51 protein-coding genes and 2 pseudogenes (1 of these 53 only partly in view) are annotated in these 56000 nt (G+C 72.7%); 26 read left to right on the top strand and 27 right to left on the bottom strand.

Features of this window, described 5'->3' with window-relative positions; all coding sequences use genetic code 11:
* The first annotated feature begins 585 nt into the window (after positions 1–585).
* Complete coding sequence (locus IF88_RS48010) at positions 586–1305, top strand: SGNH/GDSL hydrolase family protein (protein WP_234323633.1); 720 nt, start codon at positions 586–588, stop codon at positions 1303–1305.
* Positions 1306–1386: 81 nt separating this feature from the next.
* Positions 1387–2154 carry a class I SAM-dependent methyltransferase gene (locus IF88_RS0121880; protein WP_030714934.1) on the top strand — a complete coding sequence of 256 codons (768 nt, stop codon included), beginning with the start codon at positions 1387–1389 and terminating at the stop codon, positions 2152–2154.
* Positions 2155–2727: 573 nt separating this feature from the next.
* Here IF88_RS0121880 and IF88_RS0121875 read toward each other — a convergent pair.
* The 3 genes from IF88_RS0121875 to IF88_RS0121860 form a co-directional block, all read right to left on the bottom strand.
* Positions 2728–3099: a VOC family protein gene (locus IF88_RS0121875; protein WP_030714932.1), complete on the bottom strand. Its 372-nt coding sequence runs from the start codon at positions 3097–3099 to the stop codon at positions 2728–2730.
* Between the two features lie 576 nt (positions 3100–3675).
* Complete coding sequence (locus IF88_RS0121870; protein WP_030714930.1) at positions 3676–4848, bottom strand: UDP-N-acetylglucosamine--N-acetylmuramyl-(pentapeptide) pyrophosphoryl-undecaprenol N-acetylglucosamine transferase; 1173 nt, start codon at positions 4846–4848, stop codon at positions 3676–3678.
* A gap of 298 nt (positions 4849–5146) precedes the next feature.
* A complete protein-coding gene (locus IF88_RS0121860) occupies positions 5147–6103 on the bottom strand; it encodes an alpha/beta hydrolase family protein (RefSeq protein ID WP_030714928.1) in 957 nt (318 codons plus the stop codon).
* 190 nt (positions 6104–6293) lie between these two features.
* Here IF88_RS0121860 and IF88_RS0121855 point away from each other — a divergent pair, with 190 nt between their 5' ends.
* Positions 6294–6884, top strand: coding sequence for a TetR/AcrR family transcriptional regulator (locus IF88_RS0121855; protein WP_030714926.1), 591 nt, complete (start codon positions 6294–6296; stop codon positions 6882–6884).
* A gap of 209 nt (positions 6885–7093) precedes the next feature.
* On the opposite strand, the gene IF88_RS48005 is transcribed toward IF88_RS0121855, so the two are convergent.
* Positions 7094–7351 carry a TetR family transcriptional regulator gene (locus IF88_RS48005; protein WP_030714923.1) on the bottom strand — a complete coding sequence of 86 codons (258 nt, stop codon included), beginning with the start codon at positions 7349–7351 and terminating at the stop codon, positions 7094–7096.
* A 256-nt stretch (positions 7352–7607) separates the two neighbouring features.
* Here IF88_RS48005 and IF88_RS45565 point away from each other — a divergent pair, with 256 nt between their 5' ends.
* Together IF88_RS45565 and IF88_RS0121840 are read left to right on the top strand one after the other, a co-directional pair.
* Positions 7608–7751, top strand: coding sequence for a hypothetical protein (locus IF88_RS45565; RefSeq protein ID WP_234323632.1), 144 nt, complete (start codon positions 7608–7610; stop codon positions 7749–7751).
* A gap of 121 nt (positions 7752–7872) precedes the next feature.
* Complete coding sequence (locus IF88_RS0121840; RefSeq protein ID WP_030714920.1) at positions 7873–8916, top strand: LacI family DNA-binding transcriptional regulator; 1044 nt, start codon at positions 7873–7875, stop codon at positions 8914–8916.
* A gap of 143 nt (positions 8917–9059) precedes the next feature.
* Here IF88_RS0121840 and IF88_RS0121835 read toward each other — a convergent pair whose 3' ends face one another.
* Entirely contained in the window at positions 9060–9713 is a 654-nt protein-coding gene (locus IF88_RS0121835; protein WP_030714915.1) for a DUF4360 domain-containing protein, read from the bottom strand.
* Between the two features lie 216 nt (positions 9714–9929).
* Here IF88_RS0121835 and IF88_RS0121830 point away from each other — a divergent pair, with 216 nt between their 5' ends.
* A complete protein-coding gene (locus tag IF88_RS0121830) occupies positions 9930–11744 on the top strand; it encodes a glyoxal oxidase (protein WP_078893037.1) in 1815 nt (604 codons plus the stop codon).
* Positions 11745–11771: 27 nt separating this feature from the next.
* On the opposite strand, the gene IF88_RS0121825 is transcribed toward IF88_RS0121830, so the two are convergent.
* Positions 11772–12263 carry a MarR family winged helix-turn-helix transcriptional regulator gene (locus IF88_RS0121825; protein ID WP_030714910.1) on the bottom strand — a complete coding sequence of 164 codons (492 nt, stop codon included), beginning with the start codon at positions 12261–12263 and terminating at the stop codon, positions 11772–11774.
* Between the two features lie 69 nt (positions 12264–12332).
* Here IF88_RS0121825 and IF88_RS0121820 point away from each other — a divergent pair, with 69 nt between their 5' ends.
* The gene (locus IF88_RS0121820) at positions 12333–13238 is read left to right on the top strand and encodes a DMT family transporter (protein ID WP_051837288.1); all 906 of its coding nucleotides are present in this window, start codon (positions 12333–12335) and stop codon (positions 13236–13238) included.
* On the opposite strand, the gene IF88_RS0121815 is transcribed toward IF88_RS0121820, so the two are convergent.
* The 3 genes from IF88_RS0121815 to IF88_RS0121805 all read right to left on the bottom strand — a co-directional run bounded on the left by IF88_RS0121815 (position 13228) and on the right by IF88_RS0121805 (position 14753).
* Complete coding sequence (locus IF88_RS0121815; protein WP_037806545.1) at positions 13228–13872, bottom strand: HutD family protein; 645 nt, start codon at positions 13870–13872, stop codon at positions 13228–13230. The genes IF88_RS0121820 and IF88_RS0121815 overlap by 11 nt on opposite strands.
* Positions 13869–14240, bottom strand: coding sequence for a DUF4180 domain-containing protein (locus IF88_RS0121810; RefSeq protein WP_030714901.1), 372 nt, complete (start codon positions 14238–14240; stop codon positions 13869–13871). The genes IF88_RS0121815 and IF88_RS0121810 overlap by 4 nt, the downstream gene beginning before the upstream one ends.
* A 72-nt stretch (positions 14241–14312) precedes the next feature.
* Positions 14313–14753, bottom strand: a complete 441-nt coding sequence (locus IF88_RS0121805; RefSeq protein WP_030714898.1) for a MarR family winged helix-turn-helix transcriptional regulator — start codon at positions 14751–14753, stop codon at positions 14313–14315.
* A gap of 153 nt (positions 14754–14906) precedes the next feature.
* On the opposite strand from IF88_RS0121805, the gene IF88_RS0121800 reads away from it, so the two are divergent.
* Together IF88_RS0121800 and IF88_RS0121795 are read left to right on the top strand one after the other, a co-directional pair.
* Entirely contained in the window at positions 14907–16457 is a 1551-nt protein-coding gene (locus IF88_RS0121800; RefSeq protein ID WP_051837286.1) for an MFS transporter, read from the top strand.
* 83 nt (positions 16458–16540) lie between these two features.
* Complete coding sequence (locus IF88_RS0121795; protein WP_030714892.1) at positions 16541–17059, top strand: mycothiol transferase; 519 nt, start codon at positions 16541–16543, stop codon at positions 17057–17059.
* A 130-nt stretch (positions 17060–17189) separates the two neighbouring features.
* Here IF88_RS0121795 and IF88_RS0121790 read toward each other — a convergent pair whose 3' ends face one another.
* The gene (locus IF88_RS0121790; protein WP_030714890.1) at positions 17190–18551 is read right to left on the bottom strand and encodes an FAD-dependent oxidoreductase; all 1362 of its coding nucleotides are present in this window, start codon (positions 18549–18551) and stop codon (positions 17190–17192) included.
* A 207-nt stretch (positions 18552–18758) separates the two neighbouring features.
* Between IF88_RS0121790 and IF88_RS0121785 the strand changes: the two genes are divergently transcribed.
* The 3 genes from IF88_RS0121785 (at position 18759) to IF88_RS0121775 (ending at position 20608) form a co-directional block, all read left to right on the top strand.
* Positions 18759–18959, top strand: a complete 201-nt coding sequence (locus tag IF88_RS0121785; protein ID WP_030714887.1) for a DUF5302 domain-containing protein — start codon at positions 18759–18761, stop codon at positions 18957–18959.
* Between the two features lie 174 nt (positions 18960–19133).
* Positions 19134–19547 (top strand): rodlin, encoded by a 414-nt coding sequence (locus tag IF88_RS0121780; protein ID WP_030714884.1) that lies wholly within the window; start codon positions 19134–19136, stop codon positions 19545–19547.
* 146 nt (positions 19548–19693) lie between these two features.
* Positions 19694–20608 (top strand): glycoside hydrolase family 19 protein, encoded by a 915-nt coding sequence (locus IF88_RS0121775; protein WP_030714881.1) that lies wholly within the window; start codon positions 19694–19696, stop codon positions 20606–20608.
* A gap of 21 nt (positions 20609–20629) precedes the next feature.
* Here IF88_RS0121775 and IF88_RS0121770 read toward each other — a convergent pair whose 3' ends face one another.
* The 3 genes from IF88_RS0121770 to IF88_RS0121760 form a co-directional block, all read right to left on the bottom strand.
* Entirely contained in the window at positions 20630–23398 is a 2769-nt protein-coding gene (locus IF88_RS0121770; RefSeq protein ID WP_037806543.1) for a helix-turn-helix transcriptional regulator, read from the bottom strand.
* Between the two features lie 234 nt (positions 23399–23632).
* On the bottom strand, positions 23633–25402 hold the full coding sequence (locus IF88_RS0121765) for a S8 family peptidase (RefSeq protein WP_030714876.1): 1770 nt from the start codon (positions 25400–25402) through the stop codon (positions 23633–23635).
* 396 nt (positions 25403–25798) lie between these two features.
* Positions 25799–26548: a DUF1838 family protein gene (locus IF88_RS0121760; protein WP_030714873.1), complete on the bottom strand. Its 750-nt coding sequence runs from the start codon at positions 26546–26548 to the stop codon at positions 25799–25801.
* A 181-nt stretch (positions 26549–26729) separates the two neighbouring features.
* On the opposite strand from IF88_RS0121760, the gene IF88_RS0121755 reads away from it, so the two are divergent.
* The 3 genes from IF88_RS0121755 to IF88_RS0121745 all read left to right on the top strand — a co-directional run bounded on the left by IF88_RS0121755 (position 26730) and on the right by IF88_RS0121745 (position 29142).
* Entirely contained in the window at positions 26730–27728 is a 999-nt protein-coding gene (locus tag IF88_RS0121755; RefSeq protein WP_030714870.1) for a DUF1996 domain-containing protein, read from the top strand.
* Between the two features lie 83 nt (positions 27729–27811).
* Complete coding sequence (locus IF88_RS0121750; protein WP_030714867.1) at positions 27812–28423, top strand: sigma-70 family RNA polymerase sigma factor; 612 nt, start codon at positions 27812–27814, stop codon at positions 28421–28423.
* Positions 28420–29142, top strand: a complete 723-nt coding sequence (locus IF88_RS0121745) for an anti-sigma factor family protein (RefSeq protein WP_030714863.1) — start codon at positions 28420–28422, stop codon at positions 29140–29142. Before IF88_RS0121750 ends, IF88_RS0121745 begins: the two co-directional genes overlap by 4 nt.
* Before the next feature lie 451 nt (positions 29143–29593).
* On the opposite strand, the gene IF88_RS0121740 is transcribed toward IF88_RS0121745, so the two are convergent.
* On the bottom strand, positions 29594–30325 hold the full coding sequence (locus IF88_RS0121740; protein ID WP_030714860.1) for a hypothetical protein: 732 nt from the start codon (positions 30323–30325) through the stop codon (positions 29594–29596).
* A 9-nt stretch (positions 30326–30334) separates the two neighbouring features.
* Positions 30335–31762, bottom strand: a complete 1428-nt coding sequence (locus tag IF88_RS0121735) for a hypothetical protein (protein ID WP_037806535.1) — start codon at positions 31760–31762, stop codon at positions 30335–30337.
* A 147-nt stretch (positions 31763–31909) separates the two neighbouring features.
* Between IF88_RS0121735 and IF88_RS0121730 the strand changes: the two genes are divergently transcribed.
* The 6 genes from IF88_RS0121730 (at position 31910) to IF88_RS0121705 (ending at position 36860) form a co-directional block, all read left to right on the top strand.
* Positions 31910–32860 carry an ATP-grasp domain-containing protein gene (locus tag IF88_RS0121730; RefSeq protein WP_030714854.1) on the top strand — a complete coding sequence of 317 codons (951 nt, stop codon included), beginning with the start codon at positions 31910–31912 and terminating at the stop codon, positions 32858–32860.
* A complete protein-coding gene (locus IF88_RS0121725; protein WP_037806533.1) occupies positions 32857–33693 on the top strand; it encodes an ATP-grasp domain-containing protein in 837 nt (278 codons plus the stop codon). Before IF88_RS0121730 ends, IF88_RS0121725 begins: the two co-directional genes overlap by 4 nt.
* Positions 33694–33830: 137 nt before the next feature.
* Positions 33831–34283 carry a DUF6069 family protein gene (locus IF88_RS0121720; protein WP_051837282.1) on the top strand — a complete coding sequence of 151 codons (453 nt, stop codon included), beginning with the start codon at positions 33831–33833 and terminating at the stop codon, positions 34281–34283.
* Positions 34284–34438: 155 nt separating this feature from the next.
* Positions 34439–35293 (top strand): DMT family transporter, encoded by an 855-nt coding sequence (locus IF88_RS0121715; RefSeq protein ID WP_030714845.1) that lies wholly within the window; start codon positions 34439–34441, stop codon positions 35291–35293.
* A 42-nt stretch (positions 35294–35335) separates the two neighbouring features.
* The gene (locus IF88_RS0121710; RefSeq protein ID WP_030714842.1) at positions 35336–36391 is read left to right on the top strand and encodes a zinc-dependent alcohol dehydrogenase family protein; all 1056 of its coding nucleotides are present in this window, start codon (positions 35336–35338) and stop codon (positions 36389–36391) included.
* Positions 36384–36860 (top strand): hypothetical protein, encoded by a 477-nt coding sequence (locus IF88_RS0121705; RefSeq protein ID WP_158754496.1) that lies wholly within the window; start codon positions 36384–36386, stop codon positions 36858–36860. Before IF88_RS0121710 ends, IF88_RS0121705 begins: the two co-directional genes overlap by 8 nt.
* Before the next feature lie 8 nt (positions 36861–36868).
* On the opposite strand, the gene IF88_RS0121700 is transcribed toward IF88_RS0121705, so the two are convergent.
* The 8 genes and pseudogenes from IF88_RS0121700 to IF88_RS42255 all read right to left on the bottom strand — a co-directional run bounded on the left by IF88_RS0121700 (position 36869) and on the right by IF88_RS42255 (position 45846).
* Positions 36869–37600 carry an Asp/Glu racemase gene (locus IF88_RS0121700; RefSeq protein ID WP_051837305.1) on the bottom strand — a complete coding sequence of 244 codons (732 nt, stop codon included), beginning with the start codon at positions 37598–37600 and terminating at the stop codon, positions 36869–36871.
* Positions 37601–37664: 64 nt separating this feature from the next.
* On the bottom strand, positions 37665–38576 hold the full coding sequence (locus IF88_RS0121695) for a fumarylacetoacetate hydrolase family protein (protein WP_030714833.1): 912 nt from the start codon (positions 38574–38576) through the stop codon (positions 37665–37667).
* Positions 38577–38593: 17 nt separating this feature from the next.
* Positions 38594–39712, bottom strand: a complete 1119-nt coding sequence (locus IF88_RS0121690; protein WP_030714830.1) for a cupin domain-containing protein — start codon at positions 39710–39712, stop codon at positions 38594–38596.
* On the bottom strand, positions 39709–40728 hold the full coding sequence (locus IF88_RS0121685; protein ID WP_030714827.1) for a carbon-nitrogen hydrolase family protein: 1020 nt from the start codon (positions 40726–40728) through the stop codon (positions 39709–39711). The genes IF88_RS0121690 and IF88_RS0121685 overlap by 4 nt, the downstream gene beginning before the upstream one ends.
* 12 nt (positions 40729–40740) lie before the next feature.
* Positions 40741–43053 carry an FAD-dependent monooxygenase gene (locus IF88_RS0121680; RefSeq protein WP_030714824.1) on the bottom strand — a complete coding sequence of 771 codons (2313 nt, stop codon included), beginning with the start codon at positions 43051–43053 and terminating at the stop codon, positions 40741–40743.
* Positions 43035–43436 (bottom strand): annotated as a pseudogene (locus IF88_RS48000) (acyl-CoA thioesterase); the annotation flags it as partial. The pseudogene IF88_RS48000 and the gene IF88_RS0121680, both read right to left, overlap by 19 nt.
* 216 nt (positions 43437–43652) lie before the next feature.
* A pseudogene (locus IF88_RS0121675) lies at positions 43653–45281 on the bottom strand (AMP-binding protein); the annotation flags it as partial.
* Between the two features lie 124 nt (positions 45282–45405).
* Entirely contained in the window at positions 45406–45846 is a 441-nt protein-coding gene (locus IF88_RS42255) for an ATP-binding protein (protein ID WP_051837280.1), read from the bottom strand.
* 228 nt (positions 45847–46074) lie between these two features.
* On the opposite strand from IF88_RS42255, the gene IF88_RS0121665 reads away from it, so the two are divergent.
* Positions 46075–47028, top strand: a complete 954-nt coding sequence (locus IF88_RS0121665) for an alpha/beta hydrolase (RefSeq protein ID WP_051837278.1) — start codon at positions 46075–46077, stop codon at positions 47026–47028.
* Positions 47029–47169: 141 nt separating this feature from the next.
* The gene (locus IF88_RS40635) at positions 47170–47943 is read left to right on the top strand and encodes a phosphatase PAP2 family protein (protein ID WP_063754824.1); all 774 of its coding nucleotides are present in this window, start codon (positions 47170–47172) and stop codon (positions 47941–47943) included.
* On the opposite strand, the gene IF88_RS0121655 is transcribed toward IF88_RS40635, so the two are convergent.
* The 4 genes from IF88_RS0121655 to IF88_RS40630 form a co-directional block, all read right to left on the bottom strand.
* On the bottom strand, positions 47940–48332 hold the full coding sequence (locus IF88_RS0121655) for a VOC family protein (protein ID WP_030714802.1): 393 nt from the start codon (positions 48330–48332) through the stop codon (positions 47940–47942). The genes IF88_RS40635 and IF88_RS0121655 overlap by 4 nt on opposite strands.
* A 59-nt stretch (positions 48333–48391) precedes the next feature.
* Positions 48392–49399, bottom strand: coding sequence for a LacI family DNA-binding transcriptional regulator (locus IF88_RS0121650; RefSeq protein WP_030714799.1), 1008 nt, complete (start codon positions 49397–49399; stop codon positions 48392–48394).
* A 55-nt stretch (positions 49400–49454) separates the two neighbouring features.
* Complete coding sequence (locus IF88_RS0121645; protein ID WP_051837276.1) at positions 49455–51023, bottom strand: carboxylesterase/lipase family protein; 1569 nt, start codon at positions 51021–51023, stop codon at positions 49455–49457.
* 116 nt (positions 51024–51139) lie between these two features.
* Positions 51140–51883: a phosphatase PAP2 family protein gene (locus tag IF88_RS40630; protein WP_051837275.1), complete on the bottom strand. Its 744-nt coding sequence runs from the start codon at positions 51881–51883 to the stop codon at positions 51140–51142.
* 899 nt (positions 51884–52782) lie between these two features.
* On the opposite strand from IF88_RS40630, the gene IF88_RS0121635 reads away from it, so the two are divergent.
* From IF88_RS0121635 to IF88_RS0121625, 3 genes are all read left to right on the top strand, one after another.
* Positions 52783–54036, top strand: a complete 1254-nt coding sequence (locus IF88_RS0121635; protein WP_030714790.1) for an MFS transporter — start codon at positions 52783–52785, stop codon at positions 54034–54036.
* A 184-nt stretch (positions 54037–54220) separates the two neighbouring features.
* Positions 54221–55153, top strand: coding sequence for a 5'/3'-nucleotidase SurE (surE, locus tag IF88_RS42250; protein ID WP_051837273.1), 933 nt, complete (start codon positions 54221–54223; stop codon positions 55151–55153).
* A 116-nt stretch (positions 55154–55269) separates the two neighbouring features.
* Positions 55270–56000, top strand: partial view of a carboxylesterase/lipase family protein gene (locus IF88_RS0121625; RefSeq protein ID WP_037806529.1) — the 5' portion only. The gene runs 895 nt beyond the window's last position; 731 of the gene's 1626 nt are visible here — the first part of the coding sequence; it begins with the start codon at positions 55270–55272; its stop codon lies beyond the right edge, outside the window.

Genomic DNA, 56000 nt, shown 5'->3' with positions numbered 1-56000 from the left:
CTGTAGCCCGGCCTCACCTGTCAACCAGATACGAAAGAGCACACGATGCGTGCCTTGCCCCGCCTGCCTCTGGCTGCCGCCACCTTGGCTTCTCTCCTGATCGCCGCCCCAGCGTCCGCACACACGGCCACCGCCTCCCCACGAGCACACCAGTGGATCGCCGGCTGGAGCACGGCCGTCCAACGCCCCTCCCAGAGCTGGCACCCGACCTGGGCGGACGCGGGCTTTCACAACCAATCCGTACGCCAGACCGTGAGAGTGGGCGCCGACGGCTCCGACCTGCGCATACGCCTGTCCCACGCCTTCGGCACAACCCCGCTGCGACTGACCGGTGCCACAGTCGGTATCTCTGCCGAGGGTGCTGCTGTCCGCCCCGGGACTCTCCGCAGGCTGACCTTCGACGGATCCGCCTCCCCTTCGATCCGGCCCGGGGCTCGACCGGCCAGCGACCCGGTACGGCTGCCGGTGAAGACGGGTGACCGGCTCAGCATCACCCTGTTCTTCAACGGTCCCTCGGGTCCTGCCACCTTCCACAACGTGGCTATGGAGACCGCGTATCGGGCAGAGGGCGACCACCGCGCAGACGTGAGCGCGGACGCATTCGCCGAGGAAAGCTCCTCCTGGTACTTCCTCGAAGGCGTCGACGTCACCGCGAATCCGGCGGGAGGCCGCCGTGATGCGATCGTCGCCTTCGGCGACTCCCTCACCGACGGCGCAGCCTCGACACCCGGAGCCGACAACCGCTACCCCGACCAGCTCTCCCGTCGTCTGTCGGCGGAAGGACGTCAGCGCCCGGTCCTCAACGCCGGCATCGGCGGCAACCGAGTACTGAGCGACTCAGCGTGCTTCGGCGAGAAGGCCACGACCCGATTCCGGCACGATGTCCTCGACCAGACCCGAGTGGGCACTGTGATCGTGCTGGAGGGAACCAACGACATCCTCATGGGCGAGTTGGCCGCCGACGCCTGCACCACCACGAACCGGCGCGTGACGGCTGCCGAGTTGATCGAAGGCCACCGCACGCTGATCCGCGCGGCCCACAACCGGGGTATCACCGTCATCGGCGCGACACTTCCGCCCGGCAAGGGCCTGGAAAGCGGAACCCCCGCCGAGACCCGCGCCGCACTCAACCAGTGGATCCGCACCAGCTGCGCGTACGAAGCCGTCGTGGACTTCGACCGCGTCCTCGCCGACCCGCTGAACCCCGAACAACTGCTCCCCGCCTACTCCAGCAAGGACGGACTCCACCCCAACGACGCCGGCTACCGAGCAATGGCCGACGCCGTGAACCTGAATTCCCTGTAGCTCTTTCACCGAGTCGCCGCTCTTACCACGCGCCACCGGACCACCGGACCACCGGACCGCCGACCAAAGGACATCATCCCCATGACCACCGCTCCTGAGCACTACGACCGGATGCTCGCCGCGCACTACACCTGGATGCTCGGCAGCGACATCCACGCGGTCGCCCGTGAGCAGGCCGAACTCATTCGGGGGCTGGGAGTACGGCCCGTGGCGGACGGGGACGCAGCCATCGACCTCGGGTCCGGGCCCGGCCCGCAGACCCTGGCTCTGGCACACCTGGGCTTCTCCACCGTCACCGCCGTGGACCTCAGCCAGGCGCTACTCGATGAAGTCGTCGGGCATGCCGAGACCGCCGGCGTCGCGGGCGCCGTACGCACCGTGCGCGCTGATCTCCTGGATGCCCTCCCCCACGTGACAGAATCAGGCACTGCAGCCGCGATCGTGTGCATGGGCGACACCCTGACCCACCTGTCCCGCCCTGCCGACGTCCGCACCCTCCTGGACGGCGTGGCGCATGCCCTGCGTCCCGGTGGACACGTCGTGCTGACCTTCCGCGACCTCACCGGGGAGCTGCACGGCGATGACCGGTTCTTCCCCGTACGGTCCACCGAGGACCAACTCCTCACCTGCTTCCTGGAGTACGTCGACGACGACACGGTCATGGTCCACGACTTACTCCACACCCGCTCGGAGGGAAAGTGGCGTCTCCAGGTCGGCAGCTACCCCAAACTGCGGCTGGCCGCGGACTGGCTGAGCGGCGAAGCCCGGCGCGCCGGCCTGCATGTCCGGCACGCTGCAGCGGGCCCCCGAGGCATGCGGGTTTTCCACGCGATCAAACCGAATCGGTGAATCACGGCACCGCCGTGGGGTCCTATGCACGGGTCGTGCCACGCCGAAGGCACCGATGACGGCCGGTCGGCGAGTCCGCCGCCGCGTGGTGACCAGGACGCTCCCTGGCGACGGCTACGCCTTCCGGGGCAGTAGACATACTCCTGGTATTCGCGTGTCCATGGCGAGAAACGAACCGCCCCCTGCCCATTCGATGCTGCGGTGACTGCCCAGGGCCACCGACGATGCTCCAAGACCCACTTGCCCTGCGAAGTTCCCGACGGGCCTCGGCCATGTACGTCACAGCTCACCGCCGGCGGAGCCATGACGAACGGGCAAGCCTGACGGCTTGTGAGAGGAGTGCGAACCACACTGGGCCGGACACGCGTACAACTCGTCCCGCAAGCGTGACGCTTCCGCGAACGCTTTCCCCGGAGCGGCTTCGGCCACCAGATCACCCTTACGGCCTTCGTTCTGATCGGTGCACCTTGGTCGGAGCGCATGATCAGACGAAGGCCGCCTCAGCGTCAGGAGAATGCCCAGGTCAGCGACCCGGTTCGAGTCATTTTCCACGCCGGACCCCAAATGGCAGGGTCAGGCTCCCTCGGGGGTGATCAGGCAGAAGGGATGGCCGACGGGGTCCGCGTAGACGCGGTATCCGATCGGCTTGTCCGAACCATCCAGCAGCGTCGCACCGAGGGCGAGCACCTGGGCCTCAGCCGTATCGAGGTCCGTGACCATCACGTCGATGTGCATTTGCTGAGGACGCGCGGGATCCGTCCATCGCGGCGCGCGAAAGTCGTCCACCCGCTGGAAGAGGACCACCGGGGTGCCCGCCGCGTTCTGGAGCACGACGAAGTCGCCGGTGTCGGCCTGCCGTGAGAGCGACAGCAGCTTCTCGTAGAAACCGGCGAGTTCATCCGGGTCGGGGCAGTCGATGACAACGGTGTACAGGTGTCCGATCATCCGGCTCACTCTGCCACTGGCCCGCGAGCGGGCCAAACAGCAGGGGCCCAGCCCAAGGTTTAAGAAGAAGCTTGGCCTCAGGGCTTCAGCGGCTCGAACTCGCCGTCCCGGAAGGTGAAGACGGTCGGCTCGGCGGCGAACTCCTCCCGGAGGTGCCCGCAGTAGCCGGGCCGGCGACATGGGGCGCGATCAGGTCCATGACGGTGTACACGTCACCGATCATGTCGTCGAGCCAGAGGTTGCGGCTGAACGGTCCCCACGCGTGGCGTTCCTCGCCGGCCGCCGAGAAGCCGCGGGACTGGCGTCGCAGGGACGCCCGATCTCCTCCCGGCAGGCGGCTGTCGGGGTCCGGGGAGAGTACCGGATACGCGTCCTCCTCCGCGTCGAGCTCCGCCGGCCAGGCCGAGGTGCCATCGCAGCGCCGCCAGCAGCGTGTCGGGCGTGTCGTCCCGGAGGAAGCAGGCGAAGACGACTTCGTAGTGGAGGCTCATGGGGCCGGTTCTGCCCGCCGCGGCTGACACACCTCCGGCGGGTACCCGCTGAAGCGGCGTATCCGGGAGCCCTGCGGCGGACGGATCAGCCGGCCGCAGCGGACAGGATGACGTCCACGAGCCGGTCCGCGGCGTCCGGCCTCCCGTACGCCCTGGCCCGCTCCGCCATCGCCGCCCGCCGTCCGGGATCGGTCAGCAGCGGGCCGAGCGCATCGCCGAGGGCCTGGGCCGTGACATCGCCGAGCAGGGCGACGGCCGCTCCCGCGTCGGCCAGGTGCCGGGCGTTGTGCGCCTGCTCGTTCCCCGCCGACGTGGCGAGCGGCACGAACACGGCCGGCTTCCCGAGCGCGGTCAGCTCCGCCATCGTGCCGGCCCCGCTGCGCGACAGCACCACGTCGGCCAGCGCGAGCACGTCGGGCAGCTCCGGCCCGACGAAACCGGTCAGGTGGTACCGCCCGGCGAGGACGGGGTCCAGGGCTGCGGCGGCGTCGCGGAGTTCGGCCACGTTCGCCGGGCCGCACTGGTGGATCACGTTCGCGTGGCTCAGCAGCCAGGGCAGCACGTCCCGGACGACCCCGTTGATCTGCTGCGCGCCCTGCGCCCCGCCGGTGACGTACACCGTCGGCAGCCGCCGGTCGAACCCGTACAGGGCCAGCGCCTGAACCGCCTTGTCCGGGTGACCGGTCAGCACCTCCGGCCGCACCGGGTTCCCCGTGACGACCGCCCGGTCCCGTACCTCGGCGGGCAGCAGGGCCAGCGACGAGTCGGAGGACACGGCGATCCGCGTCGCCGAACCCGCCAGCTTCCGGTTGGCCAGACCCAGCCGGACCGTCTGCTCGTGCAGGACCAGCGGACGCCTGCACAGCCGTGCGGCGAGCCCGGCCGGCACGGCGACGTACCCGCCCGTCGCGAGCACGACGTCCGGCTGGAACTCGGACACGATCGACCGCGCCTGCGCCACACCGAGCGGCACCCGCGCCATGTCCTTCACGTTCGCGGCGGACAGCATCTTGAGGGGATTCGACGAGCGGCGGATCTTTCCCGTCGCCACCGTCTTGAACGCGATCCCCTCCGCCGGAGCGACCCGCGCCTCAAGGCCGTCCGCGGTACCGATCCACAGGACGTCCAGCGTGCCGCCCGCCGCCGCGAGGCGGCCCTGCAGGGTACGGACCGCCGTCAGGGCCGGATAGGTGTGACCGCCGGTCCCCCCGCCTGTCACGAGCAGCCGGAAGGAACGCGGGAGCGAAGGAGTATCCACCCGGGCAACCCTACTGTCTGATGACCGACGACGGCGCGGGGCGGCATGCCGATGTCGTACGTGCGGTGGTTCAGCCTGTCCGCGAGCCGGAGGAGGGCGATGGCCCGCCCCGTGTCCTTCACGTAGGTGAGGTCGAGCCCGTCCTCGGCGACAGACGCCGCACGCCCCACTCCTGCGCCGCCTGGGCGATGTTCAGCAGTCCGCCGAGCGCCCCTGCCGGGTCGCCTCGACCGGTGCGTCGGGGACGGCAGGATGGGACGTGTCCCTCCTTCTGGCGGTCCTGGTCACCCAAGGGCGCCTAGTTGGTTCGCAGCTCTCCGAGCGGGTTGGGGTCTTCCGCCAGCGCGGTGGCCGCCGCCTTCCAGCCGGTGTCCTCGGAGTGGAGGGCGCTGCGCAGGAAGGCCGTGGTGAGTCGCTGGATCAGCGCGACGCGTGCCGGGCTCTCGTCGGTGGTCTCGGCGGCCTCGTACCCGGCGATGCCGCCGAGCGAGTGCTCGGCCCCGAACAGCGTGAGCAGGCTCTTGCCCGCCGGGCTGTGGGTGTAGGCGTCCGTGAACCAGTCCGGTCCGCGGGTGGACAGCGCGGAGTCGTCGTGGTCCCCGGCGACGATGAGGGCCGGTGTGGTCATGGTGCCGAAGGACGGCCTCATGAAGGGGAGGTGCTCGGCGGCGAAGGGGGTCAGGTCGTCGCCCAGACCGGGTACCGCGAGCAGCACGCCCGCCGTGACGCGGGGGTCGGACATGTCCTCGCCGGGGACACCGTCGGTGTCGAGGACGCGTGCGCCCAGCAGTGTGCTCGCCGTCTGGGCGCCCCACGAGTGGCCGGCCACGGCGATGCGGTCGCGGTCGAGGCGCCCGGCGAGGCCGGGCAGGGCGGCTTCCAGGGTGTCGAGTCCGTCCAGTACGCGCCCCAGGTCGTCGATGCGGAGGCGCCAGATCCGTGCCGTACGGGGGTCCTCGGCGGGGAGGCCGAGCGTTCTGGAGTCGAGGTGGGTGGGCTGCAGGACCACGAAGCCGTGGGCGGCCCAGAAGTCCGCCAGCGGGGCATAGCCGTTCATCGACGAGCCGTGGCCGTGCGAGAGGACGATGACGGGCAGATCGCCGCCTGTGGCGGGGGCGGAGACGCGGACCTGGAGGTCCTCGCCGCGGCCGGGAGCGGGCAGAACGACCGGCTTCGCGGATGTCACCGTGGTGGGCGCGCCTGCGGCCTGCGCGTTCGCGGTCTTCTGCGCGTTCGCGGTCTTCGATTCGGGCATGGAAGTGCCTTTCGCTCAGTGCTTTCGCGGTCGGTCCTGGTCCGGCGGGGCGCGGGATCGCGGACGGCGACGTGGTCAACCGCCCCCGGTTCTGCCATCATGAATGAAACGGAACCTTGTTCCGTTAACGATACGGAACACGGTTCCGCTTTGCAAGAGCGGTTGCGGAAGGTTCGGAAGGAGTACCGCGGTGAACGACAGCGGCCAGAGCCCGGGAAGCTCAGCCAACTCCAAGCGCAAGGACGCCCGGCGCAACCAGCAGACTTTGCTGGACGCGGCCGCCGCGGTGTTCGTGACCTCGGGCGTGGAAGCGCCGGTACGTGACATCGCGGCCCGGGCCGGTGTCGGGATCGGCACGATCTACCGCCACTTCCCCACCCGGGCGGACCTCGTCATCGCCGTCTTCCGCCACCAGGTCGACGCCTGCGCCGAGGCCGGCCCGGCCCTGCTGACGAGCAGCCCGACACCCCATGCCGCGCTGGGGCGGTGGGTCGACCTCTTCGTCGACTTCCTGGTCACCAAGCACGGCCTCGCCGCGGCGATGCAGGGGGAGAGCACCGGCTTCGAGTCGCTGCACGCCTACTTCCTCGAACGCCTCGTGCCGGCGTGTGCCCAGCTCCTCGACGCTGCCGCCGCCTCCGGTGAGATCCGCTCCGACCTCGACGCGTACCAGCTCATGCGCGGCATCGGAAACCTCTGCATCGGCGCCGAGAGCGACCCCCGCTACGACGCCCGCCGACTGGTCGCAGTCCTCGTCGCGGGACTACGCCAGCCGAACTGACCGCGACCGCCGGACCGGTCCGCCGACGCGCCCTACCCGGCACGGCCACGAACCGCGGGTCGGCCGTGGCACGCCGAGGCCCTGGAAGTGCTGGCTGCCCTGCTGGCCGAGGAAGGCCGCACCGGCGAGAGCCGCCGCGCAACTCTGCGTGCCGCTCTGCATGTTCGCCGTCCGCGCGTACGGCTTGCATGGAGGGTCGAGCAGCGCGGTCAGGTAGCGGTGCGCCGCGTCGCTCCGCTCCGCCGGGCTGCCGCCGTGGACCTGCACGGCGTACGAGACAGGGCGTCGGTGGCCGCAGCGGTGACCGGCGCCAGCGAGGCGTCGGTCACCTGGGCCACCACCGTGCGGAACAGGAAGCTCTCGAGGAGCGCCTCCGGCGTGGCGAAGTGACGGTAGACGGCGCCGACACCGAGTCCGGCGCGGCGGGCGACGTCGTTGAGGCGGCAACGGGGCGCAGCCCACCGCACGGGCCTACGCCTCCCGCACCGCCGCGGAGGCACTGGTCGTAGAGGTCTGCCATGGCGAGTCGCCCCTCGTGCACGGCCCTGAGTTCGGTCGCCGGGACGAGTTCGGCCTGCCCGCGCAGGCGCTTCTCGATGTAGCGGACGTGCAGCGACGGTGACGGCCGTCGGTTACCACGACGGACCACCCTGATCACCGGCACCGGCACCGGCACCGGCACCGGCACCGGCACCGAGCCACCCGGACCAGTTCTTCGAGGTCGTGCGCACCCCGCAGGCGGCCGGCGGTACCAGGCCCGCCTCCCCCGGCGACCTCGTCGACACCGCGCCGGCCGCCCTCGACCGCAGGAACCCGCCGCCGAGCGCAGTCGCGGGGCGCATGAACCGGGTGACGGCCTGCCGGTGAACCACCGGCGTCCAGCGGCCGTCACCGCAGCTGAGGCCGCTGGGCCGCGAGGGCGTTCGGGCTGTCGGGCGGAGCGGTTACCCTGCTGTGCACCGTTCGTGATCACCTTGGAGGAACACCCGTGCCCGAACCGCATCCCGGGAACCGTCCCACCCTGGAGGCCGTCGCGGCGCTCGCCGGGGTGTCCCGGGCCACCGCCTCCCGCGTGGTCAACGGCGGAGACGGCGTCCGTGCGCATTTGGTGGAGAGGGTGCGCGAGGCGATCCGGGACCTGGGGTACGTCCCCAACCCCGCGGCCCGCACCCTCGTCACCCGCCGCACCGGAGCGGTCGCGGTGATCATCGCAGAGCCGGAGGTCCGGATATTCTCGGACCCCTTCTTCTCACACCAGGTGCGCGGCATCAGCAAGGAGTTGACCGCCCACGACGCCCAACTGGTCCTGCTGCTGGTGGAGGACCGGGGCGACTACGACCGCATCGAGCGCTACCTGGCCGGCGGCCACGTCGACGGGGCACTCGCCTTCTCCCTGCACACCGACGATCCGCTGCCCGCCATCACCCGGCGCATCGGCCTGCCCACGGTCTACGGCGGCCGCCCCGGCTGGACCGCCGGGCCCGGGGAGAACGAGGGCGTGGCCTATGTCGACGCGGACAACCGCGGGGGCGCGCGGGACGCCGTACGGTACCTGCTGGCGCAGGGCCGGCGGCGGATCGCGCACATCGCCGGTCCGCTCGACCAGACCTCGGCGGCCGACCGGCTGAGCGGTTACCGGGACGTGCTCCCGGGCGACGCCCCCGATCTGTTCGCCGAAGGGGACTTCACCCCGGCGGGCGGGGCCCGCGCGATGGCCGAACTGCTGGACCGCGACCCCGGGATCGATGCCGTCTTCGCCGGGAACGACCTGATGGCCACCGGCGCGCTACGGGTGCTGCGGGAGCGGGGCCGGACGGTTCCGCAGGAGGTGGCGCTGGTGGGCTTCGACGACGCCGAGTCCGTGGCGGAGGGCACCGACCCGCCGCTGACCACCGTGCGCCAGGACATCGAGGGGATGGGGCGCATGATGGCGCAGCTGTTGATGCGCACCCTGGACGGGAGTCCGGAGGAGCGGGCTGCGGTCGGTCCGGTGATCACCGCGACGTCGCTGGTCCGGCGCGCGTCGGCCTGACGCGCCCCACCGGCCTGACGCGGCACCGGCCTGACACCGCCCGCCGCGGACGGGCCCCCGCGGGCCGAGCCCGTCGACACGGCCGCCGGGGCCCGCGTGACAGCGGGTCCCGGCGGCCGGGCCGAGCGGAGGGACGTCCGGGATCAGCGGCGCACGGGGCACTGCTTCCAGGAGAAGTGGTAGATGCTGTTGATGCCGCCGTCCGTCGAGTCGAGGGCCATGAAGCTGGTCTGCGACGGGTCGGAGGTGCCCACTTCGGCACGCAGTTCGGTGTTGATGTTGAAGTTGCGCTGTTCGCCGCAGGGCGCGAACACCAGGGCTTCGATGCCCGTGGTGTCGGTCGCCTGCCAGTTGTCCTCGTAGTGGCCGTTGAACTTGTGGGTGCGCTGGGCGGTCTGGCTCATGCCCTGGAAGTAGTAACTGGCCTTCTGGGTGCCGATCGCGCCTTCCTGCAGGCTGCCGAAGCCCCGGTAGTCGACTTTCGCCACGGCGTAGGTGTAGCCCTGGGGGACGTGCACCTGGAGGGAGAGGAGACAGTTCTTGCGGCCTTCGGTGGCGGGGACGCCCCCGCCGGCCTGGGCCAGGTACTCGCTGTAGGTGACGGTGAAGGCCGAGTTGTCCGGCGCCACCGCGACGGCGGCGCTGCCTGGGCGGCAGCCCGATCCGTTGACGGAGGCGACGTCCACGGTCACCTGGTCGGTGGGCGCCGAGGGGGAGGCCCCGGCCGTGGGGGTCAGCGTGACGAGCGTTGCGGTCACGGCGGCTGCGGTGAATCCGGTACGGAGCGAGTTGATCACACCGTCATGGATAGCCCTCGGCGGCGGCGTCGGAGGGCCGACGGGTACGCGGTCTCACCTCGATGGCCGAAACGATTCACCGCAGAAACGATCAATCAGCCCATACCGGTCTGCCGAACGGCCGCAGGTGGCGCGGAGCACCGAGTCGCACCGGCCATCAAGTCCCGCTTGTCCTAATATCGGCGAGATCCTTCAGGCCCTGCGGTGAGGAGACCCATGTCCCGCGTACGACGGTCCGCCACCCGGGCGGCGCTGGCGCTCGCCACCGTCCTGGCCGTCACGGCGACGGGACACGCACCCGTGTTCGCCGCGCTCCGGCACACCGGCGACGAGGCCGCCGTGCTCGGCGAGGAGCACGCCCGGGCGCACGCCCGACTGCGCCAGGCGGCCAAGGGCACCCAGGGCTATCCGCAGTCGAAGCGCACGGCGAGCCTGGCCTCGCTGGAGGAGTCCCAGCGCAGGGCCAACGCCGGTTTGGACGCGGCGCGGTTCGGCCGCTTCACGGAGTTCTTCCCCTCGCCCGACTTCGGTGTCCACGTGGCCCAGCTGCCGACGGGCAAGGTGCTGCTCTTCTCCTTCGAGCGGGTGGAGGCCGATCCCACCAAGGAGACCGGCCCGACGAACACGGTGGGGCGGACGAACGCCGGCCGGGCCTACCTCTGGGACCCCGCCAAGGGCACCGGCGTCCGGGCCTTCAAGAACGTGCCGCCGCCGGTGGTGCTGATGCCCGACGGCACCTACGCCCCGCGCCGGGCGCCGTTCTTCTGCGCCGGGCACTCCTACCTCCCCAACGGCATGGTCGGGGTCTTCGGCGGCAACGTCGGCGGCAAGGGGGGCAGCGGCGCCAAGCTGTCCTTCGTGTTCGACCCGTGGACCGAGACCTGGTTCCGCAACCGCGACATGGCCGTCGGCCGCTGGTACCCCTCCGTCGTGACCGGGGCGGACGGCCGGCAGATCATCATGTCCGGGCAGTCCGAGCGCGGCACGGGCACCCCCACGCCGGTCGTGGAGCGCTTCCCCGCGCTGGGGCGCCCCGTCCCCTGGCGCCCGTTCGACATCCCGGTGGGCGTCCCCGCGGAGCGGCTCCGCTCCGCGGCCCCCTTCCGCAACGACTATCCGCACCTCTTCTCACTGCGGGACGGGATGATCTACGGACTCGGCCGCGACGCCGACCAGCAGTGGCTGTTCGATCCGGTCAAGGACGTGCGCACCGACCTGCCCCGGCGGCCCGCCGACTTCCGGGGCTACGGTTCGGCCGTGCCGCTGCCGGCCGGCTTCCGCGGCCCGGACTCCGTCCTGGTGCTCGGCGGCGACCCGCGCGATCCGCTCACGTACCGGCTGTCCGGCGGCCGCTGGAGCATCGAGGAGCCGAGGGCCTTCGGCCGCACCCAGGACGGCACCCTGATCCTGCCGGACGGCACGCTGCTCACGGTGAACGGCGCCCTGGACACCCGGAACTACGGCAACGGACCCTTCAACCCGAAGGCCGATCTGAAGTACCGGCAGATCGAACTGCGCGACGCGCGCGGCCACTGGACGCTGGGGCCGGCCCAGCGGCTGCCCCGCGGCTACCACTCCAACGCCCTGGTCCTGCCGGACGGGCGGATGATGGTCACCGGCGACGAACTCCAGCAGATCGCCAACGACCCCGACATCAAGGACGGGATGGACGGCAGCATCGAGCTGTACGAGCCCGCCTACCTGCACCGGGGCGCACGCCCGGCGCTCGACCGGGCGCCGGCGGGCGAGCTCGGCCACGACACGGCCTTCCAGGTCACGAGCTCGACGGCGAAGGACGTCAAGCGCGCCGTGCTGCTGGCGCCGACCACCGTCACGCACTCGGTGAACACCAGTCAGCGCCACCTGGACCTCCGGATCACCGGTGTGCAGGGCTCCACGATCGGGCTCCGGACCCCGCCGAGCGCGGCCGACGCCCCGCCCGGGTACTACATGCTCTTCCTGCTCGACGCGAAGGGCGTGCCCAGCACGGCGAAGTGGGTGAAGCTGGGCGTGCGCCCGCGGTCGCGCTGAGCGATCACGGCCCCGGCGGCGGTGCGATCACGGCCCCGGCAGTGGCGGTTCGACCTTCGCCAGCCAGGTGGTCAGGAGCTGCTCCAGCTGCGCGGCCTCCTGCGGCGCCAGGCCGTCCAGGAGGCTCCGCTCGTTGCGCATGTGCTCGGCGAAGGCCTGGTCGATCAGGTCCCGTCCGGCCGGCGTGAGCGCGACCACCCGGCCCCGGCCGTCGGCGGCCGAGCGGCGGCGGGTGACCAGCCCGTCGCGTTCGAGCCGGTCGATCCGCTTGCTCATGGCACCCGTCGTCACCATGGTGTGCGCGGCGAGCTCTCCGGGGGCCCGCTCGAACGGCTCCCCCGCCCGGCGCAGGGCGGCCAGGACGTCGAACTCGCCCTCGCCGAGGCCGTACTTGCGGTAGACGAGGGCGAGGCGGTCGGTCAGGAGCAGGCCGAGCCGGTGCAGCCGCCCGATCACGCCCTGGGGACTGACGTCGACGTCGGGCCGTTCACGGGCCCACTCGTCCTGGATGCGGGCCACGTGGTCCTTGGACTGGGGTTTCACGGGAACAGCATAACGTTAGCTTCCATGGAAGGTATTGTATCTTCCATGGAAGACAATCTGCGGTGGTCACTGGTCACGGCGATGGCCCCGGTGGCATGGGGCACGACCTATTTCGTCACCCGCACGTTCCTGCCCGACGGCCACCCGCTCTACGGGGGTGTCATCCGGGCCCTGCCGGCCGGGCTGCTGCTGCTCGCGGCGGGCCGGCGGCTGCCCAGCGGCAGCTGGTGGTGGCGCGCGCCGCTGCTCGGCGTCCTCAACATGGGCGGCTTCTTCGCGCTGGTGTACCTGGCCGCGCAGCGGCTGCCGACCAGCGTGGCTTCGACCGTCATGGCGACGGCGCCGCTGGTGATGATGCTGTTCGCCTGGGCACTGCTGGCCGAACGGCCGGGCCCGCGACACCTGGCCGGAGCGGTTGTCGGGGTCGGCGGCGTCTGCCTGATGCTGCTGACCCCGGGCGCACCCCTCGACCTCCTCGGCGTGCTCGCCTCGGGCGCCGCCATGGGGATGGCCTCGCTGGGCTACGTACTGGCCAAGCGGTGGGGCGCCGGGGTGGACGTGCTCTCGTCGACGGCCTGGCAGCTGCTGGGCGGCGGGCTGCTCCTGCTCCCCCTCGCGGTCACCGTGGAGGGGGCCCCGCCGCACCTGGACGGCCCCGCGCTGGCCGGCTTCGGCTACGTGACCGTGGTGGCGACCGCGGTGGCCTTCGCCGCCTGGTTCGCGGGGCTGCGGCACCTGCCCGCCGGGGCCGTCGGGCTGCTCGGCCTGCTCAATCCGGTGACGGGCGTCCTGCTGGGTACGGCCGTCTCCGGGGAGTCCCTCGACCCGCCGCAGGTCTGCGGCCTGGCGCTCGCGCTGACCGGGGTGTTGCTGGGACGCCCGGCGGCGCCGCGCCCGCGGCCGGGAGCTCCGGGGCGGGCGCGGGCCGAGGCCCCGGGGACTACCCGCTGAAGGTGTCCGCCACCGGAGCGGGACCGAAGCGGACCACCGCCGCGCGCCCGGCCGTACGCAGGATCAGGTCGGGCCCGCCCGTCAGCAGGGCGGCGTCGTACGGAGCCAGCTCCGCGAGACAGCCGGGCGCGGGCCCGGGGCCGGAGCCGGAGCCCGCGTCACCGGACCGGTGCAGCACGGCCGGCCCGTCGAGGGCCACGGCCAGCAGGGTCTCCCCCGGCAGCACGGCGAGCGCGAGCGCGCCCCGTACGACGGCGGTCTCCACCCGGGTCTCGCTCCGCCGGTACATCACGTTGAAGTTGACCACCGGACCGTCGAGGAGCCGGCAGTCCGTCGGCTCGTCCCCGGCGAAGTCACGCGGCGCGAACCGCTCGTCCACGAGGTGGCGGACGCCGGCCACCGCGAGGTCCATGCCCGCACCCTCGGCCAGGGTGAGGGTGCGGTCGACCCCGGGGAAAGAGGAGAAGGGCCCGTCGGCGGCGACCTCCGCGAAGCTCACCCGCCAGGCGAAGTCCCCGGTGCCGGCGCCCTCGCGCCGTGCGGCGATCTCGCGGGTGACTCCCCCGCCGTTCTTCCACGGGGTCGCGCCGCGGTCGGCCGCCCGCAGGAGGCGGAGCCCGTCGCCGCCGCTCACGCGGTCGGCCCGGTCAGCCGAGCGGCCAGTTCCCCGGCGTCGGCGAGGAACCACGCCTGGCGCCCGCGGTTGCACTCGCGGACGAAGTCGCGCAGCGCCGAACTCGATGCCGTGTGGCGGGAGATGTCGCCGAGGACGACGATGCCGACCCGGTACTGGGCGAACTTCTGGATGATCTCCCCGGCGACCCGGGTCCTCAGCCGGAAGAACCCGTCGTCGAACCGTTCGGCGGGGATGACGACCCACTGCGCGCCCTGGTAGGAGGCGTCGCCGATGCAGTCGAGGGCGTCGCGTTCGCCCGCGATGACCTCGCCCTCGGCCGCGCACATCAGGACGGGTACGTCATTGATCGTCTGCAGGGTGCTCATGGAGGTCGAGGCTAGTTCGGGAACGCCGACGACGTCGACGCGATTCAGGCAACGCGTTTCAGGCGACGCGTTTCAGGCGCGCTTCTCCATCGAGGGGCGCAGGCGGCCCAGCAGGGCGTACAGCGTCGCGCTCTCGGCCTCGTCGAGGGTGTCGAGCGCGCCGTGCATGTCCTGCATCTCCTCGCGGACCCGGCGGATGACCTCGCGGCCCGCGTCCGTGGCGACGACGTTCTTGACGCGCCGGTCGGCGGGGTCCGGCTCCCGGCGCACCAGCTCGCGGGCCTCCAGGCGGTCGACGATGCCGGTCACGTTCGAGGCGTCGCACACCAGCAGGGTGGCGAGGCCGCGCATGGGCACGGGGCCGTCGAGCTGGGCGAGGACCCTCGCCTGGGTGGAGGTGAGGCCGTGCTGGGCGGCGGCGGCCGCGAACTCGCGCCATTGGGCGGTGCCGATGGCCGCGAGCAGTTCCAGCAGCTGGAGCTTGGTGGGGGTGTGCGTGGCGGTGTCGCTCATACCTGGAGCGTACTCAGGATGTTTGACATTATCAATTGTTTACTTGACCACCTTAACTATCGAGGTCTACCGTCAGTCGAGTTACTTGATGAAGTCAAACATCTGCGTTCCGAAGCTCTTCAGCTCCGAAACACGAAGAAGGTCCCGCCAGCCATGAGCACCCCCTCCCCCGCCACCCCGGCCTCCGGGCCCCGGAACGAGACGGTCATCGTCTTCGCCCTGAGCCTCGCCGCCATGGTCGTGTCGATGATGCAGACCCTGCCGGTCCCGATCCTGGGACTCATCCGCGACGATCTCGGCACCTCGACCGCGAACGTGAGCTGGGTGACCACTGCCACCCTGCTGTCGGCGGCCGTCTTCACCCCGCTCCTGGGCCGGTTCGGCGACCAGCACGGCAAGAAGCCCACCCTGGTGGCCGTGCTCGGCGTCATGGTGGTCGGCTCCGTCATCGCGGCGCTGGCGTCCTCACTGCCCCTGCTGATCCTCGGCCGGGTGCTCCAGGGTGCCGCCACCGCGATCTTCCCGCTGGCCCTCTCGGTCCTGCGCGAAGAGGTCCGTCCGCAGAAGCTGCCGGGAGCGATGGCGCTGGTCAGCGGCACGCTCGCGTTCGGCAGCGGCCTCGCGCTCGTCGCGACCGGGCTGCTCACCTCCGGGTCGGACGCGGACTACCGCAACGCCTTCTGGATGGCGACCGGCTTCGCCCTGCTCGCCCTGCTCGCGGTCGTCTTCCTGGTGCCCGCGCCCCGCCACAAGACCGGCGGGCGTACCGACTTCCTCGGCGCGCTGACCCTCGGCCTCGCCCTGCTGCTGCTCCTGCTGCCGATCTCCCAGGGCCACGAGTGGGGCTGGACCTCCGGCCGTACGCTGGGCAGCTTCGCCGGCGCCGCCGTCATGACCGCGGTCTGGGTGCTCGTCGAGCGCAAGGTCCGCGAGCCGCTCGTCGACATGAAAATGTTCGTCCACCGCCCGGTCCTCATGGCCAACCTGGCGGGCGTCCTCGTCGGCTTCGGGATGTTCGCGAACTTCCTGGGCGTCTCGTACCTCGTCCAGATGCCCGAAGCGCTCACCGGCTACGGCTTCGACGCGTCGATCCTGCGCGCCTCCGTGCAGTTCCTGCTGCCCGGCGCCATCGTCTCGCTGCTCGCCTCGCCCGTGGGCGGCCAGATCGTGCGCCACCGCGGTCCGCGCGTGGCGCTGGGGCTGGCCGCCGCGCTCGGCGCGGCCGGCTTCGCGTGGCTCGTCCTGGACCACCAGCACAGCATCTCGGTGATCGGCGCCGGACTGGTCGTCGGCGCGGCCGTCAGCTTCGGCTACGCGGCCATGCCCGCCGTGATCATGTCCAGCGTCCCGCACCACCAGAGCGGCATCGCCAACGGCATCAACTCGATCTCCCGCTCCACGGGCAGTGCGATCGGCAGCGCCGTCGTCACCACGATTCTGGCCTCGAAGACCATCGAGCACCTGCCCGTGGGCGTGCCCCCGCTGCCCGCCGAGTCCGGCTTCACCCTCACCTTCGGGATCGGGGCCGTGGCCTTCGCGCTGGTCGCGGTGATCAGCTGGATCGGCCTGCGGGGCGGACACCGCACCGTGGTGGTGTCCGCGCAGACCGGGGCGGCCGAGCAGACCGCGAAGTCCGACACGGTCGAGGGAGCCAAGGAGGCCGAGGCCGACGAGCAGCCGCAGGTCGCCGAAGCCGCCCGCTGACCCATCCCCTCCGCCGGCCCGGCGGTCCCCCTGCCGCGTGTCGTTCACGGCGGGGGGACCGCCGGGCCTTGCATGGTGGGTACATGAAGGCAACGGACGTCATCGCCGACGGGTTCGGACGCATCGGGGAGATCGTGCACGAGGTCGTGGACGGGGTCCCTGCGGAGACGCTCAACGCGCGCGTGGACCCGGCGGCGAACTCGATCACCTGGCTGGTCTGGCACCTGACCCGCATCCAGGACGACCACGTCGCCGACGCGGCCGGCACCGAGCAGGTGTGGGACTCGCAGGGGTGGTCGGACCGGTTCGCGCTGCCGCTGCCCGTCGGGGCGACCGGGTACGGGCACTCGCCGCGGGACGTCTACACCGTCCGGGTCGACTCGGGCGAGCTGCTGCTGGGGTACTTCGACGCGGTGCACGAGCGGACCGCGCGCTATGTCCGGGGGCTCGCCGCCGCAGATCTGGACCGGGTGGTCGACGAGCGCTGGGACCCGCCGGTCACCCTCGGGGTGCGCCTGGTCAGCGTGGTCTCCGATGACCTCCAGCACGCGGGGCAGGCGGCCTTCGTACGGGGCGTACTGGAGCGGACCCTGGGCTCCTGACGACCGCCCTGGCGCCCGGCCCGCCCCTCCGGCGCCGCCCCGGCCGGCCCTGTCCCGTTGCCCGGACGGCGCCGTGCGGCCACGGCCGCCGGTGGGGCCGGGACCCCGTCCGGGTCCCGGCCCCCTCTCGCTACGCCCCGCTCGCGTCGAGCATGTCCTCGCGCTCGACGATCTTCACGCGCTCGCGGCCCTGGGGCTCGCCGAGGGCCTTCTCGGCCGCGTCCAGCCGGTGCCAGCCCTCCCACGTGGTGAAGCGGACGCTGCGCTCGGCGAGGAAGGCCTCGACGGCCTCCGGCGCGGGCGTGACCGGCGCGCTCAGGCGGCCCTCCGCGTGGTCGGCGAGCAGGTTCGCGACGGTCTCGTTCGCGTCGCCCTTGGTGTGGCCGATCAGGCCGACGGGACCGCGCCGGATCCAGCCGGTGACGTACGTCGACTGCAGGTGGGCGCCGGCTTCGATCACGCGGCCGCCCTCGTCCGGGACGGTGCCGGAGTCGACGTCCCAGGGGAGCTTGGGCAGCTCGTCGGAGAGGTAGCCGACGGCCCGGTAGACGGACTGGACGTCCCAGTCGGTGAACCGGCCGGTGCCCTTGACGTTGCCGGTGCCGTCGAGCTCGGTGCGCTCGGTCCGCAGGCCGACCACGCGGCCGTCCTCGCCGAGCACCTCCACGGGCGACTCGAAGAAGTGCAGGAACAGTTTGTGCGGGCGCTCGCCGATGTCGCGGATCGCCCAGTTCTCCAGGGTCTTGGCGACCATGTCGGCCTGCTTGTTGGCGCGGCGGGTGGCTATGGAGCCCTCGTCGTAGTCGATGTCCTCGGGGTTGACGATGACCTCGATGTTGGGCGAGTGGTCCAGCTCCCGGAGCTCCATCGGGCTGAACTTGGCCTGCGCGGGACCGCGACGCCCGAAGACGTGCACCTCGAGCGCCTTGTTGGCCTTGAGGCCGTCGTAGACGTTCGCCGGGATCTCGGTCGACAGCAGCTCGTCGGCCGTCTTCGCGAGGATCCGCGCGACGTCGAGGGCGACGTTGCCGACACCGAGCACGGCGACCTTCTCGGCCTCCAGCGGCCAGGTGCGCGGGACGTCCGGGTGGCCGTCGTACCAGGAGACGAAGTCGGCGGCGCCGTAGGAACCGTCGAGGTCGACGCCCGGGATGGTGAGCGCGCGGTCGGCGGTGGCACCGGTGGAGAAGATCACGGCGTCGTAGAAGGAGTGCAGCTCGTCGAGGCTGATGTCGTTCGGGTAGTCGACGTTGCCGAAGAGGCGGACCTGCGGCTTGTCGAGCACCTGGTGCAGGGCGGTGATGATGCCCTTGATGCGCGGGTGGTCGGGGGCGACGCCGTACCGGATCAGCCCGAAGGGCGCCGGCATCCGCTCGAAGAGGTCGATGGACACACCGGGCTCGACGGCGGCCTCGGACTTCAGCAGCGCGTCGGCGGCATAGATTCCGGCGGGGCCGGCACCGACGATTGCTACCCGCAGAGGGCGAGGCATGGCAGGGGTTCCCTTCGAGCGACGGCAGGGTGGATCAAGGGGAACCCTAAACGAAGGTAAGCCTAACCCAGCACCCGGTCTCGCTTTATGACCTCATAATTAAATCTTATGACCCCTCCAAGCTACCCTTGGGGGCGAGGTGAACTCGCTGGTCAGTGGACCCGCCAGCTGACAGACTGAAACGGCTTGATCACCCCAGGAGGACGAATGGCTGACGAAACAGACACCCCGCAGGCCCCGGAGGACGAGTCCCCGGCCGATGCGGCCAAGCGCAAGTTCCGGGAGGCCCTGGAGCGCAACGCGGCGAACGCCCAGTCCCAGCAGGCGCACCAGAGCCGGGCGAAGGTCCAGGGCGCCAGCAGCGGCCCCGGCGGCAAGAACAAGAAGGTCCGCCGCAAGACCGGCTGACCCTCGCACCCGAGGAGCTCAGTCTCGCCGCCGCGGCGGCGGGACCGGGCGACTCCGCCCGCCATTGGGCCACCCGGGTGAGGGAGGATAACTCCTGGCACTGTCGACAGTTGATCAGCTCGTCCCGCCGAGGGCAGCTATCTCATGCGACAGTGCGACAGAAGGATCCCCCACATGTTCAAGAAGTTCATGGCCACCGCCGCCGTCACCGCCTCCGTGCTCGGCGCGGGTGCCGCACTCGCCTCCCCGGCCATGGCCATCGGCAACGACGAGGGGGTCACCACCGTCAACGGCAACGACGCCGCGCAGATCTACGGCAACCAGGAGACCCACGGCAAGATGAGCCCGCAGCTCAGCGCCGTCCAGGGCTCCCTGAACAAGCTCTGCATCGGCCTGCCGGCCAAGGTCAATGCCCAGTCCCTGTTCGCGGTCATCGCCAACATCGGCGTCCAGGACGTCAACGTCCTGTCGAACCCGCAGAACCAGCAGTGCGCCGAGAACTCCACCCAGGCGAAGGGTGACGAGTCGGCCTCGCACATCCTCAGCAACATCCCGATCCTCTCCGGCAACGTCTCCGCCGGCAGCTGATCGACCCGGCCTCGCGCCGGTGTCACGCGTCACGCGTGACACCGGCGCGTTTCACTTGGTCTAGACCTTGACAGGTACAGACCACCTTCGCTTCAGTGGGCGCAGTTGCCCCCCACGGCAATTCCCCCCACTGAAGGAGCAGTTGCGTGATTCGTACGCTTCGCCGCCGTGCCCTCTCCCTGGCCGCCGCCGCGGCCGTCACGGTCGGCCTCGCCATCGCCCTCCCCTCCTCCCCCGCCTCTGCGGCGGCTCCCTGCGCCGGAGCCTGGACCTCGTCCGCCGTCTACACGAACGGCATGAGCGCCTCGTACGCCGGACACAACTGGCAGGCCAAGTGGTGGACCCAGGGCGAGACGCCCGGCACCACCGGGCAGTGGGGCGTCTGGTCGGACCAGGGCTCCTGCGGTGGCGGGGGCCAGGACCCCGACCCGGGCAACCCGTCCGGATTCGTGGTCTCCGAGGCCCAGTTCAACCAGATGTTCCCGAACCGGAACCCCTTCTACACGTACAACGGCCTGGTCGCGGCGCTGTCCGCCTACCCCGGATTCGCCAACACCGGGGACGACACCGTGAAGCGGCGCGAGGCCGCGGCCTTCCTCGCGAACGTCTCGCACGAGACGGGCGGACTCGTGTACATCGTCGAGCAGAACACCGCCAACTACCCCCACTACTGCGACACGAGCCAGCCGTACGGCTGTCCGGCGGGGCAGGCGGCGTACTACGGCCGCGGCCCCATCCAGCTCAGCTGGAACTTCAACTACAAGGCGGCCGGTGACGCGCTGGGCATCAACCTCCTCGCCAACCCGTACCTCGTGGAGCAGGACCCGGCCGTCGCCATGAAGACGGCGCTCTGGTACTGGAACACCCAGAACGGCCCGGGCACGATGACCGCGCACGCCGCCATGGTGAACGGCTCGGGCTTCGGCGAGACCATCCGCTCCATCAACGGGTCCCTGGAGTGCAACGGCGGCAACCCGGCCCAGGTCCAGAGCCGCATCGCGAAGTACCAGAGCTTCACCCAGCTGCTGGGGGTGACCCCGGGCAACAACCTCGGCTGCTGATCCGCTGATCCCGCGGTGCGGTCAGAGGGTGCGCAGGGCGGTCGCGAGCTGGGCCCGCGAGCGGACGTCGAGCTTCTGGTAGATGCGGGTCAGCCGGGCCTCCACCGTCTTGACGCTGAGGAACAGCTTGGCCGCAGCCTCCTGGTTGCTGGCGCCCTGGCTGACCAGCAGGGCCAGCCGCGACTCGGCCTCGGTCAGCACCGCGGCCGCCTGCACCTGCGCACCGCCTCCCTCGCCGGGAGCCGGCTCCCTGGCGAGCTCGGTCCAGGGGGCCGCCCCGGCCAGGCCGAACACCTCGGCCGCCGCCCGCAGCGCCGCGCGGGCGGGGGCCCGGCGGCGCCGACGGCGCTCCACCCGGGCGAGGGCGAGCAGCGTACGGCCCCGCTCCAGAGGCAGTTGCAGGTCGGCGAAGCGCCGCGCCGTGGTCTCCAGCAGGTGGACCGCCTCATCGGCCTCCCCCTGGGCCGACAGGCACAGGCCCCGGGCCCGGTCGAGCGCGGCGACCACCCCGGTGCGGCCGAGGCCCAGGGCGTCCGCACCGACGCGATCGAGGAGTTCGGCGGCCTCGCCGGGCGCGTCCGCGGCGATCAGCGCCTCGGCCAGCTCACCGTGCCAGCGCAGGACCGAGGGGTCCACCACCTGCTGGGCGGCCTCCAGCGCGGCGACGCGGCGCAGGGTGGCGACCGCCTTCGCCGCCTCTCCGGTGGCCAGCTCGACCAGGCCGAGCGCGTGCAGGCTGCGCGAGAGGAAGACCTGGTCCTGCTCCTCCTGTGAGGCCTGGATGCCGCGCCGGGCGTAGCCGGCGGCGCGCGCGAAGCTGCCGCCCATGGCCTCGGCCATCGCGGCGACGTACCAGGCGGGCCCGGGTGACAGGCCCGCCTCGATGGTCAGCTCCAGGGCCCGGCGGGCGTGGGCGGAGGCGGCCTCGCAGCGGCCGCTGCGCAGCTCCACCTCGGTGAGGCTGCGCAGGACCTCGAAGACGTCCTCGGCGGAGCCGGTGCGCTGGACGGCCGGGAGCAGGACCATCAGCTGCCGCCGGGCGTCGGCGAGGCGGTCGTCGAAGAAGGCGTGCCGGACGGCGAGGTACTGCGGGGCGTTGCGCATGCCGAGCGGCACCTCGGGCGCGGGCAGGGCCAGAGCCTCGGCCAGGATCTCCTCGGCGTCCGTGTCCCCGAGGATGCGGCCCATGCGGGCCCGCACGGTCAGGGCCATGGCCTCGGCGGTCTGGTCGCCGCCGAGCGCGGCGAGCCGGCCGGCCTCGGCCGCCGCGTCGCGGGAGCGGACCGGGTCGCCGTCGCTGAGGTTGTGCTTCCAGGCGATCCGCAGCTGGACGGCGGCCTGGAGCGAGGGGTCCCCGGCCGCCTCGTCCATGGCGTACGCGAAGGTCTCGTCCAGGGCGCCCAGGGCCTGTCCGGCGGCGTCCATCACGGCGAGCCGGGCCCGTACCCGGTCGGCGGGCGAGGCGTCGCGGGCCAGGACGGCCCGAGTGGCGCGGCGCGCGAGGTCGGCCCGGCCGGCCCAGCCGGCGTCCTCGGCGGCGGTGACGAGCCGGGTCAGTTCCTCGCCGGCCAGCCAGGACGGCGTACGTTCGGCGGCGAGCAGGCCGAGTTCGGCGGCGAGGGCCCGCTGGCCCCGGCGGCGGCAGACGGCGGCGGCCTCGGTGATCTCCGCGGCGAGCCACTGGTCCGGGGTGTCCACGGCCAGCGCCCGGTGGCGTACGGCCTGGACGGGGTCGTCGACGGCGGCGGCCAGGGCCGCGTGCCCGGCGGCCCGTTCGGGCCAGCCCGCGTCGGCGGCGAGGGCGGTGAGGAGGGCGCCCGCGGTGAACTCCACGGTGCCGTCCTCCCCCACCCTGACCAGCGCGGCCCGCTCCGCCTCGGCCAGCTCGGCCTCGGCGTCGGGGCGGCCGGCCCGGCGGAGCAGGGAGGTGGTGGGGCGGGCGGCGAGGGCGGCGAGCAGCAGGGTGCGGCGGGCCTGGGCGGGCACCCCGGCGAGGAGCCGGCGGGCCACCTCGCGGGCCTGACCGGAGACGGGCAGCGGGTCGGCGTGGTGGGCGCTGCTGTCGCGGGCCTCGGCGGCTTCGGCGAGGGAGTGGCCGAGGGCGAGGGCGAGGCGCGGGTTGCCGCCGCTGGCCTGGTGGATGCGTCCGGCGAGGCGGGCGGGGAGGCAGTGGCGGACGAGGAGTTCGGCGACCTCGTCGGCGCCGAGCGGGGGGACGCGTATCGCGGGGACGTGGGGGCCGCAGAGGGGCTCGCCGACGGAGGCTCCGCCCTGGACGCATTCGGCGACCAGGACCCGGACGCGGGGCGGGGTGAGGCGCAGTGCGAAACGGAGCAGGTCGGTGCTCTCGGCGTCGAGCCACTGGGCGTTGTCGAGGACGAGCAGGACGGGCTGGCGGGCGGCGAGGCTGCGGAGCACCTCGACGACGGCGAGGCGCAGCGCGATGTGATCGCGTCCGGCGCGGGGGGCGTCGGCCTCTCGGCGCAGCAGGGCGATGGCGGTGCGCTGGGGGCCGGAGAGCTGGTCCAGGGCGGCGCCGGGGACGGAGGCGAGGAGGGCGGCCGCGGACGCTTCGGGTATCCACTGGTCGGCGGCCTCGGGGGCGAGGCGGAGCACGCTCTCGCGGCGGGATTCGGCCGCGGCCGCGACGGCGCGCACGATCTCGGTCTTGCCCGCGCCGGCGGGTCCGGTGAGCAGTGCCCGGCCGTGCGTGGTCAGCGCATGGTCGACCGCCTTGATGAGTTCACCGTGTCCGACACTCGTGTCAGCGTTCCCCGTCGCCGCCACCACGCACAGCCACCAGCCTTCCAGTACCCAGCTCCTGTGCCTTTCCTGTGAGAGGCGAGAATACGAGGTCGGACGGCAGGTGGGCCCGGATTGTGACGCAGAATTCAGTCACTCGGCACGGAAAACCCGGCGGACCTGCCGATACGCGTGGTATCGGCAGGCCCGGGGATTCCTTTGGTCCGTACTATCGGCCCGTCAGGCCGAGTTGGTGCGGACTCCCAGTGAAGGGGATGCGACTCAGAACGCGAGGTTCCAGGAGTCGATCTTGCCGGTGTCGCCGCCGGCGTTGTCGTTCACACGGAGCTTCCAGGTGCCGTTCGCGACCTCGGAGGAGGCGTTGACGGTGAAGACCTGGTTGATGTTGTCGGTGCTGCCGCCGGCCCGGTTGTGGAGCGTGTAGACGGTGCCGTCCGGAGCCACCAGGTCGACCTTGAGGTCGCCGATGTAGGTGTGGACGATGTTCACGCCGACCTTGAGGGTGGCCGGGGCGTTGCCGGTCACACCGCTGACGGTGATCGGGCTCTCCACGGTGGTGTTGTCACCGATGGTGACGTCCGTGCCGTTCTCGAAGCCCGGGGTGGGCGGGGTCGAGGTGACGGCGGCGACGGTCGCGGCGGCGTCGGCGAGACCGGTGCCGCAGCCGCCGGTGCAGGTGCCGGCCAGCGGACGGGCGTTCGTCTTGATCGCCGACTCGATCTGCGCCGGGGTCAGCGCGGAGTTCGCCGACTTCAGCAGGGCGGCGAGGCCCGCGACGTGCGGGGCGGCCATGCTGGTGCCCTGGTAGGGCTTGTAGGTCTCGGCGCCGGGGGTGGTGGTGCCCGCGTTCAGCGTGGAGAGGATGGCGTTCTCGGGGGTGGTGACGGTGCCGGGCGTGTCGGTGGCGCGGCGGGTCTCACCGCCCGGGGCGGCGACGTCGATGATCGCACCGTAGTTGGAGTAGTACGAGCGGTCGCCGGCGCGGTTGGTCGAGGCGACGTTGATCACGTTGTTGCAGCTGGCGGGCGAGAAGTTCGCCGCGTCCGCGTTGCTGTTGCCGGCCGCGACGACCACGGTGGTACCGCGGGCGACGGCGGCGTTGATGGCGTTCTGGTAGCTGGTGCCGCAGGCGCCCGAGCCGCCGAGGCTCATGTTGATGACCTTGGCCGGGGTGGCGTTGGCCGGGACACCGGCCACGGAGCCGCCGGAGGCCCAGGTGATGGCGTCGACGATGTCCGAGGTGGCGCCGCCGCACTTGCCGAGCACGCGGACGGGCTGGATCTTCGCGCCGTACGCGATGCCGGCGACGCCCTTGGAGTTGTTCGTGGCCGCGGCGATGGTGCCCGCGACGTGGGTGCCGTGCCAGGAGGAGTTGCCGGCCTTGGAGCCGAGGCCGCACTCGCCGTCGGTGGCGTTCCAGTCGCCCTGGTCGGCGGGGTTGTTGTCGCGGCCGTTGCCGTCACGGGCGTCGGCGGCGCTGGAGATGAAGTCGTAGCCCGCGACGATGTTCGGGGCGACGTCCGAGTGGGCGACGTAGCCGGTGTCGATCACGGCGACGGTGACGCCGGAGCCGGTGGTCTTGTCCCAGGCGCCGGGAACGTTCATGCCGGCGGTGGGCTCGAAGAGGTCCCACTGCTTGGCGTACTCGGTGTCGTTCGGGGTGACGGCCTGGGCGTAGGCGCGGGAGTCCGGCTCTACATAGGCGACGTCCGGGTCGGCGCGGAACTGGGCCATCACGTCGGCCGCGTCGGCCGGGGCCACGGTCCCGCCGAGGTTGACCAGGGCGGCTCCGGTGCCGAGGCGGCGGTCGAACTTCGCCTTCTTGCCGGCCTTCTTGCCCTTGGCGGCGGCGTCGTCGGCGGCCGCGGTGTTCGAGCTGGCCTCGGTGGCCGAGGACTTGTACCCGACGATGAGGTTCTGGACGGGCGCCGTGGCGGCGACCGTGGCGGCCGGTGCCGCGCCGGGGTTCTCGACGGCCACGGCCACGGAGGCCGCGGCGGTGGCGGAGCCGGCGAGCAGGGTGACGGACATGGCCACCACGGATATGAGCCGGCGTCTGGAAGCGTGCACGTGTTCCCCTTCGCGGGCCGTTTCCGGGCAGGCCGGAGCGGCCGGTCGGTGCAGTGTGGGAGGTTCCGGCGGCCGCGGGGCCGGGAGCGAGTTGGTCGGTCTCGCCCCGGCCGCCGCCGCACGCCACGTCGTCCCGCCGCAACGGCGAGGCAGGGACAACGGCGTTCCCGGCCCTTCCCCGGACGGTGGGGCCTACACGCCATGTGGGGTTGGCGCGTGAACCGCCCCGTCAGGGGAAGGTCGCCGGTGGGCAGACAGTAGGCAACGCGGCGATGAACTCGATACGGGGAAAACCCTTGTCCGCCCCCTGCCGCATCCCCCGGAGGTCCCTCGGCGGCGGGGAGCGGGAGCGCGGAGCTAGTTCGGCGGGAAGAGTTTGCGGTAATAGGTCCAGCTGGTTTCGTTCGGTTCGCTCCACTTTTCCGGGGCGTGGGCGAATTCGGGATGGTGGTCCGCGATGTACGCGCGGGTGCGCTCGGGGACCTGCGTGTACGCGTCGAGTTTGCGGCCGCGGCAGTGGAAGGTGAGGCCGCCGGGGCGCGCGCCCTGTTCCATCCAGGGCAGCCACGGGGACATCCGTGTCCAGGACATCGTCGAGGGGACGCTCGCCGCGTCCGTGGCCAGCGCCGCCCGGGGGGTGAAGAACTGGAAGAGCTCCAGCGCCCGGTAGGTGTCGTCGGCCGACTGGGCCGGGTACTCCTCGACCGGCAGGGGTGAGGGGTAGGCGAGCGGGATCTCCAGGCTGAAGCAGACCTGGTCGCCCAGGTCGGTCACGGGCACCGGGAACGGCCGCCACCGCTGGTTGGCCGGATCGTTCCAGACGTGGACCACCGGCTTGCCCTCCCAGGTGTCCGTGATCTCCCGGGTCCGGGGGTCCAGGTAGAACGCGGCCTCCCTGGAGAGCAGCTGGTAGCCGCCGATCTCCTCGTCCGGGACGAGGCGGGCGACATTGAGCCCTTCGAAGCCGAAGAGGCGCCGGTAGGGCTCGCCCGGGGCCCAGGAGTGGACGTCACCGGTCCACCAGAACGTGACCTCCTCGCCGTCGAGCGAGGCGCGGGTGCGGGCGAATGCTTGCAGGAGTTCGGCGGGTGTCGCGGCTGATGTCATACGGCTCACTGTGCGCGGTCGCGGTCCGGCCGGGCAAGCGGCCCCACGGACAACCGGAGCCCCCTTCAAGGGGCTTGAGGGGCTGGTGGGGGCCGGTGGGGCCGGTGGTCCGGGGCCGGGCGGAGACCGCCATCCGGATGCCAGGTTGACGACGGTCTCGCCACCGGCGACCGTGACCGCCATGGGGAAAGAACGCCGCCTGCTCACACTCGTCATCTGCCTGGTCCTGGGGGGCGGGCTGACCGCCGCGGTGCTGGGTGCCTCGCGAGCGGCCGGTCCGCACGGGGGGACCGTGGCCGGGCGTCCGGCGCCCTCCGACTACGTGGACATACGTGATGTTCCCCGCGTCCCGACCGCCGCTCCCGCCCCGGGTGCCGACGGATCCGCCGGCTCGGTGGTGGTGGACTGCGGCCGCAACGAGCAGGGCCACTACAACGAGGACAACCTGGTGGTCTCGCCGGGCCTGCGGGCCGGCGCCCACCACACGCACGCGTACGTGGGGAACCTGTCCACGGACGCGATGTCGACCGACGCCTCGCTGGACGCGGCCGCCACGAGCTGCGCGGGCGGCGACCGGTCCACGTACTACTGGCCCGTCCTGCGGCGGCTCGACCGGCCGGGCACGCGCCCCCACGAGCACTCGGCGGGGCACGGGAACGCGGGCGAGATCCTGCCGGAGGTCTCGGTCCTGGTGGAGTTCCGCGGCAGCCCGGTGAGCAAGGTGGTGGCGATGCCGCGCTTCCTGCGCGGGATCACGGGCGACGCCGTCGCCTATACGGCGGGCAGTGACGCCGACGTACGGGCCCGCTGGGGGTGTTCCGGCTCCCCCGACCGGCCGACCACCCGCTACCCGCGCTGCCCCGAGGGCGATAGGGTCACCCGCACCCTGGTGTTCCCGAGCTGCTGGAACGGCATCGACACCGCCGGCGCCGGACACCGCTCGCACCTGCGCTTCCCCGGGACGAACGGGGTCTGCCCGCCGGACTTCTTCCCGGTGCCCGAACTGCGCGTCTCGCTCGCCTACGAGGTCCCCGCGGGGGTGCCGGTGGCGATCGACTCCTTCCCCGAGCAGCGGCACAGCCCGAAGACGGACCACGCGATGTTCGTGAACGCGATGACCGACCGGCAGATGGCCGTGGTCGTCGGCTGCCTCAACGAGGGACGCGCCTGCCGGATCTGAGTGACGCAGGTCACGTGAACCGGACGGGCGCCGGTGGCGTGTTCCGACCGCACCACCCAAGCGAGGAAGACGGAGAGGGTGAGATGGCCGGACCACTGTGGCCCCGCACTCGGCGGGGCTCGACCGACGAGGCACTGATCAAGTCGGTGTACGACGAGCACGGTCACGCCCTGCTCGCGTACGCCACCCGGCTGACCGGGGACCGGGCCGCCGCCGAGGACGTCGTCCAGGAGACGCTCATCCGGGCCTGGCGGCATTCCGAAGTCCTGGTCAACGGAAAGGGTTCGGTGCGCGGCTGGCTGCTCACCGTGGCCCGCAACATCATCACCGACCGCTACCGGGCCAAGGCCGCACGGCCCCCGGAGGTCTCCGGGGCCTCGGCCACTCCCCCGGTGGAGGCGGACCACGCCGACGCGGTGGTGGACAGCATGACGGTCCTGGGCGCCCTCGACCAGCTGTCGCCGGAACACCGTGACGTCCTGAAGGAGTTGTACTACCGGCAGCTCAGCGTGGCGGAGGCGGCCGACACCCTCGGCATTCCGGCGGGTACGGTCAAATCCCGTGCGCACTACGCGCTCAAGGCCCTGCGCGACGTCTTCAGGGACCAACGTTCGAGTGACAGCAGCTTCAGAGACGGAAAACGACAGGGCAGGCCGCCCCAGCAGCCCGCCGGACTGCGTGAGGTGGTGGCATGAACCGGCAGCGGCACGAGGAGGAACTGCTCGGCCCGTACGTGCTCGGCGTCCTGGACGCCGAGGAGGTCCGCCGGATCGAGGAACACATGAGCGGATGCGTGCAGTGCCGGGAGGAGTTGGCCGCGTTGCGCGAGATGGAGGCGGCACTGGGTGAGGTGCCCGAGGAGGCGTTCCTCGACGGGCCGCCGCAGGGCGGGGACCTGCTGCTCCAGCGGACCCTGCGGCAGATGCGCGGTGAGCGGGCCGGTGCGCAGCGCCGGCGCGCGGGGCTCGCGGGCCTGGCCGTGGCGGCCTCCCTGGCCGCCGTGTTCTGGGCCGGAACGCAGCTGGGCGGCGATCCCGACGCCATCGCCCTGCCCGCACCGCCGTCCCCGACGGCGCCGGCGGATCCCTCGCCTCCGGCCGCCGGGACCAAGGTGCTCTCCGCGACCGATCCGGGCACGGGCGCGCGGATGACCGTGCGGATGACGCCGGCGGCGAAGTGGGTGCGGTTGCACGCGGCGGTCACGGGAGTGCCGCAGGGCGAGCGGTGCCGGCTGGTCGTGGTCGCCAAGGACGGTACGCGCACCACCGCGGGCGGCTGGGTCGTCGGCGGCCAGGAGAACGGCGAGGGCAAGGGCGCGTCGCTGGACGGTTCGGCGGCGGTGGACCCGGCGAACGTCAAGGCGGTCCTCGTGGAGAACGAGGCGGGCCGGACGTTCGTGTCCGTTCCGGCCTGACCGGGGCCGGGGTCGGTTCCGGCGTGACCGGGGCCGGTCCCGGTGTGACGGGGGCCGGGATGTGACGGAGCCCGGGAGCATATCCAGCTCCCGGGCTCCTGTGTGCCACCCAATTGCGCACACCGGCACGTTTAAGAGTCGCGGATCATTCTTAGATCGACGTGTTCTACCTTTGAACTACCGCGCCACGAAAGAGGCACAGAGGGGACTTGAACCCCCATCCATCGATGATCGTCCACGCTCGGTCGATCCGGTGTTCGGCGGCGAATACTGAGACTGGAGCGAGAATCTGAGATTTACGGGGCCGCCTCTACCGGCTTGGGCCACCCCGGCACGCAATGCCGGGGGAGGGATTCGAACCCCCAACTGACACCCCTGTTCAGCTTCGACATTCAGTTTCAGCTTGCGCTCTCGCGCACCCCCCGCAGATGTGCGGGGGGAGATTTCGGGGCTACCCGAACAGGTAGCCGAACACCGCGTCCCCGACCCGCTGGTCGGTGACCTCGGCGCTGTTGGCCTCCTCGCGGGCGAACTTGACGGCCTGCTGGAGCTTCTCCACGCGGTCGAGCAGCTCGTTGACCCGGCGGGCGGGCAGCGCTCCGGAGAACTTCACGGTCGTCCAGTACCCGACCGGGACGTCCTCGTAGTAGACCTCGACCTGCGCCGGGTGCTTCTCGGTGGCCTCGGCCTTGACGTGGTTGCGCGGTACCTTCTTGGTGCGGATCGTGCGCACCGGGTCCGTCTTCCAGGAGTCCGTCGACGGGTCGAGGTTCCAGGACTCGGAGGCGTCCAGCACCGGCAGCTTCCGTACGAAGGTGTGCATGTCCGTCAGCTGCTTCTCGAGGAAGAGCAGGTACGGCACGGGCACCTGCGCCAGCAGGACCGTCCCGTCCACGACGACGTCGGCGGCCGCGGTGCGGTTCGCCCAGTCCTTGGTGGCCGTCACGTCGAACAGCCGCGTCAGGGTCCCCGCGGTCGCCCGCAGCACGTCCTCGGCCTTGACCTGCACCCGCGTGGACTCGGGCGGCAGCTGCTCGCCCTCCTCGTCCTTGGGCTGGTAGGTCCGGGAGATGCCGGCCAGCAAGGCGGGCTTCTGGACGTCGTGGTGAGCCTGCGTGAGCTCCTGGAGGGACTTGGACTTGACGCCCTTTTCCACTGCGATGATCTGATTCAGCTTCGGCACGCGATCAAACTAGCAGTCGATTGTCCGATCATTCACTGGGATTTCCGGCACCCCGGCCCTGTCGAGCAGGCGGCGCATGTCCTCGGCGGGGAGCGCCGGGTTGGCCGCGGCCGCACGCGCTGCCGTGGCGGCCTCCGGGTCGGCGTCGGCGAGCAGTTCGCGGATCCGGATGACGGGGAGCCGGGGGTGCCGGGCGGCGTCCGCGCGCGTCTGCGGGTTCCGGCTGAGCCGGTCCAGGAGCTCCGGCTCCAGCCCGGGGTCGCGCAGGGCCAGGCGCCGGCGCACGGGGTCCGGGGAGTCGCCGAAGCGCGCGGCGAGCCCGGCGGCGGGGAAGCCCGGCCGGGTGACGAGCATGCCCACGGCGCGGTGGGTGCCGTGCAGGTAGAGGTCGAGGAGCAGCTCGGGCGGCGGCGCCGGATGGAACTCGGCGAGCAGCAGGCGTACGGCGAAGTCCTCGTCGTGGGCGAGCAGTTCGACCGCGTCGGACGGCAGACCGCGGCAGACCGCGGCGCTGCGCCGCAGCCAGGTGTGCGAGGACCGGGCGCACTCCCGCAGGAAGGCGGCGTCGTCGCGGCGCTCCCACACCCAGTCGAGGGTGGGCAGCCGGTCCTCGGCGTCGACCGTGAAGTCGATGGCGACGCGCTCGGGCTCGCTCAGTTCGGGGCGGGCGGAGACATGGAGCCGGACCAGCGGGTCCGGGTCGACGGCCAGCCGCGCCACCAGGTCGCGCGGGAGCGAGGGGTTGCCCGCGATCGCCGCGAGCCGTACGCCCTCCGCGATGACGCGTTCGGCGAGTTGCCGGGTGAGCCGGCCCTTCGCCAGGACCTCGCCCACCCGCCACGCCTCCCCCAGCCGGTCGACCAGCCAGGCGGTCCGCTCCTCGTCCTCCTGGCAGACCTGCAGGGCCGCGGCCTGCCGCACGTCCGGGTCCTCGTCGTGGAGCAGCCGCTCCCGGGCCTCCTCCGGGAGCCGGTCCCAGGCGCGGCAGGCCGCCTGCCGGAACAGCGGTTCCCCGTGGTCCGCGAGTCCCGCCAGGACGTGGGCGGGCGTCCCGCCCCACGTGACCAGTTCCTGGCGCACCAGGGCTTTGGGATGCTTCAGCAGCCGCTCGTACGCCCAGTCGGGCAGCGGTGCCACACGCTGCCGGTAGGGCATGGGGCCCATCGCGAGGGTGAGGTGGACCGACGGGTGCGGGTCGTCGACGAGCCGGGCGCGCTGGTCGGGGTCGGCGCCGCCGTTCTCGGCGAAGGCGATCCGGACGCGGCGGTCCGGGTGGACCAGGACGGCCTCGATCACCTCATGCGGAAGAACCTCGCGCCCCGCAACCGCTTGTCGCACCCACTCGTCTTCGTGACCGAGCAGCCGCAGCAGCACGTCCGCCGGTGCGGCCCTGTTCCCCACGAGCCCGTGCAGCAGCCCCGTCCGGCGATCGCCCATGTCCGATTCCCCCGTTGATCCGAAGCGGGCAGCGTAACAAGGAAGCCCACAGCCGGACCGATCATCACATTGCGGTCCATGACATCCTGTGACGTCACAACTCGCCGGACGGAATCGGCGGACGTCCGGGGAATATGGGGAAGGTCGATGAGGCTCTGCTTCCTGGTGGAGGAGCACTACCGCCACGACGGCATGCCGAACGAGGTGATCGGGCAGCTGACGGCGTGGGGGCACCGGGTGGACGTGGTGCGGCCGGGCGGCTCGCTGCTGCGCATGTCCGAGGCCGTGGACACGGGGTCGCACGACGCCTGGGTGCTCAAGACCGTCTCCGGCGGCCCGGGGCTCACCCTGCTCGAAGCCGCGGCGGCGGCCGGGATGACCACCGTCAACGACGCCCGGTCCATCCGGGGCGTACGGGACAAGGCGCTGGCCGCCGCCATCGGGCGCGGCAGCGGGCTGCCGCTGCCGACCACGTACGCGGTGGCCTGTCCCGAACTGCTCAGGGAGGTACCGGCGGCGGAGTACCCGCTCGTCGTCAAGCCGGCCGACGGCAGCTCCGGACGGGCCGTGCGCCTGGTGTCCTCGCCGGAACAGCTGGAGACGATGCTCCCCGTGCTCGCGGGCGAGGGCATGCTGATCGCCCAGCCGTACGTACCCAACTCGGGCACCGACATCAAGGTGTACGGGGTCGGCGGCGAGCTGTTCGCGACCGAGCGCTGCTCCCCGCTGCACCCGGACCCCTCGGTGCGGGAGCGCCGGGTGCCGCTGTCGGCCGAGGTGGCGGCGATCGCCGCGCAGGTCGGGGCGGTCTACGGGCTGGACCTGTACGGGGTGGACGTGCTGCTGGGCCCGGACGGGCCGGTGGTCGTCGACGTGAACGACTTCCCGAGCTTCCGTCAGGTGCCGGACGCGGCGGCGCGGGTGGCCCGGGCGGTGCTGGAGCTGGCGCGGACGGGCGGCGGCCGCCCGGCGCAGTCTCAGGCGACCGCACCGCAGCCCGCGTCCACGGCCCCACCGGCACCCGCGGCGCTGCCGTTCCCGACGCTGCCCGTCTCGATTCCGGCGCAGGTGTCCGCGAGGGCGGGCGAGAGCATATGAGGATCGGCCTGATCACCCCGGACCCCGGGCATCCGCTGCTGGCGGGGGCCGCCGCGCTGCTGGCTGCGGACCATGTCGTCGAAGCGCTCGATCCGACCCCGACCGGGGACGCGCCGGTGCCGGTGCCCCGGCGGCCGGCCGATGTGTACCTGCTCAAGTCGGGTACCCCGCACGCGGTGGGGCTCGCGCGGGAGCTGGAGCAGCGGGGCGCCGCCGTGCTGAACTCCGCGGGGGCCACCGCGCTGTGCCAGGACCGGACGGAGATGGCGGGACTCGCCCTGCGGGCCGGGCTTCCCTTCGCCGCGACCCGTACCGTCGGCTCCTTCTCGGAGTGGGCGTGCGGGTCCCCCCTCGCCGCGCCGGTGGTGGTCAAGAGCCGGCACAACCGCAAGGGCGACCTTGTCGCCCGCGCCGACGACACCGCGGAGCTGCGCGAGTTGGCGCGGGCTTGGCCCCGGGAGCCGGTCGTGGTGCAGGAGTACGCGCCCAACAGCGGCTGGGACCACAAACTGTGGGCCATCGGGGAGCAGGTCTTCGCGGCCCGGCGCCGCTCCGAGCTCTCCCCCGGCGGGCGGGGCCCCGACCTGCCGCTGTCCCCGGAGGAACTGCCGTCCGGATGGGCCGGTCTGGTGCGCGAGGTGGGTGCGGTGTTCGCGCTGGACGTCTTCGGTGTGGACATCATCGACACCGGCGGCGGCACGCCGCTGATCGTCGACATCAACGCCTTCCCGGGCGTCCGCGGCCAGTCCGAAGCCCCGGCAGCCCTCGCGTCCTTGACCCTGCGCCGAGCGGCGGACCGCCCTTCGCCCTGGGCGCCCGCATGGCGTTCATGAGGGCGGACCGCCGCAACAGGAAGCGGCGCCCGTAGCCGGGACAGGGGCTTGACCTCAAGTGAGGTTCAGGTTGGAGGCTTCTTCGTGTGCCGCTGGCCGTACGGCAGCGCAGCACTTCACACGTTGGAGGAAGTCTCATGTCGAGCAGCGTCGTTCCGAACTCCCGCCCCGCCGTTCCCACCGCACCCTCGGTTCGTCGTTCCGGCCTGGCCTGGTGGAAGGTGCTGGTCGCCGGCGCGGTCGGCGCGGCCGTGGTCAATCTGATCGTTCTTGCCGTCGCCAAGCTGGCCGGTGCCTCGCTCGTCGTCGTCGACGCGGGCGAAGAGCACGCGATCACGGTCGGGGGCGTCATCGGGGCCTCCGTCGTCCCGTTGGTCGTCGGGACGGGCGCCGCCCTCTTGCTGGCCCTGTGGAAGCCGGTCTTCCTGCGGATCGCGCCGTTCGTGGGCGGCGGGCTGGCGCTGTTGTCGGTCACCGGCCCGCTGTCGTCCGGCGCCGACGGCGGCACGGTCGCGGCCCTGGCCCTCATGCACATCACCCTCGGCGTGGCCGTCGTCACCGCCCTGGAGCTCCACCGCCGTCGGCGTTGAGCCCGCCTTCTCGGTCCGCCCCGAACGGCGCCCTGAACCTCGCGGCTCCGGTTCGGAGCGGACGCGCGCGGCCGGACGGGGGAATGCGCGGGGTGCGGCGGCCCCGGGGCGGTGTCGTGGCGGGGGGCGCGGGTGGGCGCGGTGAGGATCGGGGGATGGGCGTCGTCCTGCCGGTCCTCTTCGCGCTGTTCGCGGCGCTCAGCAACGCGCTCGCCACCGTGCTCCAGCGGCGGGCGGCGCTCACCGTGCCGCAGAGCGACGGCTTCCGCTTCGGCCTGGTCCTCGACCTGCTGCGGCGGCCGGTGTGGGTCGGCGGGATCCTGGCCGTGATCGCCGCCGGGGTCGGGCAGGCCGTCGCGCTGGCCACGGGTGCGCTCTCCCTGGTACAGCCGCTGTTCGTGCTGGAGCTGCCGCTGGCCCTGCTGATCGCCTCGCTGGTGGCGCGTCAGCGGCTGCCGGGGGCGTTGTGGCTGGCCGTGGCGGGGGTGGTGGCGGGGCTCGGGATCGCGCTGGTGGCCGCCTCGCCCCAGGGCAACCGTACGGACGTGCCGGCCGCGCGCTGGGCGGTGGCCCTGACGGCCTGCGCGGTCGTCGTGGCCCTGCTGGCCGTGGCCGGACTGCGCCGCCCGCCCGGCCGCGCGCGGGCCGGCTGCCTCGGTGCGGCCACCGCCGTCTGCTACGCGCTCACCGCCGCCCTGATGAAGTCCTCGGTGCACGTCCTCGACGACGCCGGCCTCGGCGCGTTCCTGACCTCCTGGGAGACGTACGCATTCGGCGCGAGCGGGATCTGCGCCCTGCTGTTGCTCGAACACGCCATGCAGGGCGGGCCGCTGGTCGCCTCGCAGCCCGCGCTGACCCTCGGCGACGCGAGCATCAGCATCGCGCTGGGCGTGGTGCTCTACGAGGAACACCTGCGGTCGGGCTGGTGGTTGCTCCCCCAGCTGCTGGGCATCGCCCTGATCGGCACGGGGGTGCTGGCCCTCGCCCGGGCCGGGGACGGCGCGCCCTGACGACGGGTAGCGTGCCGGTCAGTCGAGCGGAGGGCGGGAGCCATGCGAGCGGTGGTCTTCGAACGGTACGGCGAGCAGGCCGAGGTCAGGGACCTGCCGGAGCCGCGGCCGGCGGCGGGCGGGGTGGTGGTGCGGGTGGAGGCCACCGGACTGTGCCGCAGCGACTGGCACGGGTGGATGGGGCACGACCCGGACATCGTGCTGCCGCACGTGCCCGGGCACGAACTGGCGGGCGCGGTCGAGGCGGTGGGGGCCGGAGTCTCGAACTGGCGGGTCGGCGACCGCGTCACGGCGCCGTTCGTGTGCGCGTGCGGCAGCTGCGCCGACTGCGCGGCGGGCGACCACCAGGTCTGCGCGCGGCAGACGCAGCCCGGGTTCACCCACTGGGGGTCATTCGCCGAGTACGTGGCCCTGGACCATGCCGACGTGAACCTGGTGGCGGTGCCCGAGGAACTCTCGTACGCCACGGCGGCCGGGCTCGGCTGCCGGTTCGCGACGGCCTTCCGGGCGGTGGTGGCGCAGGGCAGGGTCGCGGCGGGCGAGTGGGTCAGCGTGTACGGCTGCGGCGGGGTGGGCCTCTCCGCCGTGATGATCGCGGCGGCGGCCGGGGCGCGGGTGGTCGCCGTCGACACGGCGCCGGGGGCGCTGGAGCTGGCACGGAAGTTCGGCGCCGTGCACGGCGTGGACGCCACGGCCTGCGCCGACACCGCGCAGGCGGTGCGGGAGTTGACCGGTGGGGGCGCACACCTCTCGCTCGACGCGCTCGGGTCGCCGGCGACGGCCGCCGCGTCGATCAGCGGCCTGCGCCGCCGGGGCCGGCACGTGCAGGTGGGGCTGCTTCCGGCGGCGGCCGGCGCGGCGGTCCTGCCGATGGACCGGGTGATCGGCTGGGAGCTGGCGGTCCTCGGGAGCCACGGAATGGCGGCGCACGCCTACCCGCCGATGATGGAGCTGGTCCGGGGCGGGGCGCTGCGCCCGGACCTGCTCGTCACCTCGACGATCCCGCTGGACGCGGCCCCGGCGGCGCTGGCCGCGATGGGTACGTCGCCGGGGCGCGGGGTCACGATCATCCTGCCGGGGGCGTCGACGCGTGGCTGAGCTACGATCGCCCGACCCGAACGGACGGACCGTACGGCGAGGGCGGGCGGTGGGCATGGGCTCCGGAAACCGAGTGGCGGGCGCCGTGACCGTGGCGCTGGCGGGCGCCCTGATGCTGGTCGGCTGCTCCGGCGGCGCGGCCGGACCGGACGCCGGGAAGCCCGGCGCTCCGGCCCCGGACTCCACCCCCGCGACCGCCCCGCCGGCTCCCTCCCCCTCGGAGCCGGCGACCGCGCAGCCGTCCGCCCCGGCCGGGGCGCCGACCGCGCAGGCGAGGCCTTCGGCCACGGGCGGACCGGCGCCGAAGCGCACCCCCGCGGGTCCGTCGGAGATCCCGCAGAACCCCAACCGGGGCCCCAACCCGCCGCCGGCGCCCGACCGACCGCCGCCGGCGAGCTGGAAGCCGACGCCCTTCGACCCGAAGGACCCGTCGATCCCGAACTACACGGTGCCGCCGCCCATGCGGTAGCCCACCCCCTAGGGCTGCCCGGGCAGGGGCGCCCGCGCGTACTTGCCCGACAGGAGGTGGCCGGCCCCCGGGGCCACGGCGTCCAGGTCCAGGGCCCGCAGCAGCTGGTGGGCGGTGCAGACCGCCGCGGAGACGACCGGCTTGCCCAGGAGCTGTTCGGCCTCCTCGATGGCGCCCAGGGACGGCATCTGCACGCAGGCGGAGAGCACCACGGCGTCGGCGTCCGAGTACTCCAGCGCCCGCGCGAGCCCCGGCAGCCGGGCCGGGTCGTGGGCGGCGACGTCGAGGTTGTCGGGGATTTCGAGGGCCTCGTAGTCGAGGACCTCGATGCCCTCGTACGTGAGGTAGTCCACGACGGTCCGCGTGAGCGGGCGCATGTAGGGGGCCAGCAGCGCGATCTTCCTGGCGCCGATGGTGTGCAGTCCGTGGACGAGGGCTCCGGCGCTGGTGACGACGGGGGCGGGGGCTCCGTTCTCCACGGTACGAAGGTGCAGGCGCTCCTCGGAGGTGCGGTGGTAGCCGAGGCCCATGCTCATGATGGCGACGAGGCAGGCGTAGCCGAGTACGTCGACCCGGGCGTCGGACAGTTCCGCGGCGCAGCGGTCGGAGTCCGCGTCCATGGCCCTGAGCTGTTCCGGGGTCACGTGGGTCATGCGCATCCGGCTGGAGTGCAAGGTGAAGCGCTCGTCGGGTGCGATGGCCTGGCGGGCCCGGAGGATGGCCGGGACCTCGGTTTCCATGGTGACGTTGGAGCTCGGCACGATCTGGCCGATGCGGTAGGTGCGCGGTGCCACTGGGTGCTCCTCAGCGGGCGTCGACGACGGGGTTGGTCAGGGTGCCGATCAGCTCGACGGTGGCTTCCACCGTGTCGCCGGGGGTGAGGAACTCCGGCGGGACCATGCCGGCGCCGACGCCGGAGGGCGAGCCCGTCGCGATGACGTCGCCGGGTTCCAGGGTCATGCCGGAGCTGATGTCGGCGATGAGGCGGGCGATCGGGAAGAGCATGTGGCGGGTGTTCGACTTCTGCTTGGTGACGCCGTTGACGCGCAGCGAGAGGTCGAGTGCCATGGGGTCGCGGATCTCGTCGCGCGTCACGATGACCGGGCCGAAGGGCGCGTAGGAGTCCTGGCCCTTGGAGAAGAACCACTGGCCGGAGCGGCGCTGGTCGCGGGCGCTGATGTCGTTGATGATGCTGAAGCCGAAGATGTGGTCGTACGCGTCCTCCTCGCTCACCCGGTGGGCGGTGCGGCCGATGACGACGGCGAGTTCGCACTCCCAGTCCAGCTGGGTGGTCAGGTCGGCGTTGTGCAGGATCGGCTGGCCGGGGCCGGTGACGGCGGTTGCGGGCTTGCCGAAGAGGACCGGGCGCGGCGGCAGGTCCTTGTCGGTGTCGAGGCTGCGGCTGGACTCCTCGACGTGCTCGATGTAGTTGAGGCCCACACCGATGATCTTGCCGGGGCGCAGCGGGGCGCGCAGGGTCACGTCCTCCAGCCGGTGGACGGCGCCGGCGAGCGGTCCGGCGGGGTCGGCGGCGAGCAGCTGCCGGGCCGCTTCCTGCGCGGCCGGGCCGGCCTGGACGAAGGACAGCAGGTCGTGCGGGAGCCGCACGCCGGCGTGGTCGGCCAGGACCGCGAGGTCGAGGACGAGGCCGTCGGCCTCGACGCCCAGGCGTTCGGTGGTGTCGTCGGGGCTGTGGGTGAAGGTCAGCAAGCGCATGCGGGGCTCCTCGTGGGTCAGGCGGCGGTGACGGGCTGGTGCCCGGCGTTGTCGGCGTACGCCTCTTCCCGGTGGAAACCGAGCGAGCGCATGACGGGGAAGTCGTTGAAGGAGAAGAGGCAGGCGTCCTCGGTCTGGTCGAGGTTGTGGTGCTCGTGCCAGGCCCAGGAGGGGACGCAGAAGATGTCGCCCTGCTTCCACTCGAAGCGCTGTCCGGCGATCACCGAGACTCCGCGGCCCTTGGCGGCCGTGTAGATCACGGAGCCGGTGTGGCGGTGGGCGAGGGTGGCCTGGCCGGGGCGCAGCAGCTGCATGTGGGCGCCCATGGTGGGCATGACCGGGCCGCCCGTCACCGGGTTGGTGTACTCGGCGATGACCCCGTCGTACGGGGAGCCCTCGCTCGCCTTGGCGAGCCCGCGCAGGGCCTCGTACGTGGACTCCCAGGGGTAGGCGAGCAGCGGCGAGTAGGGCCGGGTCCACTTCTCCACCCCGTACGGCAAGAGGTTCGCTCCGTAGGTCAGGACCGAGGAGTTGATGACCTTCCCCGGGGTCTGGTACAGGTCGGGGTGGACCTCGTAGAACCCGGCGTCCAGGGCGTTGACCAGCGGGATGTCGAGTCCGTCCTGCCAGATGACGGGCCCGTCCTCGGCGTCGTTGCCGTGCTCGTGCCAGGTGCCGTTCGGGGTGATCGCGAAGTCGCGGGGGCCGACCTTCAGCTTCTGCCCGTCGACGATCGTCCAGGCGCCGGTGCCCTCGTGGACGAAGCGCAGGGCGGCGGCCTGGTGGCGGTGGGCGGTCATCGCCTCGCCGGGTCCCATGATCTGCAGGCCGGTGTAGAGGAGTCCCGCGGCGGCGCTGACGTCCTTGCGGCCCGGGTTGACGAGCATGACGACGCGGCGGCCGGCGTCGTCGCCCTTGACGAGGCCGAGGGCCTTGAGGACGTGGGGGCGCAGTTCGTCGTAGTGCCACAGCACGGGCACGGACTTGGGCTGCGGGTACCAGGGCTCGATGTCGTTGGCCACGGTCCACAGGGCGCCGGCGTCGAGGGCGCCGAGCTCTTCGTAGTACGCGGTGAGCTCGGGGGTATCGGACACCCGGGCGCGGCCGAGCATGGTGTCGTCCTGCTCGATGGTCATACGTCCTCCTCAGGGGTGGCGGTGTCGGTGAAGGGGGCCGGGGGCACGGTGAAGGTCACGGGCAGCCGGGGGCGGTTGTCGACTTCGAGGCGGAAGATGTCGAAGCGGTTGTAGTGGCCGGTGATGTCGTGCATCTGCTTCGGCTGGATGCACCGGGCCAGGTCGATCTCGCCGTAGACGATGCCCTCGTCGTCCACGAGGGGTTCGGTGACCGGGCGGCCGTCGGGGCCGAAGATCCCCGACAGGGCGCTGCGGGGACGGGTGAACTGCTTGCGCAGTTCCTCGTCGTCCCCGGCGATCCGGTCGACGATCTCCGGGGAGATCGTCGAGCAGGCGACGACGGAGAAGACCTTGCCCTCGAAGCTGTGGGCGGCGGTGCGGACGGCGATCGCGTCGGCCATGTCGTAGTCGGCGGGGGCGACGGGCAGGGCGATGTAGCAGGAGGCGTGGACGAGTTCGCCCTGCGCGAGAAGGGTGAAGCGGGCCAGGGTGTTGGTGTTCTCGCCGCAGGCGAGCGCGCCGAGGGGGCCGACGGGTGTGTCGTGGACGACGAGTGAGCTGCCGTCGCCGCCGGTCCAGGTGAGCTTCTCGGCCCAGGTCGGCACCAGTTTGCGGTGGACGCCGAGGAGGGCTCCGTCGGGCCCGATGGTCAGCAGGGTGTTGTAGAGGACGCCGAGGCTGTGCGGGGCGCGCTCGTTGACGCCGATGACGAGGACGATGCCGTGCTGGCGGGCCGCCGCGCGCAGGGCGTCGACGTGCGGGCCGGGGATGTCTACGGAGGCCCGCTGGAGCCGCTCGAACCAGGGGGAGCCCTGGACCGGGTTCATCGTCCAGTTCCAGTAGGGGTAGCCCGGGACGAACACCTCGGGGAAGACGACGAGTTCGGCCCCGTTGGCCGCGGCCTCGGCGATCAGGGCGACGGCCTTGTCGACGGTGGCGGCGGGGTCGAGGTAGACGGGTGCGGCCTGGACGGCCGCCGCCGTGAAACGGGGCAGGTTCTCCCTGTCCATGGGCATGGGGACCTCCGGCTATCGGGGGACGGGGGCGGGCGCCGGGGCCGCGGCGCGCGGCAGCCAGCGGCGGTGGGCGGAGGCGGCGGGCTGCCGCAGGAGTTCGAGGCGGGGCGGGATCCGGTCGGTGCGGGCCGACGGGGGCCGGCCGCTGCCCGCCCGCCAGGCGCGGGCCCAGGGCGCGGCCGGGCCCTGGTAGCCCTGGGCCGCGGCGGCGTGCAGGGTCCACAGCGGGTCGTGGATCTGCGCGCGGCCGACGCCGCACAGGTCCGCCCGGCCGGCCAGGATGATCGAGTTCACGTCGTCGTACGTGGAGATCGCGCCGACGGCGATGGTGGGGATGCCCGTGGCGTTGCGGATCAGGTCCGCGTACGGAGTCTGGTAGCTGCGGCCGTAGCGGGGCCGCTCGTGGGAGACGACCTCGCCGGTGGAGACGTCGACGGCGTCGGCGCCCGCCTCGGCGAGCGCGCGGGCGATCGCGACCGCGTCGGCCTCGCTGGTGCCGCCCTCGGCCCAGTCGGCGGCGGAGATCCGCACGAGCAGCGCCTTGCCGGCCGGCCACACCTCCCGTACGGCGCGCAGCACTTCGAGCGGCAGCCGCAGCCGGCCGTCGAGGTCGCCGCCGTACTCGTCGGTCCGCAGGTTGGTCAGCGGGGACAGGAAGCCGGAGAGCAGGTGGCCGTGGCCGTACTGGAGTTCCAGCGCGTCGAAGCCGGCCCGGTCGGCGCGCCGGGCGGCGCTCACGAAGTCCCGTACGAGAGCGTCCATGTCGGCCCGGTCGGCCTCGCGCGGCTCCGGGCTCCGCTCGTCCCAGGCCAGCGGGGAGGCGGCGAACGGCTGCCGGTCGTGCGCGGCCGCGCGGCGTCCGGCGTGCGTGAGCTGGATGCCGAGGCAGGTGTCGGACTGGCCGTGGACGAAGTCGGTGATGCGTCGCCAGGCCGCTTCCTGTTCGTCGTTCCACAGGCCGGGGCAGCCGGGGGTGGCCCGGCCGTCGGCGCTGACGGCCGTCATCCCGGCGAGGACCAGGCCGGCGCCGCCGAGGGCCTGCGTACTGAGGTGGACGAGGTCGAAGTCGCCGGGGACGCCCTCGCGCGCGGTGTGCAGGGCGGTGGGCGGTACGACGACCCGGTTGCGCAGCAGCAGTCCGCCGAGCGGGTAGGGCCGGAACATCGGGGGCACGGTCGAGGAGCGGTTGACCGCGGTGGTGAACTTCTCGTCGCGCACGCGCAGGTTGTCGTAGGTGACGCGGCGGCTGCGGGTCAGGAGGTTGAACGCGAACTGGTGCGGGTCCTGGCCGGTGTAGCGGTCGATGTGCTCGAACCACTCCAGGCTGGCCTGGGCCGCGCGCTGGGTGGACTCCACCACCGGCTTGCGCTCGTCCTCGTACGCGGCGAGCGCGCTCGGCACGTCCGGGTGTTCGTGCAGGCTGGCGGCGAGGACGAGGGCGTCCTCCATCGCGAGCTTGGTGCCGGAGCCGATGGAGAAGTGCGCGGTGTGGGCGGCGTCCCCGAGGAGGACGATGTTCTCGTGGCGCCAGGTGCGGTTGCGGACCGTGGTGAAGCGGAGCCACTTGGAGTTGTTGGGCAGGAGGCGGTGCCCGTCGAGGTGGTCCGCGAGGAGTTCCTCGCAGCGCCGGATGCTGTCCTCGTCGCTGGTGCCCGGCGGGTGGTCGAGGGCGGCGAACTCCTCGAAGCCGGCGCGCCGCCACGCCTCCTCCTCCATCTCCACGATGAAGGTGGAGCGGGTGGCGTCGTACGGGTACGCGTGCACCTGGAGGGTGCCGAAGTCGTGCTCGTCGACGATGAACGTGAAGGCTTCGAAGACCTTGTCCGTACCCAGCCACATGTAGCGGCCGCTGCGTTCGTCGAGGTCGGTGCCGAAGGTGTCGGCGTAGGCGGCGCGGGTGGCCGACCGCACGCCGTCGCACGCCACCACCAGGTCGTACGCCACGGCGAGTTCGGCGGCGGGCGGGGCCTGCGTGCGGTAGCGGACGTCCACGTCCAGCGCGGCGCAGCGCTCCTGGAGGATCCGCAGCAGGTGGCGGCGGCCGAGGGCGGCGAAGCCGTGGCCGCCCGAGGTGAGGGTGGAGCCCCGGTATCGGACGTCGATGTCGGCCCAGCGGGCGAACTCGGCCGACATGGCCGCGTGGATCTCGCGGTCGGCCTGGGCGATGCCGTCGAGGGTCTCGTCGGAGAAGACGACGCCGAAGCCGAAGGTGTCGTCGGGGGCGTTGCGTTCCCAGACGGTGACCTCCCAGTGCGGGGAGAGCTGCTTGGTGAGGGCCGCGAAGTACAGTCCGCCGGGCCCTCCTCCTATGACTGCGACGCGCACGCCGTACCTCCAGGTGAGTGCGCTGACTGCGCGCGGGTGGTGAGTAGTTCGGGTTCCTGCGGCCCCGCCGCGTCCAGCCGTTCCCGTACGTCGGCGGGCCAGGGGGTGGACCCCGTCGCGTGGGCGGCCGAGTGGGCGATGACCATGCGGCCGGTGGCCGCCTCCGCGCCCTGTTCGCCGCGCACGGTGAAGGCGTAGTGCAGGGAGGCCGAACCGACCTTCGTGACCGTCAGCTCGGTGCGTACCGCCTCCCCGAACCAGAGCCGGGCCCGGTAGTCGGCCTCGAAGTGGACCCGGGGCGTGCTGCCGAACAGGTGGGCCAAGCCGAGGCGGTGGAGCAGGACGGCCTCGGCCGCCTCGACCCAGCGCACGACGGTGGAGTGGTGGTAGTGGCCGGCCGCGTCGGTGTCGGTCCACTCGACGCGGCGTTCGACGATGACGCTGGGCGGCGCGGACGGGGCCGGTACCGGTACCGGCTGGGCGCGCGTCGGCTCGGCCGGTGCCGACCGGCCCGGTGTCGCCGGGCCGGGTCTCACCGCGTCGGGTCTCGCCGCGTCGGGTCTCGCCGCGTCGGGTCTCACCGCGTCGGAGAGGGCGCGCTCGCGCAGTGCGCCGCGCCGGAGCTTCCCGGTGCCCGTGCGGGGGAGTTCCGTGACGAATTCGACGGCGCGCGGGTACTTGTACGGGGCGATGGTCTGCTTGACGTGGGCCTGGAGCTCGCGGACGGTCCCCTCGGCGGCCGGGACGCCGGCGCCGAGGACCACGTAGGCCTTGACGACCATGCCGCGCCGTGTGTCCGGGGCCCCGACCACCGCGCATTCCTCCACGTAGGGGTGGGTGGCCAGGGCCTTCTCCACCTCGGGGCCCGCGATGTTGTAGCCCGAGGACACGATCATGTCGTCGCTGCGGGCGACGTACCAGAAGTAGCCCTCCGCATCGCGGATGTAGGTGTCGCCGGTGATGTTCCAGCCGTTCCTGACGTACGAGGCCTGGCGCGCGTCCGCGAGGTAGCGGCAGCCGGTGGGGCCGGTGACCGCCAGCAGACCGGGCTGCCCGTCGGGGACGGGATCGCCCTGCTCGTCGACGACGGCGGCGCGGTAGCCGGGCACCGGGCGGCCGGTGGAACCGGGCCGGATGTCCTCGTCGGCCGCGGAGATGAAGACGTGCAGCATCTCGGTGGCGCCGATGCCGTCGATGATGCGCAGCCCGGTGGCGGCCTGGAACTCGTGCCAGACCGCGGCCGGCAGCGCTTCCCCGGCGGACACGCAGCGGCGCAGCCCGGCCAGCCGGTCCACCGCCCCGCCCTCCATGATCGCGCGGTAGGCCGTGGGTGCGGTGAAGAGCACGGTCACCCCGTGAGCCGCGACGAGCTCGGCCAGTTCCAGCGGGGGCGCCTGCTCGATCAGCAGGGTGGCGGCCCCGACGGAGAGCGGGAAGACCACCAGCCCGCCGAGCCCGAAGGTGAAGGCGAGCGGCGGTGTGCCGGTGAAGACGTCGTCCGGGCGGGGTTTGAGGACGTGCCGGGAGAACGTGTCGGCGTTCGCGAGGACGTCGCGGTGGAAGTGCAGGGTCGCCTTGGGGCGGCCGGTCGTACCGGAGGTGAAGGCGATCAGCGCCACGTCGTCCGCGGCGGTGACCACGGTGGCGAACCGGCCGTCCTTGGCCGCGCAGCGCGCGGTCAGGTCGGTCGGTCCGGGACCGCCGTACGTGAGGACGGGCAGGTCCGGGAAGTCCTGCGCGTCCGCCCCGCCGGGGCGGCGGGCCGGGTCGAGCTCGTCGGCGTAGCGGTGGTCGCACACGGCGAGCAGGGGCCGGCTGATGTCGGTGAGCTCGGCGAGCTCGGACGCGCGCAGCATCGGCATGGTGGTGACGGCGACCCCGCCGGCCTTCAGGACCCCGAACCACGTGGCGACGAGCCACGGGTTGTTGGGGCCGCGCAGCAGGACGCGGTTGCCGGGCACGAGGCCGAAGTCCTCGGTGAGGACCTGGGCGACCTGGTTGGCGCGGTGCTGCAGTTCGCCGTAGGTCCAGCGCTCGGTGGGGGTGAGCAGACAGGGGCGGTCGGGGCCCAGCCGTTCGACGGCCTCGTCGAGCAGGCGCTGGGCACAGTTGAGCCGGTCCGGGTACTCCAACTCCGGGAGGTCGAAGTGGAGTTCGGGCCAGAGAGCGAGGGGCGGCAGCCGGTCACGACAGAAGGAATCGGCATGCGCGGAAGGGGAGAGCTCCATGGGGCGGCACCTCAATCAGGGAGCAGCGGGGAGACGGGTGCAAGATATGTCGAACATTTAGCGTCCGTCAACATCTCGCGATATCCGAGAGCGTGACCCCCGTCGCGGACGACCGCGCAGCAGCTCAGGCCGCGGGTATCCGCACCCGGACCGACTTCCCGAACTCATGCGCCATGACGGAGAGTTCGCCACCCAGCTCGCCCGTCATCAGCTGCACGATCAGCAGCCCGCGCCCGTCCTCGGATTCCGGATCGATCTCGGCGCGCGGAGCCGGCAGCCGCGGCAGCCCCGCACCCCGGTCCGCGACCTCCAGTCGGAGCCAGCCCCCGCCGAGGGCCACCCCGACCCGCATCCGGCCGGCTCCCGCGTGCCGGACGACGTTGCCGACGAGTTCACTGACGGCCAGCAACAGGACGTCGGCCGCGCCGCACGGGACGCGCCAGCCTTCGAGCGTGGCCCGCACCCGGGCCCTGACCTGCGGAACGCTCGCGGCGACGGGGTCGGCGACCCAGTGCACGAAACTCCGGACCGCGGGAGGGGCGGAGGTGGCGGTACTGGTGAGCATGACGTGCTCCCGGAGGGGGAAGGTGGCGCGTCCGCTGGTGTGCCTCGTGCAACTGCTCAAGAAGTCGAACGACCCCTGGGCTTGTAGTCAGCGGAAATGCGTCGCTAGAGTCGTGATTACACGTGTAACAAGCTACGCCGCCCCCGGCGACTCGCGCAAGCATTTCGGACATACGACGCGAAGCCTGCACGCCGCCCCCGCCGGGACCGCCGCATTGGAAGGGCCGCAATGACGCAATCCCCACCCGCCGAGTTCGACATCGCCGACATGACCTGGCCGCCCCCGCCGTACCAGTCACCCGTGCCGCCCGTGACGGGCGCGGACGGCGTGCGCCGCTTCGACGGGATCACGTACGCGACCACCCCGGGCTACCGTCCCCGCCTGCTCGACGTCCAAGTGCCCGCGGGCGAGGGGCCGTTTCCGGCGGTCGTCTGGATCCACGGCGGCGGCTGGCTGGACGGCGACCGCCGCTACCCGCCGCCGACCGTGCCCGCCGCCCTGCTGCACGGGGCGGTACTGGCGGCCGGGCTCGCGCTCGTCTCCATCGACTACCGGCACAGCCTCGAAGCGCCCTTCCCGGCCCAGCTGCACGACGTGAAGGCCGCGATCCGCTACGTCCGCACCTTCGCCGGCACCCTCGGCATCGACCCGGACCGGATCGGCGTCTGGGGCGAGTCCGCGGGCGGCCACCTGGCGGCGCTCGCCGGACTCGTCGGCCCCCACAGCCCCCAGGCCGCGGCACTGGAGGGCACGCACGGCGTCGGCTCCGGCGACACCGGGGTCCTCGCGGTCGTCGACTGGTACGGGGTCTCCGACCTGGTCGCCCTGGCCGCGCACCCGATGCCGGCCATGCCGTCCGGGACGGAGTTCCCCGATCCCTACGAGGCCCTGCTGGGCGCCTCCGTGGCGGAGAACCCGGAGGCGGCCAGGACGGCGAGCCCGGTGACGTACGCCGCGGACTCGACCCCGCCGCCGTTCCTGCTGGTCCACGGGACCCGGGACGGCCTGGTCCCGTACAGCCAGAGCGAGGTCCTCGCCGAGGCCCTGCGGGGTGCCGGGGGCGAGGTCACCCTGCGGCCCGTGGACGGCGCCGACCACATCTTCCTCGGCTCCCCGGACATCACGTCGATCGTCGAGGAGAGCGTGGCCTTCCTGGCCCGGCACCTCGGCGCGGGGGTCTGACGGCCGGTCCCGCGCACGGCGTTCCACCGCGGGGGCGCGGCCCGGCTGCGCCCCCCGCGTTCCCCCGAACCCCCTCCCCCTTCCCCCTCCTTCCAGAGCACAACGGCCACGGGCACTCCCGCGGCCGCGAGAGGCACCGCCATGCCCGGCACTCCGGTCATCACCCCGAACGACAGACCCGACAGACCCGACGGCCCCCGCGCAGCCGCCCGCCGCGCCGCGACCGCATCACCCCCGCGCCGCGACCGCGGAGTCCTCGTCGCGGCCCTCCTGCTCCTGGCGGCCGCCGTGGTCCCGGCCCTCGTGGTCCGCGCCGACGCCACGCATCCGCCCTTCCAGGGGCTGGACGAACGCTGGCTGGTCTGGATGGGCGGCCCCCACGAAGGGCCGTACCTGGCCGCCGCCACGGCCCTGAACTGGTTCGGCGGCCCGCTCGGGGCCGTCCTCCCGCTCACCCTGCTGACCGTCCTGCTCGTCCGCCGGCGCTGGGCCTCGGCCGGTTTCCTGCTCGTCGGCTACCTCGGCGGCAACATGGTCGTCATCCAAGGCTTCAAGCACCTGGTGGACCGGCCGCGTCCGGCCGACCCCCTGGTCCGTGTCGACCACGGCTCCTTCCCGTCCGGCCACGCGGCCACGGCGGCGCTCCTCGTCGTCACCGTCGGCGTGCTCCTGGTCCCGGCCGCCCGGCGCCGGGCCTGGTGGTACGGGGGCGCGGGCTTCACCCTGGCCATGATGTGGAGCCGTACCTGGCTGCACGCGCACTGGCTCACCGACACGGTGGCCGGCGCCGCCTCGGGCGCGGGCGCCGGCCTGCTGGTCTGGTGGCTCTTCCAGCCCGCCCTCGCCCGGGAACGCGTAAGCGGAGCGCGCGGCGGCGCAACCGGGCCGTCCGAACACCGGCCCCTGGCCCTCTAGGGCTTGCTCTCCGGGTCGCGCCGGGAAGGGGTCACGCAGAAGGGGTGCCCGGCCGGGTCGGTGAAGACGCGCCATCGTTGGCCACCCGGCTGGTGCTCCGGCTTGGTCGCGCCCAACTCCAGGAGCAGCGCCTCCGCCTCGTCGAGGTCGTCGACGCCGAAGTCGAGGTGGGCCTGTTGCGGGACGGTGTGGTCCGGCCAGGCCGGCGCTCGGTGACCCTCGACCCGCTGGAAGCCGAGGAAGAGCCCGTCCTCGCCGGTGAGGCCGGCGAAGTCACCGTCGGACGCGGGGTGGGGTTCCAGCCCCGTGGCGCTCTGGTAGAACGCGGCCAGCGCCACGGGGTCGGCGCAGTCGAGCGTGACCGCGGTCAGTTTCAGCCTCGGAGGCACGTCAACTCCCTGATGTCCGGCCCGCGGCCCGGCTGGCGTTCTCGAACTCCCCCGACCGCTCACGAGGTCAGGCGGGGGACCAGAACGGCTTCCACCGCCGGGACCGGCGTCGCCGCCCCCGTCTCGATCAGCTCGTGCACGGCGTCCGCGATCCGTGCCGCCGACGGCAGGTCCAGGCGGATCGTGGTGAGCGCGGGCTGCTGGAGTGCGGAGAGGACCAGGTCGTCGCAGCCGACGAGGGCGACCTCGTCCGGTACGACGATCCCCTCGGCCTGGAGCGCGTGGAGCAGCAGGGCCGCGTACTCGTCGTTGTACGTGAAGACGGCGTCCAGCCCGAGGCTCGGCCAGCGTCGGGCGAGGTCCCTCGCGGACTCCCGCGTGTAGGCCAGTTCCACCGGGGTGACGGTCGCCATGCGCCGGGCCGCCACCGATTCCGCGCCCGCGAGGCGCGGCTGCGCGAGGGTGCCGAGACCCCTCTCCTGGGGCATGACCACGCCGATCCTGGTCCGGCCGCGCTCGATGAGGTGCTCGGCCGCGGCGGCCCCGATGTGGCTGTGGTCGAAGCCGATGGTGTGCACGCCCTCGACGGGGTGGGACGCGAAGGCCAGCAGCCCGCGCACCCCGGCGCGGCCCAGCAGCTCGGCCGCCTGCGGGGTGAAGCGGTCGCCGTCCAGGGCGACGACGGCCGCGGGGCGCAGCTCGGCCCAGGCACGGGCGGCGTCGACGGGGTCGGCGAAGCGGCCCGCGTGGAGCACGGCCGTGTAGCCGAGGTGGTCGAGCTCGCTGTGCAGGTCGTCGACCCAGTCGCTGACGAGGCGGCCGATCGCGGAGATCGACGCGGGCATCAGGACGAGGTTGCTGCGGCCGGCGCGCAGGGACCGGGCGGCGGCGTGCGGTACGTAGCCGAGCTGCCGCGCCGCGTCGAGCACCCGGGCCCGGGTGCTCGCGCTGACCCGGTGGCCCTGGGTGTCGTTGAGGACGAAGGAGACCGTGGCGCGCGACACCCCGGCGAGGCGGGCCACGTCGGCGCTGGTGATCGACGCGGGGACGTGAGTGTCTTTGGCCATGACGTCCCTCGATGCTCCTTGTGCGCGAATTGCTCCTTCCTTCAGGTTACACGAGTTAGGTCAAGGGAGCGGTGGTGTGCGCAGACGTGCGCGCGGGACCGTGCAGGAGGCGGGAGGCTCCCGCCAGGTCGTCGAGCGCGGTGACGACGGAGTCGAAGCGCATCGTCGTGCGCCGGCCGGTGTCGTACGGCTGCCAGTGCGGCAGGTCCGGATGGTTCGGGTCGCCGGTGCGGACGAAGGAGATCCAGGCCCGGTGCATGGCGTACGCGAGGCCGTCGCGGACGGCGGGAGCGAGTCCGGCCAGGAACGGCGCGTGCGCCCACTGGTCGAAGTTGTCGAAGACGAAGGGCAGTTCGAGGCAGTGCGCGGCGCCGAGCCGGCCCTCGTAGGCAGGGGTGGGCAGGTCGAACTGGTACGCCCACACGGGGTGGCCCGCCGCGGCCCTCGCCTCGGCCAGCCGGACGGCGGGGACCCGGAAGAGCTCGTCCGTGATGAGGTCCATCAGCACGTCGGCCGGACGGGCCCCGGGCCGGGCGCGCTCGTACGCCGCGTACACCTCGGCGGCGGCTTCGCTCCCGAAGGTCTCCGCGATCCGGTCGGTCACCTGCTCCCGGGTGGCGGCGGCGTACCCCTCATCGAGGGCGAACCCGAAGTTGGCCTCCTCCCGCGTCCAGCCGATCATGACGTCGATGCCGACGGCGGCTCCGTTCAGCAGCGCCTGCGCCGGGTGGGTCCCGAGGGTGACCCCGTCGATGACCGGCAGGAAGGGCGTCGGCCAGTACCCCCACCGCATGGTCCGCGCGAAGAGCCCGCCGGCCGCCCCGATCAGCTCCTGCCAGGGCAGCGTGCGCAGCTCGGCCAGGTCCTTGGCCCCGGCCAGCTCCAGGTACGCGGCGGTGCGCTCCAGATAGGCGTCCGGGGCGGGCAGGTCCAGGCCGAAGGGCGGGCTCTGCAGGATCACCCGCCGGATCAGCCCCTGGGTCTCGGGGTGTCCGGCGAGGGCGGCGGTGGAGACCGCGCCGCCCGACTGGCCGGCGACCGTGATCAGGTCCGGGTCGCCGCCGAAGGAGGCGATGTTCTCCTTCACCCAGCGCAGGGCGGCGAGCTGGTCGGAGAGCCAGGGATTGCCGCCTTCGCCCTCCTCCCCCTCCTCGCCGGTGTAGAGGTAACCCAGCGGCCCGATGCGGTAGTTGATGCTCACGACGACGAGGTCGCCGTCGCGCGCGAAGGTCTCGCCGGAGTAGCCGGGCAGTGAGCCGGAGCCGGACACGAAGCCGCCGCCGTGGATCCAGACGAGTACCGGACGGCGAGCGCCGTCGGCGGCGGGCGTCCAGACGTTGAGGGTCAGGCAGTCCTCGTCGAACGGCGGCGACCCGTGCCCGCCGAGCACCGGGTCGCCGCCTTCCACGTACATCTGCGGTGCGCTCGGACCGTCGGCGGTGGCGTCCCTCGTGCCGCTCCACCCGGCGTGCGGCCGCGCGGGCCGCCAGCGCAGGTCGCCGACGGGGGGTGCGGCGTAGGGCACGGCCCGGAAGACAGCGACCCCGCGCTCGGTCGCGCCGCGCAGGCGCCCCGCGGGGAGGTCCACCACCGTCGTCTGTTCCTGACCTGGGGAGTGGGGCATGAGCCGTTCCTTCCTGAGTGCGGCGCACCGGATGCGCGATGACAGCGAGATTATGGCGTGAATTTAACGCCCGTCAACACTGCGCAATATATTGAGACGCCCCTTGGGGCTCCTGCTCACATCCACAAGCTGTCCGAGGCCATCCGCTCCGCTTCCACGTCCAGCAAGGGCTCGAAGACCCGCCACAGCACGAGGCAGGCTCCCGCGCCGAGGAGAACCCCGGCGAAGGTGTCGCTGAGCCACTGGGCGTGCAGCCAGGTACGGCTCCCCATCATGGCGAGCACGTAGGACGCCCCGATCACCCACCACCAGCGTCGCGCACGCGGCGGGAACACCACCACCGCGACCACGATCACCAGCGTCACTGCGCTGAACACCTGGCCGGAGGGGTACGAGCCGTCGTTGACCAGGACCCACGGGTGCGGGGGACGCGGGCGGTCGGCCAGCGCCTTGAGCGGCAGGACGAGGAAGACGTTGGTGACGACGGCCGCCGTGAGGACGAACAGCCCCGAGCGCCAGCGCCCGTAGACGCAGAGGCAGCCGATCAGCGCGAGGGGCAGGACGAGACCGAACGGGCCGCCGAGCCGGTCGAGGAAGAGGGCGAACCCACCGAACCCGTCCGATCCGCCGGATCCCTCCGCGGCGGAATCGTTCACCGAGGCGGCCCAGCGGTCGTCGAGCTCCTGGAAGAAGGGCTGCTGATCCACCCGGAGCAGCAGCGCGACCAGGAACGCGAGGAGCAGTAGGCCGACCCCGAGGGCGAGCGCATGGCGCGGCGGGGCGGCGGGGAGGTGATGCCGGGGCGGAGGGGACGGACGGGGCGGGCGGGACGGCGGCACGAGGGAGGGCGAGGGAAACATGGCGAGCCTTTCACGGCCACCTCGCGGCGCGATGGGGACGAGGCGGAGACCAAGGGCCGGGAGCCGGAGGCGGAGACCAAGGGCCGGGAGCCGGAGGCGGAGACCAAGGGCCGGGAGCCGGAGGCGGAGGCCAAGGGCCGGGAGCCGGAGGCGGAGGCCAAGGGCCGGAGGCCGAGAGTCGGGGGCCGGAGGCGGAGGCCAAGGGCCGGAGGCCGAGAGTCGGGGGCCGGAGGCTGGAGCCAGGAGCCGGGACTGCGGGACCATGCGAGCCCCGCGGGATCGACGAGCCCGGCCGGGCGCCGCGGGGTTCCGTCGGACGCGCCGCGTGCGGGTCGGTGGACGACGAAGTCCGTACAGCGGGCACCCACCCAGCGGTGACTGGGCGGTGTCAACGGGCACCTCCCAGCGGTCGCCGGAGAGGGACGCCCTGCCGGGCCGAACGAGCTCGGCGGGGCGGTCCCGGGTCCCCGCCGGCCCGCCGTGCCTGGTGGGCGCGCTCGCCGCGTGAGCCGTACGGGCTGCCGCGTCGCGCAGATACCCGGCCGACGGGTCGTCGCGGTGCGGCACGGAGTATTGCCGATGCGTGACGGCCGCCACAAGTGCAAGAGGGTTTTTCGACACATCAGCCCTGCGAAGTGACTCAACGCGCCGGTTACACGTCATCTCATCGCGGCGCCGCCGTCGGTCACGATCTGCGCAACGACCCGCCGCAGCCTCTGGCGGAGGCTGGAAATGGGTGCTACACAGTCTCCAACGCACTTGGTGACACGTGTAACAACATCAAGTAAACCGCGGTCGTCCGCCCCACCCCCCGTGACACCGCCGCCCGGCCTCCGCTCGCGGGGCGCCCCTCTCCCCACGCACCGCCACCTCCCCGCTCAGTCCCCCGAGGAGTCGTCATGGCCACGCCCGAAGCCGTCGATACACCCGTACCTCCGAAGCCGGAGCCCGCCCTCCAGCGGGGGCTGCTGCCCCTGCTGCTGGTCGCCAACTCCGCGCTGATGGCCGTCTACATGGGTGTCGGCTCCGTCCTGCTCCCCACTCAGATCGCCGAGATCGCCCCCGATGACAAGGTCGCCGTCCTGGGACTGATCGGCGGCATCAGCGCGATCTTCGCCACCGCCTTCAACCCGATCGCCGGGGCCCTCTCCGACCGCAGCGGCCGCCGCAACCCCTGGATCCTGAGCGGCGGCCTGGCCTCGCTCGTCTTCCTGGGCCTGCTCGGCAGCGTGAACACCGCGCTGCTCGTCGGAATCGGCTGGTGCCTGATCCAGGCGACCATGAACATCTACCAGGCCGCGGTCACCGCGATCGTCCCGGACCGGATCCCCGCCGCCCGTCGCGGTACCGCGTCCGCGCTGGTGGGGCTCGGTCTGCCCATCGGCGGCACGGTCGGCGTGCTCGTCGCCTCGAACACCTCCGAGCACCTGCTCACCGGCTATCTGATCCTCGGCGCGATCGTCGCGGTCTCCGCGCTGCTGCTCACCGGATTCTGCCGGGACGTCCCGCGCGCCGAGCTCGCCGTCGAGGCGTCGGCCGCGCCCAAGCGCGCCCAACTGGCCGCCTTCCTCTCGGCCTTGGGCAACCACGACTTCCGCTGGGCCTTCATCGGCCGGGCCCTGATGGTCCTCGGCTACTTCGCCGTCGTCGGGTACCAGCTGTACATCCTCGACGACCACATCACGCTGCCGGCCGGACTCACCCCGCCCGCCGCGATGGCCGTCCTCACCCCGGTGTCGATGGTCGCGATGGCGCTCTCCACCGTGCTCGGGGGGCTGCTGTCCGACCGCCTGGACCGCCGCAAGGTGTTCGTCGGCGTATCGGCCGCCCTCGCCGGACTGGTCATGGTGGTCCCCGTGGTCAGCCCGACCTGGACCGGCATGCTCGTCTTCAGCGCGCTCAACGGCCTCGCCTTCGGCTGCTTCATGGCCGTCGACACCGCACTCGTCACCCTGGTGCTCCCGAGGGCCGAGGACGCCGCCCGCGACATGGGCGTCCTCAACATCGCGAACGCGGGACCGCAGATCATCGCCCCCTTCGTCGCCTCGGCCGTCGTCACCACGCTGGGCGGGTACACCCCGCTCTTCCTGGTCGGCGGAGCCCTCTCCCTGATCGGCGCGCTCGCCATCCTCCCGATCCGCAGCGTGCGCTGACCTCCCTCCTCCGCGCCCACTCCCCCGGGCCCCGGGACCCCGCGAGACCCCCCGGGACTCCTGACCCGTCCCGCGGGACCGGGCCCGGCCTGAACTCCGGCGGGCGCGCGCCGAGGGTCGCGCGCCCGCCGGGCAGCACCGCCTCCGCCCGCCCTCACCTCCCTACGCTCTGAAGGAGCACTCTGTGAGACGCAAGCGAGTCCTGCCGCTGGCCGCCCTGATGCTGTGCACGCCGGCCCTGGCCGGCACGGCACCCGCGGTCGCAGCGCCGCAGACCGCGCCCGCCGCGGAGCCGGCGGCCGCGCCCGCCGGTCCGCTGCGGATCCTGCTCACCAACGACGACGGCTACAACGCGCCCGGCATCCGCAAGGCCTTCGAGCGGCTGACCGCCGCCGGGCACGACGTCACGATCGTCGCCCCGCTCACCAACCAGAGCGGTACCGGCACCAAGATGATGAGCGGTGCCCCTACGATCTCGGTGAAGCACCCCGAGCCGAAGGTCTGGGCCGTCGACGGCACTCCGGGCGACTCCGTCGCCTTCGGACTGGCCGCGGTGTTCGCCGGCGAGGCCCCCGACCTGGTCGTCTCCGGCACCAACTTCGGCCCGAACGTCGCCGGACTGGCCACCCACTCCGGTACGGTCGGCGGCGCCGTCGCCGCTCTGGAGAGCGGCGTGCCGGCCATCGCGCTGAGCACCGGCGGCCTGAGCGCGCCCGATCCGGTCACCACGGTCAACGCCATGGGTCCCACGCTCGATTTCGCGGTCAAGCTGATCGACCGGCTGCGGGTCCGGGCCCGGTCCGGTCCGCTGCTGCCCAAGGGCGTCGGCCTGAACGTCAACCACCCGATCGTCGGCGCGGACGGCAAGGGCACGGCCGCAGGTGTGGCTGCCACCTTCCAGGACCCGCAGAACTTCCTCGAGCCGGACTTCACCGACGCGGGTGACGGCACCTGGAAGGTGGGCGTGAAGGTGGCCCTGAAGCCCGCCGCCAAGGGTGGTGACATCGAGGCGGTGGCCGCCGGCAAGATCGCCGTCAGCCCGATGAACTCCGACTGGAACACCGGACCGGCGGACCACGCCGTGACCTCGGCCCTGATCGCCGGGCTCCGTCCGTAGGACCGCGGACCGGCCGGGGGCGGAGCGCGCCCGACGCTCCGCCCCTGCCTCACGCCACGCCTGCGCTCGCCCCCACGCACGCACCACCCGCATCCCGCACGACTCCAGGAGGACGGATGAAGAGGCCCGGCAACCGGCTGTCTTCGGCAAGACCCCTGCTCGGCACGGCCCTCGCACTGGTGACCCTGCTCGCCTCGGCACTTCCGGCAGCGGCCTCCCCGCCCTCACCGTCGGCATCGGCGGCCGCCGGCTCGCCTCCCCGCCCTGTCGTCGCCGTGGCGCAGGGCGGCCTGCGGGGTCAATCACGGGACGGCGCAGAGGAGTTCCTCGGTGTTCCCTACGCCGCTCCCCCGGTCGGGGAGGCACGGCTGCGGGCGCCTCAGCCTCCCCCGCGGTGGAACGGGGTGCGCGAGGCCGTGCAACAGGCCCCCGCGTGCCTGCAGTTCTCACCGTTCGGTCTGGCCGATCCGCGAGCCGTCAGCGAGGACTGCCTGTATCTGGACGTCTACCGGCCCCGGACCGCCCGCCCCGGAGCCCGGCTCCCGGTGGTCCTCTGGATGCACGGGGGCGCGTACAGCCAGGGGACGGGCTCGCAGTTCGGCGGGCGCACGATGGCCGATCTCACCCAGAGCGTGGTCGTCAGCATCAACTACCGCCTGGGGCAGCTCGGTTATCTGGCGCTGCCCGAGCTGGGCCGGGAGAACGCCCGGCTTTCCGGTTCCTTCGGCCTGATGGACCAGCTCGCCGCGCTCCAGTGGACCCGGCAGAACATCGCGGCGTTCGGCGGGAATCCGGGCAACGTGACGATCTCCGGGCAGTCCGCGGGCAGCGGTTCCGTCTGTGCGCT

Source organism: Streptomyces sp. NRRL F-2580, assembly GCF_000720115.1.
GTDB lineage: Bacteria > Actinomycetota > Actinomycetes > Streptomycetales > Streptomycetaceae > Streptomyces.
The sequence above is the reverse complement of the archived record's forward strand: the minus strand, read 5'-3'. Positions and strand labels throughout refer to the sequence as shown.

Coding starts and splice junctions, on each gene's coding strand:
- IF88_RS0121880 (WP_030714934.1), top strand. CDS start 1,387: ATGACCACCGCTCCTGAGCACTACGACCGGATGCTCGCCGCGCACTAC.
- IF88_RS0121875 (WP_030714932.1), bottom strand. CDS start 3,099: ATGATCGGACACCTGTACACCGTTGTCATCGACTGCCCCGACCCGGAT.
- IF88_RS0121860 (WP_030714928.1), bottom strand. CDS start 6,103: ATGCCCGAATCGAAGACCGCGAACGCGCAGAAGACCGCGAACGCGCAG.
- IF88_RS0121830 (WP_078893037.1), top strand. CDS start 9,930: ATGTCCCGCGTACGACGGTCCGCCACCCGGGCGGCGCTGGCGCTCGCC.
- IF88_RS0121820 (WP_051837288.1), top strand. CDS start 12,333: ATGGAAGACAATCTGCGGTGGTCACTGGTCACGGCGATGGCCCCGGTG.
- IF88_RS0121810 (WP_030714901.1), bottom strand. CDS start 14,240: ATGAGCACCCTGCAGACGATCAATGACGTACCCGTCCTGATGTGCGCG.
- IF88_RS0121805 (WP_030714898.1), bottom strand. CDS start 14,753: ATGAGCGACACCGCCACGCACACCCCCACCAAGCTCCAGCTGCTGGAA.
- IF88_RS0121800 (WP_051837286.1), top strand. CDS start 14,907: ATGAGCACCCCCTCCCCCGCCACCCCGGCCTCCGGGCCCCGGAACGAG.
- IF88_RS0121795 (WP_030714892.1), top strand. CDS start 16,541: ATGAAGGCAACGGACGTCATCGCCGACGGGTTCGGACGCATCGGGGAG.
- IF88_RS0121790 (WP_030714890.1), bottom strand. CDS start 18,551: ATGCCTCGCCCTCTGCGGGTAGCAATCGTCGGTGCCGGCCCCGCCGGA.
- IF88_RS0121785 (WP_030714887.1), top strand. CDS start 18,759: ATGGCTGACGAAACAGACACCCCGCAGGCCCCGGAGGACGAGTCCCCG.
- IF88_RS0121780 (WP_030714884.1), top strand. CDS start 19,134: ATGTTCAAGAAGTTCATGGCCACCGCCGCCGTCACCGCCTCCGTGCTC.
- IF88_RS0121765 (WP_030714876.1), bottom strand. CDS start 25,402: ATGTCCGTCACCCTGCTCGCCGGCTCCGCCACCGCCGCGGCCTCCGTG.
- IF88_RS0121760 (WP_030714873.1), bottom strand. CDS start 26,548: ATGACATCAGCCGCGACACCCGCCGAACTCCTGCAAGCATTCGCCCGC.
- IF88_RS0121755 (WP_030714870.1), top strand. CDS start 26,730: ATGGGGAAAGAACGCCGCCTGCTCACACTCGTCATCTGCCTGGTCCTG.
- IF88_RS0121750 (WP_030714867.1), top strand. CDS start 27,812: ATGGCCGGACCACTGTGGCCCCGCACTCGGCGGGGCTCGACCGACGAG.
- IF88_RS0121745 (WP_030714863.1), top strand. CDS start 28,420: ATGAACCGGCAGCGGCACGAGGAGGAACTGCTCGGCCCGTACGTGCTC.
- IF88_RS0121735 (WP_037806535.1), bottom strand. CDS start 31,762: ATGGGCGATCGCCGGACGGGGCTGCTGCACGGGCTCGTGGGGAACAGG.
- IF88_RS0121730 (WP_030714854.1), top strand. CDS start 31,910: ATGAGGCTCTGCTTCCTGGTGGAGGAGCACTACCGCCACGACGGCATG.
- IF88_RS0121725 (WP_037806533.1), top strand. CDS start 32,857: ATGAGGATCGGCCTGATCACCCCGGACCCCGGGCATCCGCTGCTGGCG.
- IF88_RS0121720 (WP_051837282.1), top strand. CDS start 33,831: ATGTCGAGCAGCGTCGTTCCGAACTCCCGCCCCGCCGTTCCCACCGCA.
- IF88_RS0121715 (WP_030714845.1), top strand. CDS start 34,439: ATGGGCGTCGTCCTGCCGGTCCTCTTCGCGCTGTTCGCGGCGCTCAGC.
- IF88_RS0121710 (WP_030714842.1), top strand. CDS start 35,336: ATGCGAGCGGTGGTCTTCGAACGGTACGGCGAGCAGGCCGAGGTCAGG.
- IF88_RS0121700 (WP_051837305.1), bottom strand. CDS start 37,600: ATGGAAACCGAGGTCCCGGCCATCCTCCGGGCCCGCCAGGCCATCGCA.
- IF88_RS0121695 (WP_030714833.1), bottom strand. CDS start 38,576: ATGCGCTTGCTGACCTTCACCCACAGCCCCGACGACACCACCGAACGC.
- IF88_RS0121690 (WP_030714830.1), bottom strand. CDS start 39,712: ATGACCATCGAGCAGGACGACACCATGCTCGGCCGCGCCCGGGTGTCC.
- IF88_RS0121685 (WP_030714827.1), bottom strand. CDS start 40,728: ATGCCCATGGACAGGGAGAACCTGCCCCGTTTCACGGCGGCGGCCGTC.
- IF88_RS42255 (WP_051837280.1), bottom strand. CDS start 45,846: ATGCTCACCAGTACCGCCACCTCCGCCCCTCCCGCGGTCCGGAGTTTC.
- IF88_RS0121665 (WP_051837278.1), top strand. CDS start 46,075: ATGACGCAATCCCCACCCGCCGAGTTCGACATCGCCGACATGACCTGG.
- IF88_RS40635 (WP_063754824.1), top strand. CDS start 47,170: ATGCCCGGCACTCCGGTCATCACCCCGAACGACAGACCCGACAGACCC.
- IF88_RS0121650 (WP_030714799.1), bottom strand. CDS start 49,399: ATGGCCAAAGACACTCACGTCCCCGCGTCGATCACCAGCGCCGACGTG.
- IF88_RS0121645 (WP_051837276.1), bottom strand. CDS start 51,023: ATGCCCCACTCCCCAGGTCAGGAACAGACGACGGTGGTGGACCTCCCC.
- IF88_RS40630 (WP_051837275.1), bottom strand. CDS start 51,883: ATGTTTCCCTCGCCCTCCCTCGTGCCGCCGTCCCGCCCGCCCCGTCCG.
- IF88_RS0121635 (WP_030714790.1), top strand. CDS start 52,783: ATGGCCACGCCCGAAGCCGTCGATACACCCGTACCTCCGAAGCCGGAG.